The 40,495-nt window shown below is 48.1% G+C and carries 38 protein-coding genes and 2 tRNA genes; 26 read left to right on the top strand and 14 right to left on the bottom strand.

Translation table 11 applies throughout. The features are described from left to right. Window positions 1–229: 229 nt before the first annotated feature. Window positions 230–679, top strand: coding sequence for a hypothetical protein (locus tag NFX39_RS05980; RefSeq protein WP_252443972.1), 450 nt, complete (start codon window positions 230–232; stop codon window positions 677–679). Between the two features lie 170 nt (window positions 680–849). Here NFX39_RS05980 and NFX39_RS05975 read toward each other — a convergent pair whose 3' ends face one another. Together NFX39_RS05975 and NFX39_RS05970 are read right to left on the bottom strand one after the other, a co-directional pair. Continuing rightward, window positions 850–1,845: a DUF6287 domain-containing protein gene (locus tag NFX39_RS05975; protein ID WP_252443970.1), complete on the bottom strand. Its 996-nt coding sequence runs from the start codon at window positions 1,843–1,845 to the stop codon at window positions 850–852. A 291-nt stretch (window positions 1,846–2,136) separates the two neighbouring features. Beyond that, window positions 2,137–2,700 carry an SAV1803-related protein gene (locus tag NFX39_RS05970; protein ID WP_252443968.1) on the bottom strand — a complete coding sequence of 188 codons (564 nt, stop codon included), beginning with the start codon at window positions 2,698–2,700 and terminating at the stop codon, window positions 2,137–2,139. Window positions 2,701–2,899: 199 nt separating this feature from the next. Between NFX39_RS05970 and NFX39_RS05965 the strand changes: the two genes are divergently transcribed. From NFX39_RS05965 to NFX39_RS05955, 3 genes are read left to right on the top strand one after another with little or no spacing between them, the layout of a single operon-like run. Further along, on the top strand, window positions 2,900–6,010 hold the full coding sequence (locus tag NFX39_RS05965; protein WP_252443966.1) for a type I restriction endonuclease subunit R: 3,111 nt from the start codon (window positions 2,900–2,902) through the stop codon (window positions 6,008–6,010). Between the two features lie 14 nt (window positions 6,011–6,024). Next, window positions 6,025–7,668 (top strand): type I restriction-modification system subunit M, encoded by a 1,644-nt coding sequence (locus tag NFX39_RS05960; protein WP_252443963.1) that lies wholly within the window; start codon window positions 6,025–6,027, stop codon window positions 7,666–7,668. Then, complete coding sequence (locus tag NFX39_RS05955) at window positions 7,665–8,207, top strand: restriction endonuclease subunit S (RefSeq protein WP_252443961.1); 543 nt, start codon at window positions 7,665–7,667, stop codon at window positions 8,205–8,207. The genes NFX39_RS05960 and NFX39_RS05955 overlap by 4 nt, the downstream gene beginning before the upstream one ends. Here NFX39_RS05955 and NFX39_RS05950 read toward each other — a convergent pair. After that, on the bottom strand, window positions 8,194–9,123 hold the full coding sequence (locus NFX39_RS05950) for a site-specific integrase (RefSeq protein ID WP_252443958.1): 930 nt from the start codon (window positions 9,121–9,123) through the stop codon (window positions 8,194–8,196). The two genes, NFX39_RS05955 and NFX39_RS05950, sit on opposite strands and share 14 nt — an antisense overlap. A gap of 176 nt (window positions 9,124–9,299) precedes the next feature. Between NFX39_RS05950 and NFX39_RS05945 the strand changes: the two genes are divergently transcribed. Together NFX39_RS05945 and NFX39_RS05940 are read left to right on the top strand one after the other, a co-directional pair. Next, window positions 9,300–10,118 (top strand): GIY-YIG nuclease family protein, encoded by an 819-nt coding sequence (locus NFX39_RS05945; RefSeq protein ID WP_252443956.1) that lies wholly within the window; start codon window positions 9,300–9,302, stop codon window positions 10,116–10,118. 173 nt (window positions 10,119–10,291) lie between these two features. Beyond that, complete coding sequence (locus tag NFX39_RS05940; RefSeq protein ID WP_252443953.1) at window positions 10,292–10,681, top strand: hypothetical protein; 390 nt, start codon at window positions 10,292–10,294, stop codon at window positions 10,679–10,681. Window positions 10,682–10,746: 65 nt separating this feature from the next. On the opposite strand, the gene NFX39_RS05935 is transcribed toward NFX39_RS05940, so the two are convergent. Beyond that, complete coding sequence (locus tag NFX39_RS05935; protein ID WP_338030503.1) at window positions 10,747–11,322, bottom strand: FUSC family protein; 576 nt, start codon at window positions 11,320–11,322, stop codon at window positions 10,747–10,749. A 92-nt stretch (window positions 11,323–11,414) separates the two neighbouring features. Between NFX39_RS05935 and NFX39_RS05930 the strand changes: the two genes are divergently transcribed. The 5 genes from NFX39_RS05930 (at window position 11,415) to NFX39_RS05910 (ending at window position 15,790) form a co-directional block, all read left to right on the top strand. After that, the gene (locus NFX39_RS05930; RefSeq protein WP_252443950.1) at window positions 11,415–12,161 is read left to right on the top strand and encodes a nitroreductase family protein; all 747 of its coding nucleotides are present in this window, start codon (window positions 11,415–11,417) and stop codon (window positions 12,159–12,161) included. Between the two features lie 189 nt (window positions 12,162–12,350). Next, window positions 12,351–12,635, top strand: coding sequence for a co-chaperone GroES (locus tag NFX39_RS05925; RefSeq protein ID WP_252443948.1), 285 nt, complete (start codon window positions 12,351–12,353; stop codon window positions 12,633–12,635). A gap of 12 nt (window positions 12,636–12,647) precedes the next feature. Beyond that, window positions 12,648–14,285: a chaperonin GroEL gene (gene groL / locus NFX39_RS05920; protein WP_252443946.1), complete on the top strand. Its 1,638-nt coding sequence runs from the start codon at window positions 12,648–12,650 to the stop codon at window positions 14,283–14,285. A 363-nt stretch (window positions 14,286–14,648) separates the two neighbouring features. Continuing rightward, window positions 14,649–15,092 carry a DUF3290 family protein gene (locus NFX39_RS05915; RefSeq protein ID WP_252443944.1) on the top strand — a complete coding sequence of 148 codons (444 nt, stop codon included), beginning with the start codon at window positions 14,649–14,651 and terminating at the stop codon, window positions 15,090–15,092. After that, entirely contained in the window at window positions 15,092–15,790 is a 699-nt protein-coding gene (locus tag NFX39_RS05910; protein ID WP_252443942.1) for a DUF421 domain-containing protein, read from the top strand. Before NFX39_RS05915 ends, NFX39_RS05910 begins: the two co-directional genes overlap by 1 nt. A 184-nt stretch (window positions 15,791–15,974) precedes the next feature. On the opposite strand, the gene NFX39_RS05905 is transcribed toward NFX39_RS05910, so the two are convergent. From NFX39_RS05905 to NFX39_RS05885, 5 genes are all read right to left on the bottom strand, one after another. Beyond that, complete coding sequence (locus tag NFX39_RS05905; RefSeq protein ID WP_252443940.1) at window positions 15,975–16,214, bottom strand: hypothetical protein; 240 nt, start codon at window positions 16,212–16,214, stop codon at window positions 15,975–15,977. A 190-nt stretch (window positions 16,215–16,404) separates the two neighbouring features. Then, window positions 16,405–16,695 carry a hypothetical protein gene (locus NFX39_RS05900; RefSeq protein ID WP_252443938.1) on the bottom strand — a complete coding sequence of 97 codons (291 nt, stop codon included), beginning with the start codon at window positions 16,693–16,695 and terminating at the stop codon, window positions 16,405–16,407. A 37-nt stretch (window positions 16,696–16,732) separates the two neighbouring features. Next, entirely contained in the window at window positions 16,733–17,086 is a 354-nt protein-coding gene (locus tag NFX39_RS05895) for a hypothetical protein (RefSeq protein WP_252443936.1), read from the bottom strand. After that, window positions 17,073–17,369 carry a hypothetical protein gene (locus tag NFX39_RS05890; protein ID WP_252443934.1) on the bottom strand — a complete coding sequence of 99 codons (297 nt, stop codon included), beginning with the start codon at window positions 17,367–17,369 and terminating at the stop codon, window positions 17,073–17,075. The genes NFX39_RS05895 and NFX39_RS05890 overlap by 14 nt, the downstream gene beginning before the upstream one ends. 1 nt (window position 17,370) lies before the next feature. Further along, on the bottom strand, window positions 17,371–17,562 hold the full coding sequence (locus tag NFX39_RS05885) for a hypothetical protein (RefSeq protein ID WP_252443932.1): 192 nt from the start codon (window positions 17,560–17,562) through the stop codon (window positions 17,371–17,373). A gap of 292 nt (window positions 17,563–17,854) precedes the next feature. Between NFX39_RS05885 and NFX39_RS05880 the strand changes: the two genes are divergently transcribed. Then, window positions 17,855–18,853, top strand: a complete 999-nt coding sequence (locus NFX39_RS05880; protein WP_252443930.1) for a Fic family protein — start codon at window positions 17,855–17,857, stop codon at window positions 18,851–18,853. Between the two features lie 59 nt (window positions 18,854–18,912). Here NFX39_RS05880 and NFX39_RS05875 read toward each other — a convergent pair whose 3' ends face one another. Genes NFX39_RS05875 through NFX39_RS05865 form a run of 3 tightly spaced genes read right to left on the bottom strand, consistent with a single transcriptional unit; the run spans window position 18,913 to window position 21,537 of the window. Then, window positions 18,913–19,893, bottom strand: a complete 981-nt coding sequence (locus NFX39_RS05875) for a DMT family transporter (protein WP_252443928.1) — start codon at window positions 19,891–19,893, stop codon at window positions 18,913–18,915. A gap of 3 nt (window positions 19,894–19,896) precedes the next feature. After that, the gene (gene rpiA / locus NFX39_RS05870; protein WP_252443926.1) at window positions 19,897–20,589 is read right to left on the bottom strand and encodes a ribose-5-phosphate isomerase RpiA; all 693 of its coding nucleotides are present in this window, start codon (window positions 20,587–20,589) and stop codon (window positions 19,897–19,899) included. A gap of 9 nt (window positions 20,590–20,598) precedes the next feature. Beyond that, a complete protein-coding gene (locus NFX39_RS05865; protein WP_252443924.1) occupies window positions 20,599–21,537 on the bottom strand; it encodes a ribokinase in 939 nt (312 codons plus the stop codon). A 429-nt stretch (window positions 21,538–21,966) separates the two neighbouring features. On the opposite strand from NFX39_RS05865, the gene NFX39_RS05860 reads away from it, so the two are divergent. Beyond that, on the top strand, window positions 21,967–23,190 hold the full coding sequence (locus NFX39_RS05860; RefSeq protein WP_252443922.1) for a NupC/NupG family nucleoside CNT transporter: 1,224 nt from the start codon (window positions 21,967–21,969) through the stop codon (window positions 23,188–23,190). Window positions 23,191–23,516: 326 nt separating this feature from the next. On the opposite strand, the gene cbpA is transcribed toward NFX39_RS05860, so the two are convergent. Beyond that, window positions 23,517–24,164 carry a cyclic di-AMP binding protein CbpA gene (gene cbpA, locus NFX39_RS05855; protein ID WP_252443920.1) on the bottom strand — a complete coding sequence of 216 codons (648 nt, stop codon included), beginning with the start codon at window positions 24,162–24,164 and terminating at the stop codon, window positions 23,517–23,519. A 111-nt stretch (window positions 24,165–24,275) separates the two neighbouring features. Between cbpA and pth the strand changes: the two genes are divergently transcribed. Genes pth through NFX39_RS05840 form a run of 3 tightly spaced genes read left to right on the top strand, consistent with a single transcriptional unit; the run spans window position 24,276 to window position 28,757 of the window. Next, window positions 24,276–24,842, top strand: coding sequence for an aminoacyl-tRNA hydrolase (gene pth / locus NFX39_RS05850; RefSeq protein ID WP_252443918.1), 567 nt, complete (start codon window positions 24,276–24,278; stop codon window positions 24,840–24,842). A 3-nt stretch (window positions 24,843–24,845) separates the two neighbouring features. Further along, window positions 24,846–28,445, top strand: a complete 3,600-nt coding sequence (gene mfd, locus NFX39_RS05845; protein ID WP_252443916.1) for a transcription-repair coupling factor — start codon at window positions 24,846–24,848, stop codon at window positions 28,443–28,445. Window positions 28,446–28,481: 36 nt separating this feature from the next. Next, a complete protein-coding gene (locus tag NFX39_RS05840) occupies window positions 28,482–28,757 on the top strand; it encodes an RNA-binding S4 domain-containing protein (protein ID WP_252443914.1) in 276 nt (91 codons plus the stop codon). A 55-nt stretch (window positions 28,758–28,812) separates the two neighbouring features. Here the strand turns inward: NFX39_RS05840 and NFX39_RS05835 are convergent, their stop codons facing one another. Next, window positions 28,813–29,847 carry a hypothetical protein gene (locus NFX39_RS05835; RefSeq protein WP_252443912.1) on the bottom strand — a complete coding sequence of 345 codons (1,035 nt, stop codon included), beginning with the start codon at window positions 29,845–29,847 and terminating at the stop codon, window positions 28,813–28,815. Between the two features lie 219 nt (window positions 29,848–30,066). Here NFX39_RS05835 and NFX39_RS05830 point away from each other — a divergent pair, with 219 nt between their 5' ends. The 10 genes from NFX39_RS05830 (at window position 30,067) to NFX39_RS05785 (ending at window position 40,494) form a co-directional block, all read left to right on the top strand. Next, window positions 30,067–30,465 (top strand): FtsB family cell division protein, encoded by a 399-nt coding sequence (locus NFX39_RS05830; RefSeq protein ID WP_252443910.1) that lies wholly within the window; start codon window positions 30,067–30,069, stop codon window positions 30,463–30,465. 41 nt (window positions 30,466–30,506) lie between these two features. Then, complete coding sequence (tilS, locus tag NFX39_RS05825; protein WP_252443907.1) at window positions 30,507–31,844, top strand: tRNA lysidine(34) synthetase TilS; 1,338 nt, start codon at window positions 30,507–30,509, stop codon at window positions 31,842–31,844. Continuing rightward, complete coding sequence (gene hpt / locus NFX39_RS05820) at window positions 31,844–32,380, top strand: hypoxanthine phosphoribosyltransferase (protein WP_252443905.1); 537 nt, start codon at window positions 31,844–31,846, stop codon at window positions 32,378–32,380. Before tilS ends, hpt begins: the two co-directional genes overlap by 1 nt. Before the next feature lie 83 nt (window positions 32,381–32,463). Next, window positions 32,464–34,557, top strand: a complete 2,094-nt coding sequence (gene ftsH, locus NFX39_RS05815; protein WP_252443903.1) for an ATP-dependent zinc metalloprotease FtsH — start codon at window positions 32,464–32,466, stop codon at window positions 34,555–34,557. Between the two features lie 54 nt (window positions 34,558–34,611). Continuing rightward, the gene (gene hslO / locus NFX39_RS05810; protein WP_252443901.1) at window positions 34,612–35,559 is read left to right on the top strand and encodes an Hsp33 family molecular chaperone HslO; all 948 of its coding nucleotides are present in this window, start codon (window positions 34,612–34,614) and stop codon (window positions 35,557–35,559) included. A 99-nt stretch (window positions 35,560–35,658) separates the two neighbouring features. Next, on the top strand, window positions 35,659–37,143 hold the full coding sequence (lysS, locus tag NFX39_RS05805) for a lysine--tRNA ligase (protein ID WP_252443899.1): 1,485 nt from the start codon (window positions 35,659–35,661) through the stop codon (window positions 37,141–37,143). 71 nt (window positions 37,144–37,214) lie between these two features. Then, window positions 37,215–37,287, top strand: a tRNA-Asn gene (locus NFX39_RS05800). A 157-nt stretch (window positions 37,288–37,444) separates the two neighbouring features. After that, the gene (locus NFX39_RS05795; RefSeq protein WP_252443898.1) at window positions 37,445–38,707 is read left to right on the top strand and encodes an MFS transporter; all 1,263 of its coding nucleotides are present in this window, start codon (window positions 37,445–37,447) and stop codon (window positions 38,705–38,707) included. A 178-nt stretch (window positions 38,708–38,885) separates the two neighbouring features. Further along, entirely contained in the window at window positions 38,886–40,136 is a 1,251-nt protein-coding gene (locus tag NFX39_RS05790) for an MFS transporter (protein WP_252443897.1), read from the top strand. A 285-nt stretch (window positions 40,137–40,421) separates the two neighbouring features. Beyond that, window positions 40,422–40,494: transfer RNA gene (locus NFX39_RS05785), tRNA-Asn, on the top strand. Window position 40,495: the final 1 nt, after the last annotated feature.

The raw sequence follows: 40,495 nt of genomic DNA, 5'->3' as shown, positions 1-40,495 counted from the left end.
GTGATATTTTTTGCATAAAAAGCTCCTATGATTAAATTATATCGAACATTTTTGTCCATAATTTAATCATAGGAGCCATAGTGTTTTAACGTCATTTGTCGAACTGAAAAGACTTCCCGAGGCAATTAAAAGTAAAAATTTAGTGGTAGCCTTAGGTGACGAGCACATTCTTTACAAAATGCCTTCCTACGAAGATTACCTTAAATCATATTTTGGTGTTGGTAATAAGATGCCAATTGAAATTTCGATTAAGTATATTCTTCAACAACCATCTATCACGCCAATACCAATAAAGAAATTTGAAAATGAAATAGCTGAAGCTGAATTAAACATTAGAGATAGAGAGCGACTGAGAACACGTATCAGACTGTTTAATTCGTTAAATACTGTTCAGCAAAAGATTCAATTATCTGGTCGTGCCAAAAAGCGAATTGAAACAAGGCGACACGAAAGCGCAGTTAGTCTATTTAGAGCGGGTTCTCAAATTACGGATTTGTTAGAAAGAATAAAGTACATCATTATTCATATACACAATTATGATGTGGAAAATGATTTAAAAGTTCTAGTAGAAATGATTTTGACAGAACAACCTGATGTTTTTATCAGAGAGACATTTGTAAGAAAATTCTTTATGGCCTATAGTTTATTGGTCGAAGGAGATTTAAGTGAAGATATTTAAGTGAATAAAAAAGACCGCAAACATGAGAAATGTCATGAGCGGTCTTTTTTGACGGAACAAAACAAGCATTACGAAAGCGTAACTGTTTTTTGTTAACTAAATTATAGCAAAATAAATCGTAACGATTCAATCAATATTTAAAAAAGGAATATCCATGAAGAGATTATGCACTATTCCTCCACGATCAGCTTCTCCATCTCGTGCAGCTTCTTCGTATTCTTGTACTGCTTGTACAGATCGTACATGCTCTTCTTGCCCGTGGTTTGGTCTTGGACGGTTTCGTCCTTGGCCTTACCTTGCGCAATCACGGCTTCGGTCTTGTAGACGATAGTATCGCCGTCGAGGTAGATGACACCGCGCTGGGAGGTTTGGTTGTAGACGTCGTCGGGGATGTTCTGAAGCTCGAGGACGTACTTCTCACGTTCGGGAACGAGGCGCACGCCGCGGAACTTGGTGTCGTAGGGTTGAAGTTGGCCGTTTACCTTGCGGACGGGCTTGGCCTGTCCCTTCAAGATCATGTCGGGCGTGGTTTCACCGTAGTCGGATTGGAAGTGTTCGGGCAAGCCGAGCAGGGCGAGGGCTTCCTTTTCCTTCAAGGAAAGGTTCTCCATCTGCTGGGTTTCCTTGGACTCAATGGTCTTGGTGAAAACGTTGTCGTCGCCAAGTGCTTGTCCACAGTAGAGACGGTCGGAACTTGGGTTGGATGTGCCAGGAAGGTTCACGCCTTTGGGGATGAAGTAGAAGGGGGCAACGGTCGAAACGGTGTTGGCCGAGTGTTCCTTGTTGCCGAGGCTGGCTTGGAGCATGCCGTCTTTTATGGTGGCGGCTTGAACGGAACCTTCCGCCTTCAACAGTACTTCGGCGTCGGTGATTTTCTTGCCGTCGAAGATGGCGGCTTTCAAGCCGTGGTCGTCGAAGACATAGGTGTCACCGCCTTGGTTCTTCCAGGTGCCGGCAACGGAGCTGAAGTCACCGGACTTGATTGCGTTCAAATCCATCCCAGCGGACTTCTTGGCGCTTGTCTTGGCATTCTTATCCGACTTGACGGTCTTTTCGGCCTTCCCATCATTGGAACGACCGCTCACATAGGCGAGTGCGCTGCCTCCTCCGATGACAATGACCGCGCAGGCGGCGGCCATCGCAATCTTGCTTTTTTTTGTAAACATGTCATCCTCCTTCAATCTCTTTGGTAGCTGATTAAAATCGGTCATTCATGTTGAACGTGGTCAGCACAATTGGCTGGTTTTTCTGTCATTGATAAGTATAGCACTGTCTCTTAGAATGATACAAAAACAAAAGCAGCGAAAGCCTTGCGGCCCCGCTGCTTTTTTTAAAACGCCATCCTAAAATCTCCCAGTGCCCAACAGCCATCCGCCATGTGCATCCAACCGCACACCCCTGACCCGCGACCTTAATCCCGAACCAAAGTAAGGTAACCCCCGGGCAGGATTGAAATCTTAAAATCGAACGTCCTTCAACGCTTCATCCAGCATGTTAACAATCTTAGTTAACAATTCAGTTGCTTCCTTCTTATCCAACTTAGCAGCGTTGTAGCTGTTCTTGTACCATTGTGGTGCGGAATCAGAAGGTGCTTTTTCGTCGATGTACCATTCTTTAACGATTGGCATGAGGTAAGTGTTGAAACCTGGTAATCCGTGTTGACCCTTCGTTTTGATAGCAATCAAAGCGTGCAAAATCGTGTGTTCCCACTTATCAACGTAGCAGAGCGTATCTGCTTTCTGAAGGGAGAAGGGGATGTCTTGCTTTTCAATAGCTACAGGATTTCCCATGTCTTCGTATTCATCTTCGGCATTTTGATGAATTTCCAAACCTTCATCAGTGCGGGAGAGGTTTTTATTCTTTCCAGGTAGTTTGTTTTCACCTGCAACCCACTTGTTGTAGCTCTTTTCAATAAAGTAATCACCAGGAACTGCCCCGTGATCAGTCAACAATGTCTTTACTGCATCATCATAGCTCATTTCCAGTAATTCATAGTATTGTTGTAATCGTTCTGTTGTCATAATCATCTCTCCGCTCTGTCGTAAACTATCCAGTATTATAGCAGTTATTTCATATATTTACCGTTGTTGTCGACGCCGTCGTCAGCATTGGTTCTATCGGTTCAAAAGGGTATAATAAAAACTATATTTGTCACAAGTAACTACATATATAAGTTATACGTGAACGAGCGCTAAATATTTTCCAAGGAGCCCGAAATTCATGCTTGCGAGAGAAGAGAGAGAACTTGAGTTTGAAGATGAACTGATTGCGTACTTACAGCAATTAGGTGGAACAAAGCAGTGGGAGTATCGTCCTGATATTCGGACTACAGAACAGCTTTGGGCGAACTTCAAAGAAATCTTGGAACAAAACAACCAAAAGTTGAAGAAGCCACTTTCCGAACAAGAATTCAAGCAAGTTCAAACGGTCATCACCAATCTTAGGACACCGTACGAAGCTGGACAGTTTTTGTATGGTTCAAACGGTATCTCACAAATCGAAGTTGATTTGGATGACGGCCAACACGTTTTCTTGGATGTTTTTGATTCATCAAAAATTGGTGCTGGAAACACGGTTTATCAGGTCGTGAACCAAATTCAACGACCTAAGAAACAGGCAGGAAAAAACGACTGTCGATTTGATACCACGCTATTGATTAATGGATTACCCATTATTCAAATTGAAGAGAAAACGAACTCAGTTCGTTCTGATCGTGCCCTTAATCAGATGCTGCGATACACGAAAGAAGGGCAGTACTCTGATATTTTCTCGATGCTTCAAATTTTGATTGCCATGACACCAACTGACATTCAGTACATGGCAGCCACGACTGCAGATAAGTTCAATACAGACTTTGCCTTCCGTTGGCAGCGTGAAAAAGACAACTCTCGAGTGAATGATTGGAAAGAGTTTGCGAACTCTTTCCTATCGATTCCAATGGCGCATCAAATGGCTACCAACTATATGGTCTTAGATGGAACGAAGGGCCGGGAAATGCTTAAGGTGATGCGTTCTTATCAAGTTTATGCCACAAAGCGCGTGCTCGAATCTGTTTCAGGACATCACTTTGGTATCGACGACCCACGATTAGGTTATGTTTGGCATACCACTGGATCTGGAAAGACGATTTCTTCTTTCAAGGCGGCTTGGTTAGCTTCTCGAATGCCAAACGTTGAAAAAGTGATTTTTATGGTCGACCGCGTTGCTCTAACGGATCAGACAACAGCCCAATACACAGCCTATGATCCCGATTCGACATCAGAAAGTCGCACGTCAATCGTTTCGGATACGGCCAGTGTTCATGACTTGTACAAGAAGTTAACTAATAAAAATGTAAAGGGCATCATTGTCACGTCTAATCAAAAGATGAATCGGTTGGCGGAACGTTATGCTGACGAAAAGGAAAAGTTCGATAAGAACATTCTTTTTGTGGTGGACGAAGCACATCGTTCAACCGGTGGTGAGGGATTTGAGAAAGCTCGTAGCTTTTTCAAAAATGCGGCTTGGATTGGATATACCGGAACACCGATGTTCGAAAAGAATCCAAGCACGAAGGACATCTTCGGAGAATTGCTTCACTCTTACACAATTCGTGAAGCGATTTCGGATGAGAACGTTCTTGGATTTAACGTTGAATTCCGAACCACATTACCTGAACAAACAATCAAAGAAGATTACTTACCAAAGTATTATGAAGACCGATATCCTGATTGGGACTATGAAAAGATTCAAAAGAAGATTGCCAACATGACGGCTGCTGATTTGGATGAAGCCGTTGAACCAAACATCTACGATGATAACGATAAACATGTTGAAGAAGTCGTTTCAGAAATCTTAGAACACTGGCAGAATCGATCTGCTGATTATAAGTACAACGCGCTCTTCACTACGCATGCTTCTGGAAAAAAGCCTTCCGTGCCACTAGCGATGAAATATTATCGCGAATTTAAGCGACAAAATACGGAGGATAATCCTAAGCTTAAACGTAAGCTGAATATCGCCATTACTTTTTCATTAAATCAGTCGAATGACGACAATATGAATGAAAATAATGATGACTGGGACGAGGCTGTGAAGGACTACTCAGAAATGTTTGGTGGCCGATTCGGGCAGGATAACGAAGATGAGTATACAGCCGATGTGGCCGCGCACTTGAACCGCTCATCTGGGGATGGAAAAGTCCTCGACTTGGTTATTGTTGTTAACCGTTTCTTGACCGGGTTCGACGCGCCTATGCTGAACACGTTGTATGTTGATCGTACCCTTTCTGGTGCAAACTTAATTCAAGCGTACTCACGTACAAACCGAATTGAAGACAACAACACGAAGCCATACGGAAACATCATTAACTACCGATGGCCTGAATTATCAAAGCAAATCATGAATCGCGCTTTGGAACTATATTCAAACAAAGATTCAGCTGACATTGATAATCGCAAGGTTATGGGACCTGAATGGTTAGACATTTTGGCACACACGTATGAAGAAGTAACAGCTGATTTGGCGGAAGTGGTCAATCGACTTCGAAAGTTTTCTACGGATTTCAATGACATTCCGAGGTCAGAAAAAGACCAAGATGAGATGTATCGTGATTTATGCCAGTATAACCGCTTAGTTAATTTGGCTAAACAGTATCCTAGTTACGACTATGAAAAGCCTGAAGAACTACTGCAAGTGATGGGACTAACTGATGAAGAGGAAAGACGCTTAACCAGTTCTTTGGCTCACCAATTAATGGATCTCATTAAAAAAAGAGGAGGATCAGGGGAAGAAATCGAACTCAATCTTAAGATGACCCACATTTCTGATGTTCGAGTGAACTATGATTACCTTCGAGATTTGTTGGCTGACTTGGCTAACCACGTGCACAATCAAGACTTTGATAAGGCGCAACAAGCTTACGACGATATCCAAAAGCAAACGAAGCAATTGGAAGACCAAAAGTATGCCAAGCAAGTTGAACGAACAGCGGCGGGAATTCAGTCGGGTGATACGAAGGCAGGTTCCTACCCTGTTGACGCTAAGGATATTGATGGGCTGATTACCGACTCCGAAAATACTTCAAAGCGTGCGAAAATTCGCCACTTCATTGAGGAATGGGGACTTGATGTAACAACCAAATCAGTCGCTAAAGTGTTAGAGCAACACCAAAAAGGGCAAGATGATTTGAACCGAATGGGTGAGCTCGATGAGCTGCGACAAAACGGTCAAGCTAACTACAAGGAAATGGCCCATGACCCTGAAGTTCGAACACTAAGGAAAATACAGTATCGTAACGCATTCAGTGACGCTTTTACAAAGTTCGCTGATGCCTTTGTTGAAGAATATTAATTAAAGGAGACGCCATGTCTGAACAAGTAACCGCAAAATCCATTACCAGCCAACTCTGGTCAATGGCTAACGACTTGCGAGGAAACCTTGATGCCTCTGAATTCCGTAACTACATTTTGGGATTCATGTTTTATCGTTACCTTTCAGAACACCAAGAAGAATACTTGGTGAACGAAAACATTCTTGATTTGAAGGATGGGGAAAGTGTAAACGATGCTTACCTTCGTGAAGCGAAGGGGGAGGACCGAGCTGAATATATTGAAGATATTGCTCGTAACCTTGGTTATGCCATCGAACCAGAATTCACTTGGAAGACAATTGTTGGCAAAGTCAATTCCGGGGATATTAAGCCTTCCGATTACCAAGATATGTTTGACGAGTTCAACAAGAATGCACAGTTGAACCAATCAGCAAAAGAAGACTTTAGTGAAATCTTTGCGGACGTTAACTTGGGAAACTCTCGTCTTGGAAATTCAACGGCAGCACGTGCTAAGTCACTTGGAGCGGTTGTTGAATCCGTTGATACTTTTGAGTACCAAGATGACCAAGGTCACGATATTTTGGGGGATGTCTACGAATATTTGATTGCCGAATTTGCCGGTAATTCAGGTAAAAAGGCTGGAGAATTCTATACGCCTCACCAAGTCTCAAAGATTTTGGCAAAGTTGGTTTCACTTGATGCCAAGCAAGAAGGTCAGTTCACGGTATACGATCCGGCTATGGGTTCAGGTTCCCTTTTGTTAACGGTTCAAGATCAATTACCAAACGGACAAGAAAAGGGCCGTGTTGCTTTTGAAGGACAAGAGCTAAACACGACCACTTATAACTTGGCTCGTATGAACTTGATGATGCACGGTATCGATTACCAAAACATGGATTTGCGTAATGCAGATACTTTGGAAGATGATTGGCCCTCACGTGAAGAAAACGGTGTGATGGCTCCGGTTACCTTTGATGCCGTTGTCGCAAACCCTCCATACTCTGCCAAGTGGGATAACAATGACAACAAGATGAAGGATCCGCGCTTCAAGGACTTCGGAAAGCTTGCGCCAAAAACGAAGGCTGATTATGCCTTTGTTCTTCATGGTTTGTACCACTTGGACCGTGAAGGAACGATGGCTATCGTTTTGCCACACGGGGTTCTCTTCCGTGGGGCTGCTGAAGGAATGATTCGTCAGGCAATTATTGAAAAGAACTATCTTGATGCGGTCATTGGATTGCCATCAGGAATCTTCTTCTCTACTGGAATCCCGACAGTTGTACTTGTCTTCAAGAAGAATCGAAAAAACAAGGACATCTTGTTTATTGATGCTTCGAACGATTTTGAAAAGGGTAAGAAGCAAAACGTACTTCGTGACTCTGATGTTGATAAGATTATCAATACCTACCAAAAGCGTGAAGATGTTGAGAAGTATGCGCATGTTGCTCAATTAGACGAAATTGAAGAAAACGACTTCAACTTAAATATTCCTCGTTATGTTGATACTTTTGAAGAAGAAGAACCAGTTGATGCTGAAGCTTTGCTTTCAGATATGCAATCAATCGATTCAGAAATCGCAGAATTAACAAAGCAAATCAACGAACAGATGGATGATTTAGTCGCAACTGATGAAGATAGTCAAAAGACGCTTGATATTCTAAAGCAGGTGCTCAAATGATGAATAATGGAAAATCCAAAAAGATGATTCCTGATATTCGTTTCGCCGGCTATACCGACGATTGGGAACAGCGTAAGTTGGGTGGTAATGCTGATATTACTACCGGTAAACTTGACGCTAACGCCATGGATGAAAACGGAGAGTATGATTTTTATACCTCGGGTGTGAAGACTTATAAAATAGATCAGTGGGCTTTTGAAGGTCCGGCGATAACAATTGCCGGAAACGGAGCGACTGTTGGCTATATGCACTTTGCTGATGGAAAGTTCAACGCATACCAGCGTACGTACGTTTTGCAGAATATGAAGATAGATAGAACCTTCCTTTATGTTTCAATCTCTAAGGCACTTCCACGAAAGATACAGGAAGAAGCCCGTACTGGAAATATTCCATACATCGTTATGGATATGCTTACTTCTTTGTCTTTCAAAGTACCAGAGATAGATGAGCAGATGAAGCTTGGAACGCTAATCAGTAATGTGGAGCAAGTTATCACTCTTCATCAGCGTAATACTTTTCCGCTAGTTAACTTAAACTAGAAAGTGAACGCATGACGAGGTCCACATCCTGGTTCTCTAGTTCTTGGATAATGTGGAGATATGTTTTTTGAGTTGTTGTCATTGAAGCGTGGCCAAGACGTCTGGCAACACTGGCAATCGACACTCCGGCAAATAGCAAAAGGGATGCGTGGGTATGACGTAATCCGTGGATTGATATGATTGGTAATTCGTTTTTTCTACAATGCTTTGCCAGTAAGTTGTTTATTGTTGAATTGTAGATGTTATCTTTTCCATGAACAAATATTGGTTTCCCTTCCGGAAGCTCTTTAATCAATTCCGAGAATTGCATAACGGTTTGCCAGTCAATTTGCATTTTACGAACCGAAGAGGGGTTCTTAGTCGGTAAGAATCCTCCTTTACCTTTGTAGTCCCAGGTTTTATTGATCGTTAGCATTTGGTGTGAAAAATCGAAGTCTCCTGGTGTTAAGGCTAGTGCTTCAGAGAATCGAATTCCTGTTTTAGCTATGAGCAAAATAAACCAGTCCCAATTAACTTCCGCCGCCAAATCGAGTTGAGTGAGAAGTTTGTGAAGCTCGAACTGATTCAAATATTTGGGCTTTTTTTCCCGAGGTGTCTTACCCTTGATAATGGCTTTTCGGGTTGGATTTCGATCAATTAAATTATCATCAACTGCGTCAAGGATTGCTCCTTTCAATTGATGATGGAAGTCCATTGTTGTTTGACGCTCGTGTTCTTCTGCATAGTCATTGAGTAACTGCTGGTAGGTGATTCGATTAAGTTCGCCCACCTTTAAATTGGGTGAGAGCTTAATTAGCCACTTAAGTGTCATCCGATATTTTGACATCGTAACGGGGCGAATGGCTCCTTCTTTGTACATGAGAATCCAGCGTTTATAGTAGCGATGAAATAGTTCGTTTTTGTTCTGGTTAGACATAGTGTCCTCTTTCTATAATGGTTTGAATAAAGAAAAGTACTCCGCAAGGAGTGCTTTTTTCCTTGGTTTTACCCATATTAAGTTTGGTAGGTGAATCTTAAATGAACGGTAATTGGACTTATTCCCAAGATAGAGGTTTAATTTAAAATAGAAGTGATTAGTAAAAGGGTGAGGGTATGCCAAAACATATTTTTATAAATGAAGACAATAGTAATGACCATATTTCTGTTTTCTATGCAGAACCGTCATTCATTGTCGAAGCAAATCGAGAAGATTTATCTAAGTTGAACCTACTAGAAGAGTCAAAAAAGCCGGGCGTTTATATTCTTTTTGGGAATCAGCAACGATACGTAGGGCAAGCTTCTCGTTCTATTTTTAGTCGTCTGCACCAGCATGACTTGAAGAAAAAATGGTGGACGAAAGTTGTATTCTTTGGTCGTGAGGACGGGTACCTTTCAAAAGCTCAATTAGATTATTTAGAAGCTTCATTAATTAGTACGTTTTCAGACAGTGATTTGAAGCTTGATAATGATACAGCAGGTAATACCAGCTATATCAATAAAATGGAAAAGTTGACGGCTAATACTTCCCTTAAACAAGTCAATCGCGTACTGACTGATGTAGCAAACATCGATCTTTTTGAAACCGATGAAGAGCCTGAAACAAATCTAAATTCCGGACATAACGGCATTCGATTTAATGGTAAAAGTTATAACGGTAAAAGTGGCCGGCGGGTGTTTATTGAAGTGATGACGGATGTTTTGCAAAATGAAAATGTAGAACTACTGGCGCCGTTGATGACGGATGAAGAGCCAACGGCAACGGCCTTTATTGGCGAAGAAGAACGCATTTCTAGAAATGGGGCCCGTTTAACTGAAAAAATCCCAGAAACTCCCTACTTCATTTATGTATGTTATTCCCGCGAGCGAATGAAGAACCGCTTGGAGAAAATGGCTTCGTTACTCGAAAAAGATATTGAAGTAGACCTCGGATAATCATATTTCAATCAAGAAAAGCACACCGCCTCGGTGTGCTTTTTTCCTTTGTGTAGATGGAGAATTATATGTAATTCAGAGCCAATTATCTTATTCCTCATTGGTATCAGAATCGGGCTTTCGAAGGGCTATACTTGTGGCAACAAATGCTTCAAGAAAGGATGGTACCAACCATGACCGAACCAAAGACTATTCATTTGAACCTGCCCAACGCAGGGATTTGGGGATGCGGTGGCTCTTACACCGGCAACCTTGTCTTTCACGAACAGATTGAACCTCAGCTTTGCCTTGCTGACCTCGAGCAAGGCTTCGTTATTGTTTTTCCCGACGCAGTCGGGGACGTGAGTTCCTATTTCCTTGAAGGACTGGTCACGCCGTTAGTTTGTCTTTTAGGCCTTCCGTCCGTTTTCACAAAGGTCAAATTTGAGACCGCTTATCCCGAGTTAACCGAACAGATTGAAGAAGACCTCCGCATCCTCTTTCACTCCGACTTCTTGGCCCGCTCCGTCCTTGGACACGTCGGACAATCCGTCGACTACCGAAATCTCGTTTTAGGACTATAGCCAAACAAAAAAGCACACCGTCAGGTGTGCTTTTTGTATGAGTCGCTTTTGACTTTGACAGGTGATTAATCGTGGTTATGCTTCTCTTTATCCTTACCCTCGATATGGTGGACCACCTCGACGGTTTTCTTTTCGACCTTTATCATGCCTTCTTCAATCTTTTCGATTTCCTTCGGCATAAAGAAGCAGTTGATGATTAGCGCCACAACCACCCCGATAAAGACGTCCAGCACTCGCAAGATCACGTACGTGATCGTCGCGTCCAACGGAATAGTCAACGCAATCATCAAGAAGGCGGCCATTCCACCAACAATTCCCACGTTGTAGTTAATCTTATCGTGGATGATGATTCCGAGAATCACCAGGATTGGAATCACGAAGATTTCCAACCAGCTCGCGTTGTGCGTGTATTCGCGCACCAGGTAGTAGACAATTGCCAGTCCACCACCGATGGCGTTCGAGACGAGTCGGACTTTTCCGAACGTCATCGTATTATCCCAGGTGTCGCGCAGCGCAAAGACGGCTGCCAATGCTGGCACGAAGGCTGGCCGGTCAACAAACTGGTACGCAATCATGATCAGCATGACAGCAAACCCCGTCTTAGCCGTTCTTAATCCGATGTGTATGTGGAAGAAATTCATGATTGCTCCTAGAAATTAAATAATTTTTGCAGTAGTATGGCACTAGAGCCAATGATATAATAGTATACAACGATTTAAGGAGGTTGTCATATATGGTCGAATCAAACGAAGTTTTAAAGCAATTAAACAATCACGCATCCATCCGTGCTTTCCAGGATAAGCCCGTTTCAGACGAAACGATGAATGCCATCTTCGAAGCCGCCTTTGCAGGTCCCAACATGCAAAACTACCAACCCGTGACCTTCATTGAAATCACGGATCAGGACTTGAAGCAGAAGATTACCGACACGGTCCACATGGGCTACATCGCTTCTGCCCCACGTTTCTACGTGGCCTGCGTGGATTGGAACCGCGACTTGATCGGCCAAGACGACGAAGCCAAGGCTGTCATCGAAGACCGCATCCAACACTACCAATTCTTGGAAGGTGGAATCGTTTCGGCTTCCATCACCTTGGGCCGTGCCCAAGTGGCAGCCGAATCACTCGGCCTCGGTACGGTTACCATGGCCGGTGTCATGGGCGCCTTCGAATTGTACGAAAAGGAATTGGACTTGCCTAAGTACGTCAAGCCAATCATGGGATTCTCCGTCGGTTACCCTGACCAAGAACCAGGTGTAAAGCCAAAGTTGCCTTTGTCAGGTTCCGTTATGGAAGGTCGCTACGACGAAAAGAAGGTCGAAGCAGCCGTCAACGAATACGACAAGACGATGGCCGACTACTACGGTGCACGTGACATGGACACGAACTGGACCAAGCACAACGCCAAGTTGTTCAAGATGATTCCAGCCGACCCACGTTTGTCCAAGTATCCAATGGATAAGGGCCTTAATTTAAAGTAACAGCTGATATTCAAATGAAGCTTAAATCCTCCGTTTGAAATTCGGTTTAAATTGCTCCGCCAAAATTGATTTGGCGGGGCTTTTTTTACTGTCTTCTAGCCTTTGACAACGGTTTTTGCTCTGCTATACTAAAGACAATTATTGGCAGTGCCGACTGTGTTCTGCCAAGCATTTTACGGAGGTATATCCATGTTGAAACCCTTAGAAGATCGCTTAATCGTTTCCGTCCCCGACCAAGGTGAACAGACGGTCGGCGGCATCGTGCTTGCCGCTCCTTCCGAAAAGAAGACGGCCCAAGGTAAAGTTGTGGCGGCCGGCCCGGGCCGGACTTTGCCAGACGGAACGAAGTTAGCGATGACCGTGAAAGAAGGCGACCAAATCGTCTTCGACCACTTCGCCGGAACGGAAATCGAAATCGACGGGCAGAGCTTCACCGCCCTTCACGAAACCGACGTCATCGGGATTTTGGACTAAAAGGAGTTTTTCATGGCTAAAGAATTGAAGTTTGCAGAAGACGCCCGCGCCAAGATGAAGATTGGGGTGGACAAGCTCGCCAACACGGTTAAGACGACCATCGGACCCAAGGGGCGCAACGTCGTTTTGGAAGAAAGCTACGGCTCACCCACAATCACAAACGACGGGGTGACGATCGCCAAGAGCATCGAACTCGAAGACCACTTCGAAAACATGGGGGCCAAGCTGGTCGCCGAAGTGGCCTCAAAGACCAACGACATCGCCGGTGACGGAACCACGACGGCTACTGTTTTGACGCAGGCCATTGTGGGCGAGGGCCTGAAGAACGTGACGGCCGGGGCCAACCCAGTCGGCATCCGCACGGGAATCGAGAAGGCGACGGCGGCTGCGGTTGAAAAGCTCCACGAGCTGTCACACCAGGTGTCAACGAAGGAAGAAATCGCGCAAATCGCGGCCATCTCCGCTGCCAACGACGAAGTTGGGGCCTTGATTGCCGAAGCAATGGAAAAAGTCGGCAACGACGGGGTGATTACGATCGAAGAATCCAAGGGGATCGACACGACCTTGGACGTTGTCGAAGGAATGTCCTTCGACCGCGGTTACATGTCCCAGTACATGGTGACCGACAACGAAAAGATGGAAGCCAACTTGGACAACCCCTACATCCTGGTGACGGACAAGAAGATCGGCAACATCCAAGACATCCTGCCCGTCTTGCAGGCCGTGGTTGAACAGGGGCGTTCCATGGTGATCATCGCCGATGACATTACGGGCGAAGCCTTGCCAACCCTTGTCTTGAACAAGATGCGCGGAACCTTCAACGTAGTGGCCGTGAAGGCGCCTGGCTTCGGTGACCGTCGCAAGGCCATGTTGGAAGACATCGCCGTGTTGACCGGCGCTCAGGTGATCACCGACGACCTCGGCTTGAACCTGAAGGACGTCACGGTCGAACAACTCGGTTCCGCCAACAAGGTCAACATCAACCGTGATTCAACGACCATCGTTGAAGGGGCGGGTGACAAGGAAGCCGTCGCTGCCCGTGTCGAAACATTGAAGGACCAGATTGCCACGACCTCTTCTTCCTTTGATAAGGAGAAGTTGCAGGAACGCCTGGCCAAGATGGCCGGCGGAGTTGCCGTCGTGAACGTCGGTGCCGCAACGGAAACCGAACTGAAGGAACGTAAGTACCGCATCGAAGACGCCCTGAACGCGACCCGCGCGGCCGTGGAAGAAGGCTTCGTAGCCGGTGGTGGAACGGCCTTGGTCAACGTGATGGAAGCCGCAGCTTCCGTTGAAGCAACTGGTGATGTGTTGACTGGTGTGAAGACGGTTGTGGCCGCTTTGGAAGCGCCCGTTCGTCAAATCGCCGAAAACGCCGGTTACGAAGGTTCCGTCATCGTGAACAAGCTGAAGGAACAACCGGTCGGCACTGGTTATGACGCGAAGAACGACGCTTGGGTCGACATGGTTTCCGCTGGTATCGTGGACCCAACCAAGGTGACGCGTTCTGCCTTGCAAAACGCGGCCTCTGTGTCAGCGCTGTTGCTGACGACGGAAGCGGTTGTTGCCGAAGCCCCAAAGTCTGCTGCTGAAATGGCGGCATCTGCTGCCGCTATGGGTGGTGGTGCTGGCATGCAGGGAATGATGTAAGGTTGGCTTGATTTAGGGCCGGTTTTTGTCTCCTGAATGGAAAGCAATGATTGATTCGAAGTGTGCCGCGGGCCCGTGTGGGTGCCGCGTTTCTCTTGAGATTGAGGCGGCGGGCCCTTGACGGGCCCAAGCCGTTTTGAGAAGGTGTAGGGACTGGATTCTTTGAATTCAGCTCTTAACTGATGTTAACTACAACGAAAAGCGTCGCCCGGTGGGTGGCGCTTTTTGCGTGCGAGTTTTTGGGGATGGGTCGGGTTGGACTTTGACAGGGAAAGTGGCTTTGAAATTTTGAACAATTTGAGTATTTTTACCCTTAAAGTGGCCCCTGGCTTGTGCTAGAATATAGGCATTGGAGGCATCGAAATGTCATTTTACTCACTCGATTACCTATCGAATCAAAACAATTTGAACAGTAAACTTCTATTTATCGTCTTAATCATCGCCTTTGTTAGTGCGGCCTTCGGGTTCGTGGCATCGGTTCGCCACCGCTTTAACATGCGTTACCGCGATTTGACGATTATCGCCTTTTTGTTCTTCTTGTTCTTCGGTGGTTTGACCTACACAAACATGCAAAACTCCGCGGCGCAAAACACGCAACAGACCGAAATGACGGCCTTTGCAAAGAACTACGCCTACGACCAGAAGGTTAAAAAGAAGGACATCTCCTTTAACTCGACGACCATGCAAGACGGCATGATTGCAAAGGAAGGGAAGAAGTACTACCAGATTACGCTGTCCAAGGACCAAAAGTCATACAGCCGGACGGAAGTTTACCTGATTAATGACAAGGTGGAGGTCGTGAAATAATGCAAGTTTATTTGCCCATACTCTTAAAGCTGGGGATTGGTCTCTTAGTGATCATCGTCCAGATTAACATCTTCGGTAAGGGAAACCTTGCGCCGACAAACGCCCTCGATCAAGTGCAAAACTACGTGCTTGGTGGAATTATCGGAGGTACGATTTACACGCCGACGATTACCGTGTTCCAGTTCATGATGGTCATGATTATCTGGACTTGGCTCGTCATGGTGTTGAAGTTCGCAAAGGAGCACAACCGTTACGCGAAGCGTATTATTGACGGGATGCCTTCAGTTTTGATTGAACGTGGAAAAGTCAATGTCAACGCGGTCATTGGGGCTGGTCAGTCCGCCGCCGATTTGATGTTCAAGCTGCGTGAACAGGAAGTTTACGACATCTCCAAGGTGAAGCGTGCCGTGCTCGAACAAAACGGGCAGTTGACCGTTATCGAATACGGGGAACAATCACCAAAGTATCCGTTGATTTACGACGGTCAGACGAACGACGACGTGTTGCTCGCCATTGACCAGGATGAGGAATGGCTCGAAGAAGAGATTAAGCGCCAGGGTTACAGCTACTTTGGTGACATCTTCTTGGGTGAATACGTCAACGGGCAGGTTCGCCTCACGCCTTATGAAGGGGTGGAACCAGTTCTCCCTAAGGAAGAAGCCGAACGTAAGACGGAAGACGATTCCGCTGAAGAATAATTAACTGCATAAAAAAGCACCCTGTTTGGGGTGCTTTTTTGGTTTGTTCATTCACGGCCTCTGGGAAGCAGAGGGCTTGGTGGTGCTGGGGGAGCGTGGACTCCTTGTGGAGCCGGCGAAGGTGTGCTGGCTCGATGCGGTTTACGCTGTCGCCTCGCTATGTGTGTTTTAGCGGGCATGCTTTTTACGCTTTGAAATACTGCTCAATCCGATCATCCGGCAGGTCGTTGAAGAAGGCTTTGTAGATGCGGTTGAGGGAGGAAGAGATGGCGTCGATGATTTGAGGGTCGACTTTCTCAGAGTCGATCACCTTTGAAATCTGTTTTTCGATTTCTTCTAGGGAATGTATAACGGAATGGTAAATCTTACGATGTGTGTACTTAAAGTATAGAATATCTAACTTAAACACACGAATTTTTAACAAGAACTCTTTAGCAGCCGAAGAAGATTCTTCACTAACCTGTAAGTTGTGGAAAGTCTTTGGAATGATGCTTTGCAGGTGTTTAATATAAATAACACTGGATTGATTGATTTCATACTGAGATTTAAACGTTCGTCTGCAGTGCCAGGGGGTATATGAAGATATTATTAGCGCAATAAATGCGAGAAAATTACTAGTCGATATCAAGGTAAATCTCCTTTGTTAATTCTGATGAAGAAGTTATAAAGCGAATGTTCGAGCGAATGGCATAGATTCCGATTGATTTTTTTAGTGCTTCCAGGAGACCATCCATAAAAAAGGAGCCAATAGCGATGATTGAATCGGGAAACTTGATGGTGACTCCTTGCTTGATCACTTCGGGTGTTAAGCGTTCTTTTAATTGTTCTTGATAAATCAGCTTCCCGAAAGCGGTGCCGCCCAACGCCTTGTGATTCGGAATTTCGAGCTCAATCAGGTTAGGCATGGATTTCTCCTTTTCGCTTTCGGTGGGTAGTGAAATGTTAGATGATATCACGGATGACCTCCTTTGTTAGTTCATCTGATGAAGTTTGAAAATGAACATTTTGTTTTGTGTTATAAAGCCCGAAGGATTTAATGATTGGAGCCATTAGTGCTTTCATAAAGTTGGAACCGATGATGACAACGGAATCGGGAAACTTGATGAGAACTCCTTGGTCGAACATTGTTTTCGTGAGCTGATTTTTCAATTGTTCTTCGTAAAGAGCGTGACCGCTATCCCTTCCACCTAGCGCGAGACAGTTTGGTTCATCAAAGTGAAGTTCGATGACGTTTTTGTGTGGCATGGAATTCTCCTTTTGGCTTTCGATTGGGAATGGAATTTTAGTTGATATCACGGATGACCTCCTTTGTTAATTTTTCTGAGGACGTTTGGAAGTGAATTTTCTGTCGAACCTGGTAAGCGCCGAGTGTTTGAACAAACGGTTCCATCAACGCCTTCATGAAACAGGAACCGATGATGATAATGTGTTCAGGGAACTTGATTAGCGCTCCTTGGTTAATGACTTCAGGGGTGAGTTTGTCCTTTAATTGCTCTTCGTAAATTTGTCGCGCTTGATCACTGCCGCCAAGTGCATAACCTTCGGAAATTGGTAGTTGTAACTCAATAACATTTTTCATTTCATTCCTCCTCTCCTCTTGGTTTTGCTAAGAGCAACTTGCAGTATTCGATGAAGGCTTCATCTCGGATTCTGCGCATCTTTGCCTCCTTTCGATCCATCAAAGAAAATTGAATCATCGAGTAAATGAAGCAACAGGAAACGGCAATGGTCGTGACGGCGAGGGCCGTCTCAAGAATTTGTTCCAAGGTCATAAAGACCTCCTTTCAAAAGTTTATTTGCGCTGTTCTGCCCACAGTATACCCCCGCCAAATGCCCGTCTTAATGCCGATATGGAATATATGAAAGGCTGATATATCAGGCTTATTCGGGGATGGTTAGCTACTAAATGATGTCGTTTTTCAGCCATCATTTTTTTCGTTCAAATGTCGATTAGGGCGCAAATTTGTCCTAATCGACATTAAGAACAAAAATGCTAGGTCAAAAGATGCTGCTGAACCTATACTTGGGCTGAAAAAACTGCAAAAAAGTGTGAAAGGAGTCTCGATGACATACCAACCATTACACGTTTTCCAAATGAGAAACCACGAATCCCCGGATGCTGTTGACGAGGAATACCACCGCCGGGTCGGGTCGCCCCTGACTTTTACAACTTCCTTCAAACCTTACCTCATGCAACGGGAGACGCCGGCCGGCAAGAGCTACCCCTTGTTTGTGGTGCCGACCAAAAAACTGCTGCTGTTGTGCGACCGCTTGAGGGGGAACTCCAATAAGATTGTAAGCTTGGTCGACGCTCTGCCAAAGCGAGCACGGGAACGGTTTTTCCACGACCAACTCGTGTCCGAAATTAAGCGCACCAACGACATTGAGGGCGTGCGATCCACTCGAGAAGAAATCGGCGTCGCCCTGAAAAGCGGCTGGAAGAGCAATGTCCGTTTGGCTTCAACGGTCCAACTTTATCTGGACATTTTGAACCAGGAGTTGCCAACCGTGGAGAGTTTGGAGGACATCGGCTTTCTCTATCAGCACCTGTTGAAGGGGGAGATTAACGCTTTGGATGCTGTTGACGGTGAGCTGTTTCGTGCGCACGGCGTTCACATTCTTTCCTACCAGAGCAATAAGGTGGTGCACTACGCCCCTCAGGGGGAGGCGAACATTCAACAACGTCTGACCGCTTGGCTGGCCTTTTTGGATGATGACAACTATCCGAGCTTGATACGTGCCATTGTCGGGCATTTCATGTTTGAAAACACGCATCCTTTTTACGATGGCAACGGCCGGTTAGGACGCTACCTGCTGTCGGGTGCCCTGGCAAAAGAGCTGGATGCGCTGACGGCGGTGAGCCTTTCCCAGGCCATCTTCGGGCATCGTTCCAGCTACTACAGTGCCTTTACGATGACGGAGGACGTGAAGAACCGAGCGGAAGAAACCTTCTTCGTGATCAAAATTCTAGGCATCATCGACGATTGCCAACGCCAGTTGATTGAAAGACTGCAGCAAGAACAAGACGAGTTGGACTACTTTGCCGATTGGCAAGCGGGATAAGAAATCAGTCAAAAAGAAAAGGACCTCTCCAAAGAGAAGTCCTTTTTTTAATGGCTTTCCTAACCCAGCACCTTCACGCAGAGGATACCAATGATGAAGAGCAGGAGCGCGAGCGCTTTGCGTTGTGTTAGGGAAGAACGCTTCACTTTGAAGAGTCCCTTGTGTTCGATGAACATCGTCCCCGCCATTAAACCGATGATGGATAAAGACACGGTGAGTCCCGGCCCGATGATGGGGTTCAGGATAGTCATGGCACAAACGAAAGCCGAGCCCATGGTGGCCGTCAGCCAGGAAAGGGGCTTTTGAAGGGCCATCGCTGTTTTCTTCATGGAGAGCTGGTCCATCGCCACAAGCAGTAAGGAAAGCGTGACGAACCCTGAGAAGAAGGCGAAGAAGGTGGCGCCGATGGCCGCCTGGAAACTGGTCTTCGGGATGGATTGGCAAAAGAGGACACCGCCCAGGTTTCCGTTAAAGATTCCCTGTAGCGTCGACCCAACACCGGCGCAGAATGCCCAGATGAGTAGTAAATCCGAAGCGGGTGTGGGTTCGGTCTTGCTGTGTGCTTTGCGCTTTTTTCCAAACGGGCCACCCGGGACTCGGCCAGCTTGCTTAGTCGAAAGAAAGACCGCAAAGAAGAGCAGGACAATACCGACGATGCGAAGTCCGGTTAAGGGACTCTTCTCAACCGAAAAGGAACCCACCGTGTCGATGAAGACACCGGAGACGATTTGGCCCAACGTCGGGTAGGTCACTGCCTTGATGGGGCCGATCATTGGGAAGAGGACGATGATGGATAGGATGTAGAACAGACCCAGTAGTCCGCCAATCGACCAGGGCGCCCCAATCAGACTCGTGTCCACCAGGATGACGAGCGGATTCTGGCCGCATAAAATGAGGGCGAGGGCAAACTCGATGATTCCAATCAAATAAATCAGGTAGGCGGACTGAATGGGTGAGCGGAGCTTGCGACCGAGGTTCACGTTAAAGGGATTTTGAACGGCTAAGAGCAGGCCGGCTGCAATCGCGAGTAAGTAGTACATGCCTTACCCCTTAATCGTTTGGACGGTCTTTCCACCGATGATTAACACGTCGCAGACGCTCAAGAAGAGACCGTGTTCGACGACGCCCGTGATGCCCTTTAACTGCGTGGCGAGCGTTTTCAGATCAAAGATGCCGCTGATGTCCAAGTCGATGATGTAGTGCAGGGAGTCGGTCAAGAAGAGCTCGCCGTTTTCCTGCTTTCGGAATTTAGGCTTCAGCCCCATCTGCGTAAAGGCGGGGATGAGGAGCTGGGCGCCAAAACGAATCACCTCGACCGGGAGCTTGAACTTCGTCCCGAGGTTGTCGCTCTTCTTTTCGCCGTCAATCACCCAGACGTTTTGCTTGGATTTGAAGGCCACGATTTTCTCGAAGAGCAGGGCGGCTCCACCGCCCTTAATGCCGTTCAAACGGGCATCGACCTCGTCCGCGCCGTCGACGGTGACGTCGATTTGTTCAACTTGCTCGATTGGAACAGTCTTCAAGCCAACCGTTGCGGCCAACTGTTCGGACTCGATGGAGGTCGTCACGCAGGTGAGTTGCCAGCCCTTGTCACGAACCTGGTTCGCCAGGGCTTCGATGAAGTAGGCAGCGGTGGATCCGGTTCCGAGACCGACCACCATGCCGTCTTCGATGTATTCGAGGGCGGCTTTTGCGGCCGCCTTCTTCTGCGCGTTCTTTTCTTCAACTGTTAACATCGTGACCTCCTAAATAAATTCGGTGTAGTGCTTGGCAAGGGCGTCGATTTCGGATTTTGTCGGGATGGCGGGGATGGCCCCCTGGCGCGAGACGACCAATCCAGCCGCGAGCGTGGCCCTTTGCAAAGTCGAGGCGACGTTGGTTAGCTTTGGGTCGAGGTGGGCGGCCACCGTCCCGATGAAGGTGTCGCCGGCCCCCGTCGTATCGATGGCGTCCACGTTGGCGTTGTGCAGGCGGCCAATCAGGCCGTTAACGGCGTAGAAGCAGCCGTGCTCGCCGAGCGTAATAATGATGTTTGTCACGGAGAGCTTTGCCTGGTAGAGCGGCAGTCGGGTTTCGAGCTCGTGCTGGTTGGTCGTGGGCTTCATGCCCAGAAGCGCAGCTGCCTCCGTCTCGTTTGGCACGAGGATGTCGGTGTTGGCCAGGATGGCGGGATCCACGCGGTTAGTAATGGGCGCCGGGTTCAGGATGGTGATGGCGCCGTACAACTTGGCCAGCTCGAAGCCACGCTTGATGGCGGCCGCTGGCACTTCGAGTTGGGCGATGACGACGTCGACGTCCTTGAAATAGGGTGCGGCTTCCTCGACGTCTGCAGCGGTCAGCGCCATGTTCGCCCCGCCGTGCACGAGAATTGTGTTGTGCCCGTTGTCTTCGAGCATGATGTAGGCCGTTCCGGTGGGCTGTTCCTTCAATTGAATGTTTTTGGTGTGGATGCCCTCGTGGTCTAAGAGTTCGCGGTAGGACGTGCCTTCCGCGTCCATGCCGACGGCTCCGACAAAAGTCAGGTCCGCCCCTTGGCGAGCCGCGGCGACGGCCTGGTTCGCTCCCTTGCCGCCAAAGTTCGTTGATTTGTTGTGAATGGAAAGCGTCTCGCCAACCTTCGGCAGGCGCTCAACCTGTTGGAGTACATCAACGTTTAAACTTCCAATAACCAGAATTCTGTTCACTTTTCTTACCTCATTTTCTTTGTCTCTCATTCGGCTGTTCTGTCGTTATCTTCGTTTTGTTTCTCTTTTTCTTTTCGATGGAAGGCCCATCGTCTCGTCCTCCGTTTTTTCTTTTAGCATAGGAAGCGAGCGGTCAAAAAAGATAGGTCTGTGGCCTAAGTAGACAGTTTTGCGCCCTAAACGGTCGACTTTTTGAAAAAGGCTTGGCGAAATCGTTTTCTGGTGCTAAACATGTAGTGAACGATTCAAGTGCGTCTTAAAAATCCGATGTGGGGACAGCAATGCGATTGAGAGAAAAACAATCCAGAATCAACTTACGTTATCGTGGCCTAGCAAATCTCAAGCGATTCAAGGGCCCGGCTTTTCGCGTTCAGTTGGAATAGAGGGCAGCCGTCGTCCTGCCATCCAAACAAAATGAGGTAAGCAAACATGTTGATTGTTGTTAATTTTTTGAGTATTTTTGTCTTCTTGCTCGTTGCCTATTGCTTTTCAAACGACCGGAAGCACATTCAGTGGAAGTCCATCGGTGGCTTGCTCGCCATGCAGTTGGTTCTCGCCTGGTTCTTCACCCAGTTCAAGGCCGGTCAGATTGCCGTGAAGGCTGCTGCCGACGCTTTTAACTGGTTGGTGGCGGTTGCCGAAAAGGGGATTGTTTTTGCCGTGCCCGAATGGTTGACCTCCAACCACGGTGGGCCAAACTTTGTGACGGCGGCCCTGCTGCCAATCCTGTTGGTGGTGCCGCTCTTTGACATCCTGACCTACATCGGCTTCTTGCCATGGGTCATCAAGTGGATTGGTCGCGGACTCGCGACGGTGACCGGACAACCAAACTTCGAGGCCTTCTTCTCAATCGAGATGATGTTCTTGGGGAACACCGAGGTCCTCGCCGTGTCAAAGCCACAGCTTGAAAAGATGTCGGCTCGACGGAACTTCACCCTTGCCATGATGTCCATGTCCTGTGTGACGAGCGCCATCATCGGTTCTTACACGCAAATGGTGCCGGGAAAGTACGTGCTGACGGCCATTCCGTTGAACATCTTGGGGGCCATCATCGTGGCTTCCATCCTGAACCCAACCAAGGTCTCCGCCCGCGACAACGAATTGGTTTCAACGAGCCAAAAGAACGGCAAGCGGGAACCGTTCTTCTCCTTCCTTGGGGATTCCATCCTGAACGCTGGGCGTTTGATTTTGATCATCGCGGCGACGGTTATTGCCTTCGTTTCCTTGGCGGCCTTGATTGACCAAATCTTCTCTTTGACCGGTCTTTCTTGGTTGACCCTTGAAAACATCTTCGGGGTCTTGATGTTCCCATTCGCCTTCCTCCTCGGTTTCTCGGCCCAAGACGCCTTCCAACTCGCTCAGTACATGGGAACGAAGTTGGTGACGAACGAGTTCGTGGTCATGGGACAGATTTCCAAGTCCATCATGGCGGGAAAGGGTCTTTTCTCAAACGAACACGCCCGAATCGTGATGACGGTCTTCTTGACGAGCTTTGCCAACTTCGGAACCATCGGAATGATTTTGGCCTGTTTCAAGGGACTCGTGAACAAGGAAAAGAACGAGTACATCTCCAGCCGAATCGGTTACTTGCTTTTGGCTGGTGTCTTGGTTTCAATGCTATCCGCAGCCACTGCCGGACTCTTTGTTTGGTAAGTGCGCGTGCATTCGAATGCAATCCAAAAGAAAAAAGCCGACCACGGTGTGGTTGGCTTTTTGTTTGGCTATGTACGCGGAAAATTTAAAGCTAGGAGAGCGCTTCTTGCCAACGTATCAGTTGACAAACAATCTCACTAATATAGCCATGAGTTAGCTGGGTTGGCACCCGAAGTCCAACTAGAAATCCCCTGGGCTTTCCGCAAACCTCACTGTCAATATAACAGGATATCGCGGGCATAGCTATAGTGTTTTGTATAACATCTCAAAGGATTTTCAATCCCAATAAAAAACCGCCGACGAATCAATCGCCCGCGGTTCTGACTTTACATGAATTGTGAGAGGTCTTCTTGTGCGACCACGTAGAAGCGCTTCTTTTCGAGGCGCGTGATAATCTTGCGAAGAACGGGGGAATCCGCCGTCAATGGCAACGTGAAGAGCACGGAGAGTGGTTCGTTCGGTTGCATCTGCAGGGACAAGACGGATTCGATGTTCGTGTACTTGGTGATGATTTTGGACATCTTGCCGAGGTCACCGCGTTGGTTCTTTTCCTTGACGGCGATGGCCACGCCACCCTTTGCCAATGACCAGGACTTGGCGAGCACGTTCATCAACGTCCCATGCGTCAGGATGCCGACGAAGTGGTGCCCGTCGTCAACGACGGCGATGTAGGGCAGGTCGCGGATGGCGAAGAACAACTCGTAGAAGTTGGCCGTCGTCTTGATGAACTTCGTGGAGTTTCGCATGATGGACGTGGCACGCTGTGCCATGTCGCCCTTTTCGGAAACGTACTCGTAGACGTGTTGACGGTAGACGTTACCACGGAAAAGGTGGCCGGTCTTGTCTAGGATGGGAATGGTGCGGACGTGCTGGCCCTTCGTCGATTCGAAGAGTTCGTAGACGTCTTGAATCGTGCTGTCTTCTGAGACGGTGAGGAGGTCTTGTTTTTTGATGATGAGTGATTGTGGAAACATAAATCTTCCCTTTCAAAACGAGTGCTTTCCTATATCCTAGCACAGTTTTGGCAAAAATCAGCGTGCTATAATGTTAAGATTATAGTACAGACACATTAAAGGGGAAATGCCATGAAGTTCATCTTTGGTTTAGGAAATATCGGAAAAGAATACGATTTGACGCGCCATAACATCGGTTTTATGGCTCTGGATCACTTTGCGGAAAGTCAGGGCGTTGATTTCACGCCAACGAAGCTCTTCGCCTCTGCCGCTAAATTGATGGTGGACGGTGAGGTTGTTTGGCTGGTGAAGCCGACGACTTATATGAACGATTCCGGAAAATCTGTCCGGGCCTTTTTGGACTTTTACGGTGGGGATGTCTCAGACATCTTGATCTTAAACGATGATTTGGACTCCGACTTTGGTAAGATTCGCTTCCGCGTGAAGGGATCTGCCGGTGGACACAACGGTTTGAAGTCCATCATCGCCCACGTGAACGGGCAGAACTTCCTGCGCTTGAAGTTCGGAATTGCGCACCCGGAGCACACGCACGAAGCGGTGATTAAGTACGTGCTCGGAAAGTTTTCAAAGGACGATTTGAAGACTTGGGAAGAGGTCTTTGATAAGACAGACGACGCGTTGATGGATTGGATTAAAGGAGCGGACGCGGCTACGTTGAGTAACCGTTACAACGGCTAATTAATGAAACTCACAAATTACCTGAAAAATCTGAAGGAATGGCAGCAACTTGCCCAAGACGAAAAGCCGGGTGAACGGCAGCTGGTGATTGGGTTGAACGGCTCGGCGAAGGCGGCGGCTCTGGCGGCGGCGTACGAAGAAAAGCCCCGCGTGATGATGGTGCTGACGGATACGGTGGCCCACGTCGAGGAGTTGGCGCAGGAGCTGACGGACTTGCTGGGCGAAAACGCCGTGCACCGCTTTGTCGCAGAAGAGGCGGTGGCGACGGAGCTTGCAATTTCTTCGAATAGTAACGTGGCGGACCGGGTGGAAGCACTGACGGCGCTTGCGAATAACACAGCGGGATTCTATCTGACGAATTCGGCTGCTTTTTGCCGTTACGAGCCATCGAAAGAAACACTGGTGGATGCGCAGTTGTCGCTTGAGGTCGGTGGGGTGTATGACTTTGCTGGTCTGAAGCAACAACTGGTCACCCTCGGCTACGTCAACGCCCCACAGGTGGAGCAAATCGGGCAGTTCGCCCAACGCGGTTCCATCATTGACGTGTACCCGGCTGACCAGGACGAGCCGATTCGCCTCGACTTCTTCGACGATGAGCTGGATCAAATGAAGCGTTTTGACCCCGTGACGCAGAAGTCCAGCGAATCGCTCGAGTCCGTGCACGTACTCCCTGCCACGGATTTGATTTTAAACGACCAGGCTTACCAAGCTGGTAAGGAAGCCGTCGAGGCAGCCTTTACCGCCTATCGAAAAGAAGCCGACGGTGTGGACAAGAAGCATATCACGGAAGGGTTTGCCCCAACGCAGCGGGCATTGGACGAAGGACGACGGGATGAGAGCATCCTGCCTTACCTGGGGTATTTCTATCCAGAAAAACGCACGGTCCAAGATTACTTGCCAGACGATGCGGTTTTGGTCATCGACGAGTATGCGCGCCTACAAGAATCCCTGCTATCACAGAGTGGTCTCGATGCGGACTGGTTCGACCAACAAGTCGAAAACCGCCAGCTCGTGCCACCCTTGGCCCTGCGCGCTGAGTTGGCCGACCGCCTGCCTGAAGTTTCAGTGCCCCAAACCTACTTGGCCAACTTGAAGCGCGGTTTGAACCAACTGACCTTCAGCCATCTCATTGAATGGACGTCACGACCAGCCAAACAATACTTCGGCCAGCTCGACGCCCTCGAGCCGGATCTGACTTTTGCAAAGGACCGGGGATTGACCTGGGTCTTGATGGTCGGCACGCAAGAACAAGCCGACCGCCTGGTTGAATCACTCGCGGCCCGCAACCTGCAGGTTCCGATTAACCAAGAGATTCAGTCCAACCAGGTGCAGGTCGTTGTTGAAGGCCTGTCATCCGGATTCGAATGGCCAATGGCCCACTTGACGGTTTTGACCGAAACGGAGCTCTTTGCCAAGGCGAAGAAGGTGGTGGCCCGCAAGCAGAAGAAGCTGCAGAATGCGGAACGCCTGAAGAATTACAACGAGCTCGAAGTAGGCGACTACGTCGTCCACCTGAACCACGGAATTGGTCAATACCAGGGCCTCGAATCAATCGAGGCGAACGGCGGTAAGCAGGACTACTTGGTCATTGCCTACCAGAAGAACGCCAAGATTTTCTTGCCCGTCACGCAGTTGAACCTGATTCAGAAGTACATCGGGGGATCGGACGCCGGCAAGTCACCAAAGATTAATAAGCTCGGGGGAACCGAGTGGCAGAAGACGAAGAAGCAGGTCCAAGAAAAGATCGACGACATTGCCGATGACCTGCTCGCACTCTACGCCGAACGTGAGGCCAAGCAGGGCTTTGCCTATCCAAAGGACGACGAGGCCCAGATTAAGTTTGACACTGGCTTCCCTTATCCGGAAACGCCGGACCAGGTGCGTTCGATTGAGGAAATCAAGGTCGACATGCAGAAGAAGCGGCCAATGGACCGTTTGCTGGTCGGGGATGTCGGTTTCGGTAAGACCGAAGTTGCCCTGCGTGCCGTCTTCAAGGCAGCCCATGCCGGCAAGCAAGTCGCCATGCTCGCACCAACAACGATTCTGGTGCAGCAGCACTACGAAACGCTGGTGGACCGCTTCTCCGACTTTCCTGAGATTCGAATCGGTCACCTGTCCCGCTTCCAGACGGCGGCGGAGAACAAGAAGACCATTCAGGCCTTGGAGGACCACGAGCTCGACATCGTGGTCGGGACCCACCGTCTGCTGTCAAAGGACGTTCAGTTCGCCGACCTCGGCCTGCTCGTCATTGACGAGGAGCAGCGCTTCGGGGTCAAGCACAAGGAGCGCCTGAAGCAGCTTCGAACGAACGTTGACGTCCTGACGCTGACGGCCACGCCAATCCCACGAACGCTGAACATGGCGATGGTGGGGGCGCGTGACCTCTCGGTCATCGAGACGCCGCCGTTGAACCGTTTCCCAATCCAAACCTACGTGGTCGAATTGGACTGGACCTTGGTTCGCGACGTCATCCAAAAGGAACTGGCCCGCAACGGGCAGGTCTTCTACCTGCACAACCGGGTGGCCGACCTCGAGCAGATTCGCTCGCAGATTGAAGACGTCGTGCCCGACGCCCGGGTGGCCGTCATTCACGGCCAGATGTCCGAGGTACAGTTGGAGTCGATTTTGTACGACTTCTTGAACGGGGAATTCGACGTCTTGGTCACGACGACCATCATCGAAACGGGTGTCGACATTCCAAACGCCAACACGTTGATCGTCGACAACGCCGACCACATGGGACTGTCCCAGCTCTACCAGCTGCGCGGTCGTGTGGGTCGTTCGGCCCGTCTGGCCTACGCCTACTTCACCTACCCGTTCACGCGGACGCCGTCCGAAGAAGGGGAGAAGCGTCTGGAAGCCATCCGTGACTTCACGGAGCTTGGTTCCGGATTCAAGATTGCCATGCGCGACCTGTCCATTCGTGGTGCTGGTGACCTGCTTGGTAAGCAGCAGCACGGCTTCATCGACTCCGTTGGTTACGACCTCTACACGCAGATGCTGAAGGAAGCCGTTGCCAAGAAGCAGGGGGATGACGTTGCCGAAGAGGATCAGCCGAAGACCGACGCCGAGTTGGTCTTGGGTGTGCTCGCCTTCCTGCCGGACGACTACGTCGAAGACAACGCGCAGAAGGTCAGCCTCTACCAGCAGATTCGTTCTGCCCGTAGCGACGAGGACTTCGACCAGGTGGAAGACGACCTGACGGACCGCTTTGGTGAACTGCCAGACGAAGCCGCCCGCTTGATCTTGGTCTCAAGAATCAAGAACGTGGCCGACCTCGCACAGGTGACACAGATTCGCCGCCAGAAGAACCAGATTACGGTTCGCTTCAACGAGGCCATCTCGAAGAAGTTGGCCGGTGAGACCATCTTCGCCTGCCTGAAGGACGTGCCTTACAAGGCGGTCGTTGACGGTAAGACAGCCGAGCTTGCGGTCACGCTGACCGTCGACTTGAACCAGGAGTCCGCCTACTGGATGAACAGTTTGAAGGACTTCCTCGAGGTCGTAATCGCCGAAACCGACGAAGCTGCAGATGCTGACGCAACTGGAAAAGTCGCGGACGATGAGGGCAATGGCTCAGACGAAGCGCCCGCGGACAAGTAAGCGATTCAACAGAACAAATAAAAGAGGATAAACACTATGCGCATTGATAAATTTTTGAAGTTATCACGTATTATTAAGCGTCGTACGGTCGCCAAGGAATTGGCCGACCAAGGACGCATCTCCATCGATGGTAAGGTGGCGAAGTCATCAGCCAACGTTGGAACCAACAACATCGTTGAAATTCGTTTTGGAAACAAAACCTCAACTTTTAAGGTGTTGAAGTTGCAAGACATCGTGAAGAAGGAAGAAGCACAAGACATGTACGAAGTGATTTCCGAAACGTACGAACGCGATTACAACGACGAAGTTTAATGGCTAAAGAAAAAAACTCCCTTGCTGATGGCAGGGGAGTTTTTTTGATAGGGGGTTAGTTTTCGGAGTCGTTGTCTTCGATACGTTTTAAATTAGTTGGATAGTTAGCTAAAGCAGTAAATAAATCAACTATACTAATAGGATCTTCGAAGATTTCTGTATTGGCATTTTCCTTGCTTTGGTATTCGACTTGATTAAATGAATCGTCAAATCTAACAGTTCGAAAATCATGAGCAAGAGCATTTCGGAGCTTGTAGTAAGCTTTTCCTAAATTGTGATTAATGAAATATTTTTTGGCTATTTTGGTTCTTGTTTTTGCAGAGTATAGAAACTCGATAACGTTTTTAGACACAACTTCTAATAGTACGTCATTTACTCGAACCTCTTTAGTAACCAAAGCTTCGATAATTCTATCTTTTAGATAGGCTTCATTAAGACAAAGCATTGAAAAAAGTAATGATTTCTTAGTGAGTTCATCTTGCGTTTCATTAAAGGATGTAATAAGTGCCTCAATTGAAATTTTATATTCAGAGTTGAGTTTTTTTACTGAAAGTTGGTTTGGTAATCGGTGGCCTGGCTTCTCCATTTCTTTCACAATGTATTCGATCGCTTTTTGATGATCTTCGAAATCAAGCTTTGAAAGTGTGAGGCGAGAATTCAAGCTGTCGTAAAATTGTTGGGAGATTTTCTTGAAGTGTTTACGCGGAATATTTGCTTTGAATTTAATACCAATTTGATGAGCTGAATGGATATCAGTATATTCAGGGTCGAAGTGATATCCCTTTGTAACGACGGAAACTATAATCACCGGTTCACCATTATCAACATATGGCGTTAAGATGATATTTCCTTCTTCCATTTTTTTTAATCGCGTAAAGAAACCTGTGTACTGACCACGAGTGTTTGCTGCAACAATACCATATTCTGTTTCAAGGGCGTGATTGATTGCCTCTGGACTTTGGTCTGAAACGTCACCAATTTCTGGCCATCCAATCGCCATGAAATCCTTTTCCATAAATTCGAAGAAACGATCTTCTCCGTCTGGAAAAGCCCTGAACTCAAAAACCTGCTTTTGTTTTTCTGAAACCATATTTCTCACCTATTTACATTTACATGTCATTTCTTACATCTATTTCGATAATAACTCTTTTGTAGACAGAAAGCAGGGGGCTTTTTTAAATAAACATAGTTATTTAGAAGCCTTCTCATCAATATTGTTTAATATTTATTAAAAAAACAGAATTAGTGCGTCTCCGCCTTGTCACAACCCCTTAAGTGTGTCAGAATATTCCTAAAGGAGAAATTGGACATGCCAGGCGATAACAGTCGACTACAACCGAATATTCGACCATTAAACGCCCGCATTGCCCAGCAGATTGCAGCGTCTGATGAGAAGCGTGAAGCGGCCCGTAAGCACTACAAGAAGGCCCACGCCCGTCGTCGCAAGCAAATCATCTTCGTTGGGTTGGCCATCGCGTCGGTCTTCATGATGCAACTTGTCTTCGGACAAGTGCGTCTCCACGCCGCTAACCAAACGTTGACGAAGTCCGAAAACCAGTTGGCTGCCGTTCAAAAGACGAACAGCTCACTGAAGAAGGAAGCCAAGCAACTGCAAGACGAAAAGTACTTGAAGCAAATCCTCCGGGATAAGTACGGTTACTCCAAAAAAGACGAAATCATTTACAACCTGCCAGATAAGCAGGGCTAATTAAAAAAGCCACCCTTTTTTGGGTGGCTTTTCTATAATCTATGCAAGAAAAAATTAAACAAACAATTCAAAAATTTGAGCTCCCAAGTAAGGTGGTCGTTGCCTGTTCCGGTGGTGTCGATTCCATCGTTCTGTTAGAAGCGCTGGTGCGCTTTCGCCCGGATATCACGGTGGCCGTTGCCCACGTGAACTACCACATCCGAGAGGATGCCGATGACGACGCCGATTTCGTCCGTGCAACGGCGGCCGACCACGGGCTGGATTTCTACGAAAAAGTTGTGGATCTCTCAAAAGAAACGGTGGCCGTCGAAGAAAAGGCGCGCGACATTCGTTACGCCTTCTTTAAAGAAGTAGCCGAAAAGGCTCATGCAAGCGGCATCCTCCTGGCCCAACACAAAAATGACCAGGCTGAAACGGTTCTGCTTCAGATTATTCGGGGTGGTGCCTACCAGCAGAAGGCGGGGATGCTTGCTCACTCTGGGGATTACTACCGTCCTTTCTTGTGCTTATCCAAAGAGGAGCTCGTGACCTATGCCAAGCAAAACGGCTTGAGCTGGCACGAAGACTACACGAACCTGGATCCGGATTATACACCACGGAACATGATTCGAAACAACGTCTTGCCAGCGCTTGAAGGTATCAACGAGCAGGCCGTTGACCACCTGGTTCAATGGGCTAAGGGAGCGCAGAAGGAACAAGCCTTCCTGTCTGAATCCGTGAAGGCGGACTTGGGGATGTTTAAGTCCGACTACCGTCGGATTAAAGAAGATTGGTGGCCTTTCTTCTTGAAGGAACTGGCCAAGGAAGCCGGTCTCTATCAGCTAAAAGAAGAGCAGGTCGACGCATTCTGTCACGTGCTATTAAACGATAAGAAACCAAATGCCGCAATTTCTTTGACCAACGGCTACGCCTTCACCAAAACTTACGACCGTGTTGCAGTCCGTAAAGGCCCGTCTAATCCCGAAAAAAGCGGTGAAAAATTGCTAAAAGCGGGGCAAAAGAAAGCCCGTCTTGTGTTAGAATTAGACCAATGGTATTTTTTGACTGATTTAATGTTAGCTGTTCAGAATAGAGAACAGGTGAAGGCAACCGATTCGGTTTTGACTTTGCCAGGTGATTTAGACGGAGCAGTTATCCTTGAACAGGCGGACGAAGACTCCGAGGTGCCCATCAAAGGTGGCCACAAGAGCATTCGCCGCTTGTTGATCGATCAGAAAATTCCCCAAGAAGTTAGGTCAGAAACCTACCTCTTGTTGGACCGAAACGAAAATGTTTTGGCCGTTTGGCTAGGCAGGAAACACTGGTATAAAAGTGCGAACTGGCCGGCTGACCGACCAAGTGGCAAGCAATGCTTAGTATGGCGAATTGAGGGAAACTAGTGAATAACGATATTTCTGAAGTACTATTTAATGAGGCCCAAATCGAAGAGGCCGCGAACCGTTTGGGTAAGCAAATTACCAAGGACTACGAAGGGCAAAAGCCTTTGGTCTTGTCCGTCTTGAAGGGGGCCTACCTCTGGACGGCTGACGTCATCCGTAAGATTGACTTGTACGTCGACTTGGAATTCATTAAGATTTCTTCTTACCACGGTGGGGTGTCATCATCAAACGAAATCGCTTTGGTGACGGACGTGCAATCCGACGTGAAGGGTCGCGATGTGTTGATTCTAGAAGACATCGTGGACACGGGGCAGTCACTCCAGTTCTTGGAAGACTTGCTCTTGTCACGTGGTGCGAACTCCGTTCGCGTGGCAACCCTTTTGGATAAGAAGGAAGGCCGCAAGGTCGACATTAAGGCCGACTACGTTGGCTTTGACGTCCGCAACGAATTCGTTGTGGGCTACGGTTTGGACTACAAGGGTCTCTACCGTAACTTGCCATACGTTGGTATTTTGAAGCAGAATATTTACTCATAAGAACTGTTTACTAGCAGTTTGTTTCCGGATCGGCCCGGGCCGCATCCGACTTTTGAATTACGATACAGGATTGAGGATTTTAGATGAAAAACGAAAACGGTAACGGAGGCTTTTTCAAAAGCTCCTTCCTCTATGTGATCATCTTTTTGGCAGTGATCGCCGGAATCTACTCCTTCATGGGTGGTTCCAACCAAAAGACGAAGACACTTTCTCAAAGCGAATTCGTCCAGTCATTGTCTGACAAGGAAATTGATTCCTTCAGCATGCAACCGGGACAAGACGTTTACAACGTGACCGGTACTTACAAGCAATCAAAGAAGGACAAGCAAAGCAGTAAGAACTCTGGCTTGAACGCCTTGATTGCCCAACAATCAACGACGACTCGTTTCCAAACGTCTGTTTTGCAAAACGACTCATCCGTTAAGAACGTGACGGACTTGGCCAAGAAGACCAACACGGAAATGACGACGAAGCCAGCCGCTTCATCCGGATTCTGGTTGAACTTGGTCATCTCCGTTGTGCCAATGCTTCTGATTCTGGGAATCGCCTACATGATGATGTCCCAGTCAGGTGGCAAGGGCGGCGGTGGCATGATGAGCCAATTCGGTAAGTCAAAGGCCAAGCCATCCAACCCAGAAGACAACAAGACCCGTTTTGAAAACGTGGCCGGTGCCGACGAAGAGAAGGAAGAACTCGTTGAAGTTGTTGAATTCTTGAAGTCACCAAAGCGCTTTACTGAAATGGGTGCCCGCATTCCAAAGGGTGTCTTGCTCGAAGGACCTCCGGGAACTGGTAAGACGATGTTGGCAAAGGCGGTTGCCGGTGAGGCATCCGTGCCATTCTTCTCCATGTCTGGTTCAGACTTCGTCGAAATGTTCGTCGGAGTTGGTGCCTCACGTGTTCGTGACCTCTTCGAACAGGCCAAGAAGACTGCCCCAGCCATCATTTTCATCGATGAAATTGATGCCGTTGGTCGCCGTCGTGGTTCTGGTGTCGGTGGTGGAAACGATGAGCGTGAACAAACGTTGAACCAAATCCTGATTGAAATGGATGGGTTCGACAACTCGGAAGGTGTCATCATCTTGGCATCAACCAACCGTTCTGACGTCTTGGATCCCGCCTTGCTCCGTTCTGGTCGTTTCGACCGTAAGATCATGGTTGGTGCCCCTGACGTGAAGGGCCGTGAAGCCATCTTGAAGGTTCACGCCAAGAACAAGCCACTGTCACCATCCGTTGACTTGAAGGCCATCGCGCACCAGACACCTGGTTACGTGGGAGCCGACTTGGAAAACTTGCTGAACGAAGCGGCCTTGCTTGCTGCTCGTCGCAACAAGAAGGAAATCGATACGGCCGACTTGGACGAAGCCGAAGATCGAATCTTCCAAGGACCGGCCAAGGCCAACAAGACGATGTCCGAACTCGAACGGAAGACAACGGCCTTCCACGAAGCCGGTCACGCATTGGTTGGTTTGGTCAAGTCCGACGCCTCTGTCGTTCGAAAGGTTACCATCGTTCCTCGTGGACGCATTGGTGGGTACGCCTTGATGACGCCAAAGACGGACCGCTACAACATCCGCTTCTCCGAAGCCAAGGAACGCTTGGCTGGGTTGATGGGTGGACGTGCGGCCGAAATGACCACGTTCAACGAAGCCTCATCAGGGGCCTCAAACGATTTCCAGCAGGCCACAAACTTGGCCCGTCAGATGGTGACCGCCTACGGTATGTCTGATAAGTTGGGAATGGTCCAGCTCGAAGGAAACGCTTCTGTCGGATACGACGAAGCTGGTGGTGCCAAGTCTTACTCAGACGAAACCGCCGCAACCATCGATGCTGAAGTTCGTCGTTTGACGCAAGAAGCGTTCGACGAAGCCAAGAAAATTTTGACGGAAAACAAGGAAAAGTTGGCGCAGATCGCAAACGCCTTGCTTGAAGTTGAATCACTTGATGAAAAGCAAATTAAAGACATCTACGAAACCGGAACCTTTACCAAGAAGGGTGAAGAAGATGACGGTGATGCCAAGTCTTATGATGAAACGAAGGCTGCCTTGGATCACAAGGAAGACGAAGTGGAAGACGCAGAAGAAAAGGGTGAAAACGTGGAAGATGCTGAAAACGCCGACAAGGCCGAAGCAGAATCTGCAGACGATGCCCCAGCTGATGACGATTCCAAGTCATAAGCAGACCAAAAAGTTGGCCCTAGCGCCAGCTTTTTTGCTTGAAAGGAGGGTCACATGGCCGATCAATTAATCAAAGTCATTACCAAGGACGAAGCCTTTCGTGCCTTCGCCCTAGATGGAACAAAGTTAGTGGAAGAAGCAGCCGAATCCCACGAAACGAGTCGCTTGGCGACCGTTGTTTTGGGACGGGCCTTGCTCGCCACGGAAATCCTCGCCCAGGCTTCATTGAAGGGTGAAGAGCGTTTGAACGTGAAGATGAACGGACGCGGACCAATCGGTCAAATCGTGACCGAAGCCGACACGAACGGTGCGGTGCGTGGCTACGTTTCAAATCCAGGCATTGAAAACATCGTAAACGACGACAACCAGTTGAACGTCGCGGGTGCCGTTGGAAACAACGGTTCCTTCACGGTGACGAAGTTTGCGCCATACTCCAACCCGTACATCGGACAATCCGTCATGGTGTCTGGTGAAATCGGTGACGACTTTACCTACTACATCACGCACTCCGAACAGATTCCAACGGTGATTGGTGTCGGGGTCACGATGAACCCGGATGACACGGTGAAGGCCGCAGGTGGATTCATGGTGCAAGCCCTGCCTGATGCTACGGACGCCCAGTTGGCGGACTTGAACCAACAACTTCAAGACATGCCAGCCTTGGCCACGCTCTTAGGGCACAAGCAGGGACCTTTGGCCATTCTGGACGCCATCTTCGGTGACCGCAACTACGATGAGTTGCAAGCAAAGGCCATCGGACTCGCTGCCGAACCTGCAAAGGAAGCCTACGCGGACCAACTCGCCACGTTGCCATCACACGAAATCCAAGCGATGATCGACGAAGATGGTGGGGCGGAAATCCGTGGAAAGTTCTCGGGTAAGAAGCACCACTTCACGGCCGCAGAACTGGACACCATCTTGCAAAAAGTCTTGAAACGCGAAGCAGAAGAAGCTAAGCAAAAAGAAGACGACGCAGACGAGAGTGATTCAAAGAAGGGCTAAAAAGTCTAAAAGTCGGCTTCGGCCGACTTTTTAAATGGCCCCCGATTTGCTATACTAAACATTAGATAAAACCGAGATAACCAAGGAAGGTAACCATTCATGGCTGAAGAAAAAGCCCTTAATGATCAAATGCGTGCCCGCCGTCAGAAGATGAAGGCGCTCCAAGATGATCTTCAAATTGACCCCTTCGGACATCGCTTCGACCGCGATTCCTTAGCGGCTGATCTCCACGAAAAGTATGACAACATGACGCAGGAAGAATTGGAAGCAAATCCAATTCCAGTTATCATTGCAGGTCGAATGGTAGCCAAGCGTGGTGCCGGTAAAGTCATCTTTGCTGACTTCCGCGACCGCTCAGGACAGATTCAGGTCTACGCCCGTCGTGACGACTTGGGTGAAAACTACCCAATCATCAAGCGCTCTGACTTGGGTGACTTCATCGGTATCGCTGGTACGATGATGAAGACCGAAGCCGGTGAATTGACGGTCTTGGCCACGCACTTGACGCACTTGTCGAAGGCCTTGCGCCCAATGCCGGATAAGTACCACGGAATCTCAGACGTTGAAACGAAGTACCGTAAGCGTTACTTGGACTTAATTGCCAACAAGGAATCATTGGTTCGCTTCCAACAACGTTCAAAGATTATCGCAGCCATCCGTAAGTACATGGACGAAAACCAGTTCATGGAAGTGGAAACACCAATCTTGCAGACGCAAGCTGGTGGTGCCGCTGCTAAGCCATTCATCACGCACCACAACGCCTTGAACATCGACATGTACATGCGTATCGCCACGGAGCTTTACTTGAAGCGTTTGATCGTTGGTGGAATGGAACGTGTTTACGAAATCGGCCGTATCTTCCGTAACGAAGGAATGGACGCCAAGCACAACCCAGAATTCACGACGATGGAATCATACGCTGCTTACTTTGATTTCCACGACGTCATGGATCAAACCGAAGGAATCTTTAAGGCCGCTGCTGCGGTTGTCTCAGACGACTTGAAGATTAACTACCAAGGTGTTGAAATCGACTTGAACAAGCCGTTTGCTCGCAAGCACATGGTGGACTTGATCAAGGAAAAGTCCGGTGTGGACTTCTGGCCTGAAATGTCTGTCGAAGAAGCGCAAAAGCTCGCTGACGACAAGGGTGTGAAGTACGAAAAGTTCTGGACGGTTGGTCACATCATCAACGCCTTCTTCGAAGAATTCGTAGAAGACACGTTGGAACAACCAACCATCGTTTACGGACACCCCGTTGAAGTGTCACCTTTGGCAAAGAAGAACGCCGAAGACCCACGCTTCACGGACCGTTTCGAAATCTTCATCATGGGTGCCGAATACGGAAACGCCTTTACGGAATTGAACGATCCAATCGATCAACGTGCCCGTTTTGAAGCCCAGGTCGCTGAACGTGAAAACGGAAACGACGAAGCCGAAGGAATCGACGAAGACTTCATCGAGGCCTTGGAATACGGTATGCCACCTACAGGTGGTTTGGGAATCGGAATCGACCGTTTGGTGATGTTGTTGACGGATACGACAACCATTCGTGACGCCATCTTATTCCCAACGATGCGTCCATAAAAACTACTTTTAACATTGACGTCCCTGGCTTTTACTTGTATACTATTCAAGTTGAGTCAGGTACTCATTATTCCGAATTAGCTCAGTTGGTAGAGCACACGACTGTTAATCGTGTTGTCGTCGGTTCGAGCCCGACATTCGGAGTTTTCAAAAAACTTTCAATATTTAAAAAGTCAGCAATCGCTGGCTTTTTTTGTTGCTTTTTAAAGTCAAAGGGCATATAGTAACAGATAGTGTCCGACATCTGTCCGGACAAAATAACTGGCGTCTGTGAGCGTCAATTTTGAAAGGAATAATTAGTATGCAAGAAGCAGCTAACACGCACGAAGTGGAACACCTCCGCTACCGCGACTTTACGAAGAACCAGAAGCTTACACTCTGGTCCACCACGACAGGATTTGGTTTGGAGCACATGGATCAGCTCTTCATTTCCTTCGCGATGTCATCAATCATCGCTTCTTTGCACATCTCCAACTTTGCCGGAGGATTCATCTCAACGATTTCCATGTTTGGATCATTGATTGGGGGACTCTTCTTCGGAATGTTGGCCGACCGTATCGGTCGTGTCCGCGTCTTTACTTGGACGCTCATCATCGTGGCCTTTGCCACTGGAATGATTTACTTCGCCCACAACATTTGGTTGGTTTACTTCTTCCGCTTCATTGCCGGAGTTGGAACCGGAGCCGAATATGGGGCTGGGGTAACGTTGATTGCCGAAAACTTCGCTGGTAAGAAGATTGGTAAGTTGACGTCCCTTACTCAAATCGGTGGACAGGTTGGTGCTGTTTTGTCAGCCATCGCCTCCGCCATTATCATCCCAACCTTCGGTTGGAACGCTTTGTTCCTCGTTGGTTTGGTACCGGTTCTATTGGCCTTCGTCTTCCGTTTGCACGTCAAGGAATCAGACGAATTCTTGAAGACCAAAGAAGCACGTGAAAACCACAAGGAAACGGTCACGGAAAAGGCCCCAATCCTTTCCGTCTTCAAGACACCAGCCATGGCTTACCAAACGTTTGCCCTCATCATGATGATGATGATTCAAATCGGTGGTTACTACGGTTTGATGAACTGGTTGCCAAAGATCATGCAAAAGCAATTGCACTTGTCTGTTTCTGGCTCATCCCTCTGGATGATTGTAACCATCGTTGGAATGTCACTCGGAATGTACATGTTCGGCTTTGTCTTAGATAACTTCGGCCCACGCATGGCCTTCGGTGTCTTCTTAGCCTTGGCTGCCATCTCTGTCTACTTGCTCTTGGTTGCCCAAAGCGCCTGGTCACTTCTCATCATCATGATGGTCGTTGGATTCTTCTCGAACGGAATGTACGGTGGTTACGGAGTGGTTGTGTCACGTTTGTACCCAACCTCAGCCCGAGTAACGGCTAACGCCGTTGTGTCATCAACTGGAAAGTTCTTGGGAGGATTCTTCCCACCAATCATCGGTTGGTTGATGGACAAGTACACGTTGAGCCACGTGATGATGTTCTTCACGGCCATGTACCTCTTCTCACTCTGCGTGATGTTGACGATTCCGGCCTTCCGTCGCAAGGATATCAAGTTCTAAAACAACTAACTTAAAATCGTTTAAGAGTCGCCTTTGGCGGCTCTTTTTTGATAAAAAAATAGCTTGCTAATGTACGTCTTTTTCGGTATAGTAACGTGTGTTTAAAAATATAAAAAACGCATTATTCACGAAATAATTGACGCCTGTGAGCGTCGGTTTTGAAAGGACATTTTAAATAATGACAAACGCTGCTACTGATGCAGAAAAAATCCGTTTTAAGGATTTCACGAAGCATCAAAAAGTAACCATGGTCTCAACGACGGCCGGCTTCTCTTTGGAGCACATGGACCACTCATTGATTCCAATCGCAACGACTGCCATCGTCTCTTCATTGGGCGTTACCCAAGCTGCTGCGGGTCTGATTACGACCTTTGCCATGACGGGTATGCTTCTTGGAGGATTGTTCTTCGGAATCTTGGCCGACAAAATTGGTCGTGCTAAGATTTTCAACTGGACGATTTTCGTGGTTGCCTTCGCAACCGCAGCCCTTTACTTCGCGGACAACATCTACGAAATCTACGCCTTGAAGTTCTTGGCTGGTTTCGGAACCGCTGCCGAATACGGTGCCGGTGTGACGTTGATCGCCGAAAGTTTTGCTGGTAAGAAGATTGGTCGTTTGACGTCACTTGCGCACATTGGTGGGCAGACGGGAACGATTTTGGCGGCCATTGCGTCGGCTTTGATTTTGCCACACTACGGCTGGAACGCGCTCTGCCTCTTCGGTTTGGCGCCAATCGCCTTTGCTTTCTTTGTTCGTCGTAACCTCAAGGATTCAGCTGAATTCGAAGAGGCCCGCGAGAAGATGGCTCAGGAAAAGAAGAAGCAAAAGTTGCCGTTGTTCGAAGTCTTCAAGACGCCGGCATTGGCTTACCAAACGATTGCCTTGGTCTTGATGATGATGGTGCAAATCGGAGGATACTACGGTATCTTGACTTGGTTGCCAAAGACGATGCAAGCTCACTTGGGCTTGCCGGTTGGTAAGTCCACGATGTGGACGGTTGCCATGGTGATCGGAATGTCCCTTGGAATGTACTTCTTCGGTTCATTCTTGGACCGCTTTGGCCCACGTAAGGCCTTTGGACTCTTTTTGTCCTTCTCAGCCTTGGCCTTGTACTTGCCAACGCTGGCTCACAACTCATGGTCACTCTTGGCCATCATGTTGGTGGTTGGATTCTTCTCAAACGGAATGTACGCCGGATTCGGTGTGATCGTTTCCCGTTTGTACCCAGCCGAAGCTCGTGTTACTGCTAACTCAGTGGTTTCATCAGGTGGAAAGTTCTTGGGTGGATTCTTCCCATTCATCGTTGGTGCCTTGATGGACAAGTTGACGGTGAACCACGTGTTGATGTTCTTTACGCTTAGCTACCTCTTCTCACTTGCTGTGATGATGACGATTCCTGCTTTGCGCCGCAAAGACACGCAATTCTAATTCAATCAATTAATCGAGTCGCTCTTCGGAGCGGCTTTTTTTATGTCTAAAACTGGCAAAGTCCAAGACGAACCAGCCCGATTTTCTACCGTTTCGATTAGTAAAAGGGCACAGAAAAGCGCCTTATTATCACAATGATTCTAATTAAAAGAGGGGTCAGATTCGACTTTGACAAAAGTCGTGAAAATTCCCAGAAAAAAGGCAAAAAATCGACAGAAAAGCGTTGACAGTTCTATGCGCAGATGGCATAATTAAATAGTTGTTTTGATACAGCAAAAGCATTATTCCGAATTAGCTCAGTTGGTAGAGCACACGACTGTTAATCGTGTTGTCGTCGGTTCGAGCCCGACATTCGGAGT

This window comes from Fructobacillus apis (assembly GCF_023893635.1).
Classification (GTDB): Bacteria; Bacillota; Bacilli; order Lactobacillales; family Lactobacillaceae; genus Fructobacillus; species Fructobacillus apis.
The sequence above is the reverse complement of the archived record's forward strand: the minus strand, read 5'-3'. Positions and strand labels throughout refer to the sequence as shown.

Coding starts and splice junctions, on each gene's coding strand:
- NFX39_RS05980 (WP_252443972.1), top strand. CDS start 230: ATGCCAATTGAAATTTCGATTAAGTATATTCTTCAACAACCATCTATC.
- NFX39_RS05975 (WP_252443970.1), bottom strand. CDS start 1,845: ATGTTTACAAAAAAAAGCAAGATTGCGATGGCCGCCGCCTGCGCGGTC.
- NFX39_RS05970 (WP_252443968.1), bottom strand. CDS start 2,700: ATGACAACAGAACGATTACAACAATACTATGAATTACTGGAAATGAGC.
- NFX39_RS05965 (WP_252443966.1), top strand. CDS start 2,900: ATGCTTGCGAGAGAAGAGAGAGAACTTGAGTTTGAAGATGAACTGATT.
- NFX39_RS05960 (WP_252443963.1), top strand. CDS start 6,025: ATGTCTGAACAAGTAACCGCAAAATCCATTACCAGCCAACTCTGGTCA.
- NFX39_RS05955 (WP_252443961.1), top strand. CDS start 7,665: ATGATGAATAATGGAAAATCCAAAAAGATGATTCCTGATATTCGTTTC.
- NFX39_RS05950 (WP_252443958.1), bottom strand. CDS start 9,123: ATGTCTAACCAGAACAAAAACGAACTATTTCATCGCTACTATAAACGC.
- NFX39_RS05945 (WP_252443956.1), top strand. CDS start 9,300: ATGCCAAAACATATTTTTATAAATGAAGACAATAGTAATGACCATATT.
- NFX39_RS05940 (WP_252443953.1), top strand. CDS start 10,292: ATGACCGAACCAAAGACTATTCATTTGAACCTGCCCAACGCAGGGATT.
- NFX39_RS05935 (WP_338030503.1), bottom strand. CDS start 11,322: ATGAATTTCTTCCACATACACATCGGATTAAGAACGGCTAAGACGGGG.
- NFX39_RS05930 (WP_252443950.1), top strand. CDS start 11,415: ATGGTCGAATCAAACGAAGTTTTAAAGCAATTAAACAATCACGCATCC.
- NFX39_RS05925 (WP_252443948.1), top strand. CDS start 12,351: ATGTTGAAACCCTTAGAAGATCGCTTAATCGTTTCCGTCCCCGACCAA.
- groL (WP_252443946.1), top strand. CDS start 12,648: ATGGCTAAAGAATTGAAGTTTGCAGAAGACGCCCGCGCCAAGATGAAG.
- NFX39_RS05915 (WP_252443944.1), top strand. CDS start 14,649: ATGTCATTTTACTCACTCGATTACCTATCGAATCAAAACAATTTGAAC.
- NFX39_RS05910 (WP_252443942.1), top strand. CDS start 15,092: ATGCAAGTTTATTTGCCCATACTCTTAAAGCTGGGGATTGGTCTCTTA.
- NFX39_RS05900 (WP_252443938.1), bottom strand. CDS start 16,695: ATGCCTAACCTGATTGAGCTCGAAATTCCGAATCACAAGGCGTTGGGC.
- NFX39_RS05890 (WP_252443934.1), bottom strand. CDS start 17,369: ATGAAAAATGTTATTGAGTTACAACTACCAATTTCCGAAGGTTATGCA.
- NFX39_RS05885 (WP_252443932.1), bottom strand. CDS start 17,562: ATGACCTTGGAACAAATTCTTGAGACGGCCCTCGCCGTCACGACCATT.
- NFX39_RS05880 (WP_252443930.1), top strand. CDS start 17,855: ATGACATACCAACCATTACACGTTTTCCAAATGAGAAACCACGAATCC.
- NFX39_RS05875 (WP_252443928.1), bottom strand. CDS start 19,893: ATGTACTACTTACTCGCGATTGCAGCCGGCCTGCTCTTAGCCGTTCAA.
- rpiA (WP_252443926.1), bottom strand. CDS start 20,589: ATGTTAACAGTTGAAGAAAAGAACGCGCAGAAGAAGGCGGCCGCAAAA.
- NFX39_RS05860 (WP_252443922.1), top strand. CDS start 21,967: ATGTTGATTGTTGTTAATTTTTTGAGTATTTTTGTCTTCTTGCTCGTT.
- cbpA (WP_252443920.1), bottom strand. CDS start 24,164: ATGTTTCCACAATCACTCATCATCAAAAAACAAGACCTCCTCACCGTC.
- pth (WP_252443918.1), top strand. CDS start 24,276: ATGAAGTTCATCTTTGGTTTAGGAAATATCGGAAAAGAATACGATTTG.
- mfd (WP_252443916.1), top strand. CDS start 24,846: ATGAAACTCACAAATTACCTGAAAAATCTGAAGGAATGGCAGCAACTT.
- NFX39_RS05840 (WP_252443914.1), top strand. CDS start 28,482: ATGCGCATTGATAAATTTTTGAAGTTATCACGTATTATTAAGCGTCGT.
- NFX39_RS05835 (WP_252443912.1), bottom strand. CDS start 29,847: ATGGTTTCAGAAAAACAAAAGCAGGTTTTTGAGTTCAGGGCTTTTCCA.
- NFX39_RS05830 (WP_252443910.1), top strand. CDS start 30,067: ATGCCAGGCGATAACAGTCGACTACAACCGAATATTCGACCATTAAAC.
- tilS (WP_252443907.1), top strand. CDS start 30,507: ATGCAAGAAAAAATTAAACAAACAATTCAAAAATTTGAGCTCCCAAGT.
- ftsH (WP_252443903.1), top strand. CDS start 32,464: ATGAAAAACGAAAACGGTAACGGAGGCTTTTTCAAAAGCTCCTTCCTC.
- hslO (WP_252443901.1), top strand. CDS start 34,612: ATGGCCGATCAATTAATCAAAGTCATTACCAAGGACGAAGCCTTTCGT.
- lysS (WP_252443899.1), top strand. CDS start 35,659: ATGGCTGAAGAAAAAGCCCTTAATGATCAAATGCGTGCCCGCCGTCAG.
- NFX39_RS05795 (WP_252443898.1), top strand. CDS start 37,445: ATGCAAGAAGCAGCTAACACGCACGAAGTGGAACACCTCCGCTACCGC.
- NFX39_RS05790 (WP_252443897.1), top strand. CDS start 38,886: ATGACAAACGCTGCTACTGATGCAGAAAAAATCCGTTTTAAGGATTTC.